Below are 55657 nucleotides of genomic sequence, written 5' to 3'. Positions count from 1 at the left end.
CAGCCCAACCGGCCGGCAATTTGGCCCAAAGCTTCGGTTTCGCGTTGAAAACGCATCAGATCATCAAAAGCTTGCATAGATCAGGACCCTCTTACGGATTGAGCAATGGGATATTGGGCCAGAAAACGGGCCCGAAGGATCAACACCCAGATCAGGATCGCAACGATCTGATGGGTGATGGCAATGTGCAATTGCGCAGAATACAGCACTGTGACAATGCCCAGTACCATTTGCAGCGACAGCGCTGCCAGAACCGCATTAAAGGCGAATTTGGTTTTGGCATTGGCCACTTTGCGACCGCGATTCCACACCACGATGGCAAAGATAAACAGCAGATAACCAGAACAGCGATGCATGAATTGCACCAGCCCAGCATCCTCAAAGAAATTACGCCAGATCGGGGTGATCAGGAACGGTTCAGGGGGAAAAAACCCATCGCCCATCAAAGGCCAAGTGGGAAAGGCACGCCCCGCATCGATCCCTGCCACCAAGGCCCCAAGCAGGATCTGCAGAAACGCAAAATGCATCAGCCCGGTGGACATGGAAAACAGTTTTGGTGCGCCCAATCGGCGGGCCTGCAGCAGATCCACTTCGCGGCGTTCAATGCGCAGAATGTACCACGTGATCAGCCCCAGAATACCAAAGGCCAACCCCAGATGGGTGGCCAGCCGATAAGACGCCACATCCAACATGCCCGATTGCAGGCCAGAATGCACCATCCACCAGCCAATCGCGCCCTGAATTCCGATCAGCACGCCGATGATTAGCAACCGGTTTGACCAACCTGTGGGGATGCGTTTTGTCACGGCAAATCCGACAAAGCCAATCGCCCAGACCAGCCCAATCATCCGCCCCATCAGACGGTGCCCCCATTCCCACCAATAGATGGTTTTGAATTCATCCATGGTAAAATCGCGGTTTTGCAGCTGAAATTCAGGGATTTCCTGATATTTTTCAAATTCAGCTTGCCATGTGGCCGCATCCAGCGGGGGGATTGTGCCGGTAACCGGGTTCCATTCGGTGATCGACAATCCGCTATCGGTCAAACGGGTCAGGCCACCGATAACGATGATCAAAGCCACCATTGTCGCCAGCACAATCAACCAGACCCGGATTGGACCCCGCGCGCCCTGCCCGCCGCGGTCAATCCCACCGGGGGCGGCTGCGGCAATCTGGGTTTTGTCGTCGGTTGATACGTCTTCGAAAATGGAACGGGGTTTCTGCGCCATTTAAGTCTCCAATTCTTTGGCGAACGCTACGGGGATGGGACAGGAAGGGCAAGAAGGATGCCGCGCATTTCTACGGATGAAAACCCGCAGCACCTGATTGGATTTGCGATCAATCGCGTTCTTTCCAACGCACCATTTGCCGCATAATGCCATGTAATATCTGCACATCTGCGCGGGTCAGTGGCAGACGTGACCACAGATTGCGCAGGTTGATTTTCATGTGGTCGGCCTTGGCTTCGGGGTAGAAAAACCCAGCATCCCCCAGCCGTTGTTCATAATGATCAGCCAGTTTTTCAATTTCGATCTGTTCGGCCACTTCGGTTCGGTGTCCATCCAATTTGCGATGTTCAATTTCTGACGTGGCCAGACGCCATTGATAGGCGTTTAGCAACACACATTGCGCCAGATTAAGCGATGCAAATTCCGGATTAACCGGCACTGAAATGATCGCATTGGCCCGCGCGATATCATCGTTTTCCATTCCGGCGCGTTCAGGGCCAAACATCACGGCCACTTTTTCACCCGATGCGATGCGTTGCGCGGCCTCCGCCATGGCGGCTTCTGGGGTTAGGACCGGTTTGGTCAATCCCCGTGGCCGCGCGGTGGTTGCATACACATAGGTGCAATCGCTGATCGCATCGGCGGTGGTGTCAAACACTTGCGCTTCGTCCAACAGCCGCCCCGCCCCAGATGCCATGGCCACCGCATTTGGGTTCGGCCAGCCATCGCGCGGTGCAATGATCCGCATCCGATCCAGCCCAAAATTCCACATGGCCCGCGCAGCTGCGCCGATATTTTCGCCCATTTGCGGGCGGATCAAAACAAAGGACGGCTGAGGCGTATCGGTGGGCATGGTTTGGGTGCTTTCATGGATGTCGCGTGGCGTGATAGGCTGTTGGGACGACCAATACAAGGTAAGCAACACGAAGAGAGACCGAAATGGCATATGACGCAGGATTGGCCCAAATGATGGGCGAAGATTTGGACGGCCATATGGGCATCACCAGCAAAAAGATGTTTGGGGGCCTATGTTTTCTGTTGAACGGCAATATGGTCTGCGGCGTGCACAAAGATGGCGGCATGTTTCGCGTCGGCAAATCCCGCGAAGCAGAAGCGTTAGCCATTGAGGGCGCGCGCCCACTGGATTTTACCGGTCGTCCCATGGGCGGTATGGTATCCGTCGACGAAGATCTGTTGGCAGATGATCAAAGACGGGCAATATTGCTGCAAATGGCGATGGAGAACGCATCTTCCTTGCCTCCGAAATAGACTTACCGTTATAGCGTCACAACCAACTTGATGTCGTCGTGACGGCACAAAAATCAAAGTGAGACCGCCATGACTGATGCCGCTTCTGAGCCGCTCGAAATTCCGCAGCTCTATCTGATCACGCCGTCAGAATTTGAATTGTCGACCTATCCGGATCTGTTGGCACGCGCGCTGGATGACGTGGATGTGGCCTGTGTGCGGCTGGCTTTGGCCACCAAAGACGAAAGCCGGATCGCCAAAGCCGCGGATGCCTGTCGCAGCGTCACCCATGATCGCGACGTGGCGCTGGTGATCGAAAGCCATATTCTGATGGTGGAACGATTGGGGCTGGATGGTGTGCATTTGCTGGACGGGGCGCGATCTGTGCGCAACGTGCGCAAAGAATTGGGCGATGACGCAATCATCGGCACATTCTGTGGCAATTCCCGGCATGATGGATTGAATGCTGGTGAAATCGGCGCGGATTATGTCAGTTTTGGCCCTGCTGGTGTGACGGAACTGGGTGATGGACGTCAGGCAGAGGCGGAATTGTTTGATTGGTGGTCCCAAGTGGTCGAAGTGCCAATCGTCGCCGAGGGCGCGCTGGATGCGGACATCATTCGCACCCTTGCGCCCTTTACGGATTTCTTTGCGATTGGTGATGAAATCTGGTCGCAGGATGACCCAATCGCGGCGTTGAAAACACTTTATTCAGCATTTGAGTGATTTTGGCCCAAAAGCCGTTGTTCAACGCTATGGCGGATGATGTTGTGCGCCTTTGCGGCCATGTCTTTGCGGTTGGGGCAGTCCGAAACCGGGATCGGGTCGTGATAAACGACGTGAACGGATCCGTGTTTTTGCACCGCTAACACCGCCAGAAAATGCGGGCCAAAATCCATGTCGCCCCACCAGCCATAAAACCGGGGATCCATCCCATTGGGGGCTTGGTACACCACACTAACCGGCTGAATTGACAATGTTTCGCGCAGTTCCGGTGCAAAAAACGCGGCAAACAAAGTCGGTTTAAACGCCAAAACCCGCCGCCCATCGGTCGATGTGCCTTCTGGAAAAAACAGCAATTTGTGACCCGCATTCAGGCGGTCTTGGAACACTTTGACCTGTGTGCCTGCCTCTTTGCGATTGCGGGCAATAAAGACGGTTCCCGTCGCGCGCGCCAACCAGCCAATGCCCGGCCATGACGCCACTTCGGATTTGGAAACAAAGTAAATACGTTTGCGGGCGTTAAGAACAAAGATGTCTAACCAACTGGAATGATTGGCAACAATCGCGCCGTGCCCCGCCATCGGCTTGCCGGATGTTTGATAGGTGATCCCAATGATCCGCAACGCATTGCGACACACAAATTGCGTAACATAGGGCGTCACCGGACGACCAAGCCCAAAGGCAGGCCGTTCAATCAGCCGTATCAACAACAGGATAAACAGCCCGCAAAACACCAAAGTGATCAATACAATGCCGCGTAAAATCACCCGGATCCAACCGGATACAGGGATCTGGTGGCTGTCAGGTGGATCATCAGAGGTCCAGGTCACGTTTTTTGACCCTTACGCCGCCCAGTATAAAGCGCGTGTTGTTTGTCATTCATTTGGGCCGTGTCCAGGATCAGCATAACATCCGTGGTGTTAAACGCATGATCCACAAAGGCCCCCTGCCCGACATAGCCGCCGATCCGCAGATAGGCTTTGATCAAGGCCGGGATTTGCAGCATTGCCTCTTTGCGACTGATTTGATCGTCCGGCAATACATCCATCTGCACGCCATGTTCCGGCAAAACTGTCACCCGCAGGGATTCTGGGGCCAAATGGCGGTGATGTAACAATGACAATGGCTGTGCGAGGGATGAAATGTCGGTGCCATGAAAACTGGCCGTGCCAAACAGGATTTCGATCCCGTGTTTGGCCACATATTCCGACAATCCATGCCACAAATGATACATCGCCGCGCCGCCACGGTGGTCAGGGTGCAAACAAGATCGCCCCAGTTCCAATGCCGGGCGATTATTGGCCAAAAGCGGTGCCAGATCATATTCGCCAGCTGAATAAAACTGACCGGCCCGTTGCGCCATATCGGAATCCATCAACCGATAGACACCCACGACGTTATGTGGATCGCCGTTTGATTTATCAATCAGCACCAAATGCGCGGCAAAATCGTCAAATTCATCTTTTTCCAGACGCGCATCATGGTCAACCAGCGGCCCATCGCCGCCTAATTCTTCTACAAATACGATATAACGCAAACGCTGCGCCGCGATTTTGTCTTTTTCGCAGACGGCCAGTCGCAGTTCATATTCTACGGGAACTTGGTTCATAAATGGCCCATCAATTCGTTCGCCGAATTACTAGGCGGGCAGGTAAAGAAAAGCAACTGCACCTAAGTTGTTGACAAGACTTAATGTAATGCTACCCTAGGTTGTGCATGGTTAACGCGAGGGCAACATGACCAAAGCCACATGGCGGCCATCAATAACGACTTTCCCCTGGTTTTGGAAATTCACCGTTATCCGTGCATCAATATTGGATTGCACCTGTCCATCCCCCCAATCCGGTTGGTTGGGATGGCGCACGAGCATCCCTGGTTCCAGGAACTCGTTCAGATTGTTCATCACACCCGCCATAAATATCGGAGCCTTACTATGAACCCGCAGGACCTGAGCGCGCTTGTCGGCTCGCGCATTTGCCATGATCTTATTAGCCCTTTGGGGGCGATTGGCAATGGAATTGAATTGTTAACACTGACCGGCGTCGCCCAAAGCCCTGAAATGGCGTTGATTTCCGAAAGCATCGAAAACGCCAATGCACGCATACGTCTGTTTCGCGTGGCCTTTGGGTCGCCCGGATCGGGGCAATCGATTGGTGCCAACGAAGTGGCGTCCATACTAAAAGCGATTTCACGAGGCGGGCGTGTGCAGCATTCGCTGTCGATTGAAGGCGACCCAGATCGCGCCGAAGTCCAATGTGTGTTTTTGGCGATTTTGTGCATGGAAGCCTCGATGCCGGCGGGGGGAACAATTTCGGTGACGAAAGACGGCGATATCTGGACCTTGCGCAGTGAAACCGAAACCCTGCGTCAGGATGGGGACCTTTGGAACAGTTTGATGGACCCGGAATCCAACTACAAAGTCAGCTCGGCCCAGGTTCAGTTTGCATTGCTTCCCAGAGCGCTAACAGCGCTGGGTCGATCAATGAACATTTCTGCCGATGACACAGGGTTAAGCCTAACGTTTTAAGGCCAAAGCCACGCGCATTATGTGCGCGTGGTGCCGTCACCAGTGACCAAATATTTGAAGCTTGTCAGTTGCGCCGCCCCAACCGGGCCACGTGCATGCATTTTCCCGGTTGCAATCCCGATCTCTGCGCCCATGCCAAATTCACCGCCATCTGCAAATTGCGTCGACGCGTTTTGCATCAGGATTGCGGAATCCAATCGTGTGAAAAACTGCGCCGCGGCTTGGTCGTTTTCAGTGATGATGCAATCTGTGTGGTTTGACCCGTAGGTTTGGATATGTTTGATCGCTTCGTCAATGTTATCAACGGTTTTCGCGGCGATCTTCATGTCCAGATATTCGGTTCCCCAATCCGCATCCGTCGCAGGAATTGTGCCATTCAAACCTTGCGCGCGCACCTCTACGCCTGTCTCAATCAAGGCATCGACAACCTTTTGACCAAGCGGCAAAGCGTCTTTGTGCACCAACAAACATTCCGCTGATCCGCAAATCCCGGTGCGGCGGGTTTTTGCATTAAGAATAACGCGCAATGCTTTGTCTTCATCCGCAGATTTGTCCAAATAGATATGAACGATCCCTTCCAGATGGGCAAAAACCGGAACACGGGCTTCGCGTTGGACCAGTCCAACCAGACCTTTGCCGCCGCGCGGTACAATCACGTCAATTGTATCGGTCATGGTCAGCATTTCCTGAACGGCGGCACGATCGCGCGTTGGAACACGTTGAATTGCATCTTCTGGCAGGCCGGTCGCCTTTAGCCCCGCAACAAGACAGTCGTGAATGGCACCAGACGAATGGAAACTCTCTGATCCGCCGCGCAGAATGACGGCGTTGCCCGCTTTGAGACACAACGCGCCGGCATCCGCGGTGACGTTTGGGCGGCTTTCATATATGACGCCAATTACCCCCAACGGTGTGCGGACCCGTTTGATATGAAGCCCACTTTCCATATCCCATTCGGTCATAATTTCGCCAACGGGGTCTTGTTGGGCGGCCACGGCGCGCAAACTGGCGCAAATGCCTTCGATCCGCGCCTCGTCAAGCATCAAACGGTCCAACATTGCCGGGCTCAGGCCTTTGTCGCGGCCATATTCCATGTCCAATGCATTTGCGTTGATGATATCTGAACGGCGGTCCCAAACGGTATCCGCAGCAATTTCCAACGCCTTTTGTTTGACTTCAGACGGTGCAAACCCCAACTCCAGGCTCGCGGCTTTGGCGCGTTTTCCGATATCTGCCATCAAGGCAGGAATGTCGTGCAAATCTTTCATCATATCACCATATCATCGCGATGGATTAGGACCGAGCGGCCCGTATATCCCAAAATGCCTTCTATGTCAGCCAATCGACGCCCTTGAATTAAACGGGATTCCTGCGCGGTATATCGCGCCAAGCCCAAGGCCAGACGTTGACCATCCGCCGCCAATATTTCGACCGGATCACCCCGTTCAAACTGGCCGGAAACGTCTACAACACCAGCCGGTAGCAAGCTTTTCCCGGAATTGAGCGCGGTTTTTGCCCCTTGATCGACCTTGATCTGGCCTTTGGGCTTCATGGCTGAAATCCAGCCTTTGCGCGCCGCCTGTGGTGTGGTCTGCGCAGAAAACCAAGTTGCGGGCGCGTTATTTTCCAGATTTTCCAGAGGGTTCAGAGGCGACCCTAATGTGATTGCCATCGCGCATCCCGCCTCGGTCGCCACACGTGCAGCCATCAATTTGGTGATCATCCCACCTTTGGACAATCCTGACACGCCATCCCCTGCCTGAGCTTCGATTTCGGGCGTTATTTTATCAATAACATCATATCGTTGCGCGTCTGGGTTAATGTTAGGATTGTCCGAATAAAACCCGTCCACATCCGACAATAGCACCAAATTATCTGCGCCAACTGTAACCGCGACCTGAGCGGCCAAGCGATCATTGTCACCATATCTGATTTCGTCGGTGGCAACGGTGTCGTTTTCATTCACGATGGGCACAACACCCATTTTCAAGAGCGTTTCAAGCGTCGCACGCTGGTTCAAATACCGGCGTCGATTGCTGGAATCCTCTAATGTAACAAGGACTTGTGCCGTTTTGATCCCATGCTGTGCCAGTGCATTTTGATAGGCTTGGGCCAGTTGTATCTGGCCCACGGCAGCGGCGGCCTGACTTTGTTCTAGGGGCAAATCAGCAAAAGGCAGCCCCAATACGCCACGCCCCAAAGCGATGGAACCAGACGACACCAAAATCACATCTGTAGCGCGTGCACGCAAAGCCGCCACATCCTGCGCCAAAGACGCGAGCCATTCGACGCGCAATTGCCCGGTATCACGGTCCACCAATAAGGCAGACCCGATTTTCACCGCAACCCGTTTGGCCGTTTTCAGGGACGCCACGCTTCTTCCTCCTCGTCGCCTTTTTGGCGACGCAGCCGGTCATCATCAATCTGTGTCCGCAATGCACGCAGCACATCCACCGTGCCTTCGCTGGACACCCCAGACATCAACATAACCGGCCCACCCACGGCGGCTTCCAGCTCTTCTTTGAGGAAATCGCGTTCTTCTTCGTCCATCGTGTCAATTTTGTTCAACACAGTCACACGGGGTTTATCGGCCAGGTTTTCGCCATAGGCCTCTAATTCGCCGATGATGGTTTGGTAATCGCGCACCGGATCCCCCGATGTGCCATCAACCAGATGCAACAACACCGCAGAGCGTTCTACGTGGCCCAAAAACACATCGCCCAATCCGCGCCCTTCTGAGGCGCCTTCGATCAGGCCGGGAATGTCGGCGACCACAAATTCAACGCCATCCACGCCCACAACCCCTAGATTGGGCACCAGGGTGGTAAAGGGGTAATCGGCCACTTTGGGGCGCGCATTCGACGTGGTGGCCAGAAACGTGGATTTGCCGGCATTGGGCATGCCCAGCAGGCCAACATCGGCGATCAGTTTCAGGCGCAGCCAAAGCGTGCGTTCGACTTCGGGTTGGCCGGGATTGGCGCGTCTTGGGGCCTGATTGGTGGCCGATTTGAAATGCAGATTGCCGAAACCGCCATTGCCGCCTTTGGCCAGCAACACACGCTGGCCGACTTCGGTGACATCCGCAATCAAGGTTTCCTGATCTTCATCCAGCACTTCTGTACCGACCGGCACCCTTAGGATCGCATGTTCGCCGTCTTTGCCGGTGCGCTGACGGCCCATTCCGGGTTGGCCGCTTTTGGCAAAGAAATGCGGCTGATAGCGAAAATCGATCAGCGTGTTCAGGCCTTCGACGGCCTCTAGCCAGACATCACCGCCACGGCCGCCATCACCGCCATCGGGGCCACCATATTCCACAAATTTTTCACGGTGAAATGACACACAGCCACCCCCACCGTTGCCGGATTTAACATAGACTTTGGCAAAATCGAGGAATTTCATCTGACTTCTTTCGGATTTGGTTGGGCAGGCGATACGCTATTGCTTGGGGTTGCTCAAGCCTGTTGCGGGTTTGGGGCCCGGTTCAGGACGTATTCCACACATGTTGATGGCTCTGTTCTGGCGGCGCTTTGACCAAGGGACGTGTTTCCGGTGGGTTTAAAACCCAGTTTGAGCAGAACTTTGGCTGAGTTGGGATTATCAGAGAAATGATCCGCCTCAAAATGAGTGAGCCCATGCTGGTCAACCAAATGATCGATGATCGCGCCCATGGCTTCGGTGGCGTATCCCTGCCCCCAATAATCGCGTCCCAGCCAATAGCCGCAAATGGCATCGCCCGGGGACACGCCCACCGATCCGATCAACGTGCCATCCAATAGACACACGCCCAAACGACCCGATGGACCATTGCGCCATTGGGCGCGATCAATCCAGTCTTTGACGGCGTTATGGGGCCAAGGCAGGGTGATCGAGCTCATCATCGGGGCGACATGTTCGTTTGACGCCAAGGCAATCAGCCGTGCGATGTCACTATGGGCGAGTGGCCGCAGAAACAGCCGGTCGGTGCGTATAATATCGTCAGTCATTTTGGTTCGCCCAATCGGATTGGCTTAACGACATGCGGTGCAGGGTGATTTCTGCATTTGTCGCTTTGGGCACCACTTGTTCCACATGGGTGTCATGAAACCCTAGCTTAGTCAAAATGGCCCGCGATGCGTGACTGCCCTGAAAATGCCCAGACGCCAACGGCTTGGAAAAATTTTGAAAATACCAGGCCACCGCGCAATTTGCGGCCTCAGTCATGATCCCTTGACCGTGGTTATTGGCATTCAACCAATAGCCGAGATCCGGTTTCACCCCAATCATCCCGATCAGACCGTCCCCCGCATCAATGGCCCAGTTCATGTCGTCTGGATGGTTGGCGACATGTTGCACAAACCATTGCGCATCGGATTTGGCATAGGGAAACGGCGCGTTGGTCAACCAGCGCGTGATGTTAAAGTCGCTTAAGGCATCCGTAATTGCGTCCACATCTTTGACCACCAAGGGCCGAAGTGTGAGCCGCGTGGTGGTCAAAGTGGGAACAGCCATCACTCACATCTTTCGAATATAGGTCCATGTCGGGACAGTCGCGTCGCGTGATACACACACGGCTTCGGCGTCGCCCAGATAGTCAAAACCGCAATTGGTCAGCACACGGGCAGAACCCGGATTGTCCTGAAACACCTCTGCGAAAATCTGATCGTTTTTCTGCGGATTGGCCGCAATCAACGCAGTCACCGCTTCGGTGGCGATGCCGGTGTTCCAAAATGCAGGCGCAATCCAATAGGACACTTCGGATTGTTTGCGTTCCAGCGGTTTCAGAACCATAAGGCCCATCACTTCGCTAAAATCACTGCGCAATCCGTCTATGACCCAGATATCTTCGTCGCGATCAGGTTTCATGCCTTTTTCGATCATCGCTGCAACCGCGCCGGGGGGCAGCGGGTGTGGAATATCCTTGGTCATACGGGCGACGCGTTCGTCGGCGGCATACATTTCCACCAAACCAGAATCAGATCGACGCAAAGGGCGCAGCGTAAACCGCGGCGTTTCGATATCTGCCTGATTTGTTACTCTATCCAACATCATTGCTCTTTCCTCCTTCTGGCCAATCCTGCGCAACGGCTCCTCTTCCGGATTGCAGGTACATGCCACGTAATCATGAAAACCTCGTCAACAACGCTTCAACACAACTTTGTTGACGAAAACGTAAAAGGGGACCGGCTATTGCCGATCCCCTAATTTTTTCACCAATTTAGGTTCGGCTTATTCAGCGGCCTCCGCCACCGGAAGAACCGAAATAAATGTGCGGCCTTTAAAGCCTTTACGGAAGGAAACTGCGCCTTCGGAAGTTGCAAAGATTGTGTGATCTTTACCTTCACCAACGCCTTCACCCGGCCACCATTTGTTGCCACGCTGACGTGCAATAATGTTACCTGGGATGACAGTTTCGCCACCGAATTTTTTGATACCAAGGCGGCGACCAGCTGAGTCGCGACCGTTACGGGATGAACCGCCTGCTTTTTTATGTGCCATTAGGTCTCTCCTTAGCCTTTAGCCAGTTCTTTGGCTTGCTCTACCCAGCCTTCACGTTCAATGCGGCCCTTAAAGGACAGCACTTCGTCAAACTTGGCAATATCATCTGCGTTCCATGCGGCGATCTGAGCAAAAGATGTCACGCCACCGGCGAGCAATTTCTTCTCAAGAGCCGGACCAACGCCAGACAGTTTTTTCAGATCGTCAGCGCCAGCGGTTGCAGCTGCGGCAGGTGCCTCAGTTTTCTTCGCGGCTTTTTTGACGGGCTTGGCTGCGGCAGTGGCCGGAGCGTCAGCAACGGATTTCAAAGTGCCACCAACGGCTGCTTTGACACCGGTTTTGTCCGCACCAGATTCCAGAATCTCGGTGATGCGCAGCAGGGTCAGCTTTTGGCGGTGGCCCTTGGTGCGTTTGGAGCTGTGTTTACGACGACGACGCACAAAGTTGATTGTCTTTTCGCCTTTGATCTGGTCGATCACTTCGGCCTGCACGCCTGCCCCTTCGACAAACGGAGCGCCAACAGTGGACCCTACCATCAGAATTTCGTTGAATTGGATGGTTTCACCCGCATCTGCAGCCAGCTTTTCAACACGCAGTACGTCGCCACTTGCGACTTTGTATTGCTTGCCGCCGGTTTTTAGAACCGCAAACATCTTGTCTTCCTTCGTATCCCGCGTCTCTGGGGTCCCTTTACCGTTGCCGGTTTTGGTGTTCATGGCGGTTGTTTCCAACATCGCCACCCGTGGACTGCGTGCCCATTTCAGGACATTCATTTCAATGCACCGCAATATGCGGCAATAAGCGAATAATCGCATAGCCCCAAACAAAGCACTTGCCGGGACGGTGGCTTATCTGACCATCTGGGGTTCAAGTCAACCCCTCAAACGAGGTTCAAATGCGCCTTTTTCCCTTAATTCCGATCCTTTTGGTCACAGCCTGTAGCGATGGCGCCAACCATTTGGGCAATCCATTGCTATGGCCGTTTCACGCAGGCACCAGCGCGGCCCAAAATGCGGTTTATCAACAAAGACGCGGCGCGGTTGAGGTTTATGTTAAATCACACCATGCGGAAATGATCCATGACATTCAGGCTGGATCGGGCCCGCATCTGAGCACTGCGATGGACATTGCCCAAGTGCCCGCTGAGGACCGCCCTGCCCGCATTGTGCAATTGCAGGGCGATGTCGGGATTTATACGGCCAATGTCGGCGCGTTGGTGGTGGCGTTGATGGTGTATGGCCGGTGACAACGCCCCCACGAGGATCACAAAAAGGGCTATAAATCGAACGCTTGCATTTGCTGTGCAGCCGCTTGGCCCAATGCGTGACTGATCTGATCAAACAACCCGTTAAAGCTGCGCATGAGCGCCGTGTTCATGGCTTTTCCAGCGGGGGTTTGCGTGAATGCCAGATATTGACCCAGTTCCTCATCGCTCAGCGGATCATAGGCCAACAACAAATAGGCCATCAGCCATTCCTGCGTGCTGGCGCGAATATCGGGTTCTTGTGACCAAACATCGTTTAGAATTTGATCCTCGCTTAGATCCCCGTCAAAGCCACCGCCGGCAATCAGCCCCTGATAAAACGCGAAATTAGAATTCATCGCGCCAGCCACATTGGTTTCGATCAGGTCATTTTCATCAATGAAACGGCGCAGAAATTCCACACGTGGGGTTTCATCCATCACCGCAATCATCGCCGTTTCCCGCGCTGTGGCATCCACATCAGAATCCAACATGGCGCGGCGCGCGGAGATTTCCAATGTCACGATCCGCACCCCCAAATCGCTGTCAAAAAACGTAATGGCGTCTTGAATGTCCTTGTCGCTCAGCAAATGCGCGAATGCGCCCTGAACATGGGCATTCATCAGATCAACACGATAGATTTGTTGTAAAACGTCCTGCCACGCTGCCCCGCCACGATCCGGGAACATCGAGGTTTCAAGCTCGCTTGCGTAGGCGATCCCCTCTTGTTGCATGATGTCGATCACGCCAGCCAGGTCCAGCGCGGTATATAATCTGTCGGATTGTCTGTCGGTTTGCACCGCTGTTTGTGCCAATGCTTGGGGTGCATTGGCCATCTGCAGGCCCGAAAACCCAGCAACCAAAGCCAGCATGGGCAGCTTGACCATCCACCGTGCAAAAAGGCGAGATCCAAACATAGTTTTCCTTTCAATCCAGACGCTTTACGCACAATCTGATCTGTCATTTGGGGGGGATGCCATCAAATGCAAACCCCACCAATTGGTTATATCGTTGTTTTCAGCGTAGCTTTGTCACAAAGCCGTGCAGAATTCGTGAATTGGGCCTTGCGCCTCTTTAAACACGGGATTACACGACGCATCCAGACCCTTCGCGGAGAGGTGCCGGAGTGGTCGAACGGGGCGGTCTCGAAAACCGTTGTCCCTTCACGGGGACCCAGGGTTCGAATCCCTGTCTCTCCGCCATTAAACGCGCAACATCGCTGACCGCCATTTAGGGGTTGCTTTGCACGCTAAACCCGGACCTGGTGCACAAAATACTGAAATGTCCATTATGATGGCGTTCAGGAGGACGGCGATCATGACTTCCAAGGTTTTTGAGATGCGTTTTGCCAAGGTTTATCCCTTGCTTGTTGGCAAAGTTGAGAAAAAAGGAAAAACCAAAGCCCAACTTGATGAGATTATATTCTGGCTTACGGGATATGATGCAGTGGGTCTGGAAAACGCGCTGGAAGATGGACGTAATTTCGAAGCCTTTTTTGCGCAGGCACCCGCGAAAAACCCAAAACGGCGTTTGATCACAGGTGTGTTTTGTGGCGTTAGAGTTGAAGAGATCAAAGACCCGCTCATGCAAGAAATCCGCTATCTCGACAAATTGGTTGATGAACTTGCGCGTGGGAAAAAGTTCGAAAATATATTGCGGGTTCGAAATGCCTTTGTTTTTGGCTAGACAAATCGTCAGGGGCAGTACCCAAGAGATGCCCAAAACCAATTCGGACTTTCCTGCACCATTGGGACCTAACACGGCCACGGTTCCACCTTGGGTCGGTAGCAGGATACATCTTTGACAACAGTTCTGGTGTCGGATGTGATGGTCAAATTGATGCCGCCCACTTTGATCTGATCGCTACTGGATTGGCGGCGCATGGGGCGGATAAAGTTGAACTATCCTCGCCTGAACAACATGTGATGCTGCGCGCCAAATCCATTATTCACGCCAAATACGATATGACCTTGCGTGAATATCGACGTCTTGCGGATCATTAACCGGCCATTAACCCATCATTAACCGAGTATACGGTTCACTTCTGGTCAAACAGGAGGCCGGAAATGGGAATTCGCACCATATCAAAAATGACATTGCTGTTCGTGGGGGGGATGCTAACAGGGTGCGGTGCTTCTGTTCCGGTCCTGACCCAGCCAGCAACCCTGCCCGATGCGCAGGTCCAATTTGCCCAAGCCGCGATCACCCATCAGCTGCGCGATCCCGACAGCGCGCAATTTCGCAATTTGACCACCTATGTGATGGAAAATGGGGATCAAATTGTGTGTGGTGAAATCAATGCGCGCAATGGGTTTGGCGGCTATTCGGGATATGTGACCTATTATGTGCGCCTACAGGGGCAAACGATCAAACGCACCCATATGGATGACGCGACCGTGCATCATCCCAGCAGTTCTGTGGGGTTTGGCGTTGCCTATTTGGCCTGCGAAAAGGCGGCAAATGGCACCATTCCGATTTCCGCGTCAGAAATGACCCCGCCAGATGTTTAGGTAGGTTTGGTTAATGTGCGCGACACGGCGTCCTGCCAGCCTGCATAGCGGCGATCCCGTGTGGATGCGTCCATTTTAACCTCAAATTTGCGATCCAGTGCCCAGTTTTGTGCAAATCCAGCCTGATCCGGGTAAATCCCGGCCCGCATCCCCGCCAACCAAGCCACACCCAATGCGGTGGTTTCACGCACAACCGGGCGATCCACGGGCGCGCCAATAATGTCGGACAAAAACTGCATCGCCCAGTTGGATGCGGACATGCCGCCGTCGACGCGCAAAACACTGTCATCGGATGACCCAGCCCAATCGGCCTTCATCGCATCCAACAGATCGCGGGTTTGAAACCCGACACTTTCCAATGCTGCGCGGGAAAATTCAGCCGGACCAGACGCGCGGGTGAGGCCATAAACGGCCCCTCGACATTCCGCATCCCAATAAGGCGCGCCCATGCCGGTAAAGGCAGGAACCAGATACAATTCATGGCCTTCATCCGCGGCTTCTGCCAAAGCTTGGGTTTCGCTTGCATCTGCGATCATTTTCATCCCATCGCGCAACCATTGAACCACGGCCCCTGCGATAAAAATCGACCCTTCCAACGCATATGTGGTTTTGCCATCTATCTGATAGGCAATGGTGCCCAACAAGCGTGATTTACTGGCAACCAACTGATCGCCTGTGTTCAACAGTGCAAAACAACCCGTCCCATAGGTCGATTTCAACATGCCCGGCTCAAAACAGGCCTGCCCCAATGTGGCGGCCTGCTGATCCCCGGCGACCCCCAGAATAGGCAGGTCTGTGCCCAAATATTCGGCGTCCGCAACCCCAAAGTCAGCGGCGCAATCCAGAACTTTGGGCAGCATTTTCATGGGGATATTCAAACGCTTACAGATGGTTGCGTCCCATTCCCCATCTACAATATTATAAAGCATCGTCCGGGCGGCATTGGTGGCGTCGGTGACGTGCGATGTGCCGTTGGTCAATTTCCAGATCAGGTAACAATCAACTGTTCCGAACAGCAATTCGCCGGCCTCAGCGCGGGCGCGCACGCCGTCAACATTGTCCAAAACCCAGCCCAGTTTCGTGCCCGAAAAATAGGGATCCGCCAACAATCCGGTGCGGGCGGTAATTTCTGCCTCAAAGCCTTCGGATTTGAGCGTGTCACAAAACGCAGCAGTGCGTCGGTCCTGCCAAACGATGGCATTGGTCACCGGTTCGCCTGTGGATTTATCCCAGACAATGGTGGTTTCGCGTTGATTGGTGATGCCGATCCCGGCGATGTCTGTGGCGGAAATACCTGCCTTGGCAATCACGTCGCGACATGTGGCCAGCGTGGTTGTCCACAGATCAACGGGATCATGTTCGACCCAGCCGGATTGCGGGAAATGTTGGGGGAATTCCTGCTGCGCTGTATGCGTGATCTGCATCTTTTCATCAAAAAGAATGGCCCGCGTGGATGTGGTGCCCTGATCAATCGCCAGAATGCTGCGCATAGTATCCCCCCTATGGATATGATTGCGCTACCATAGATGCGGCGCACAGATCGTCAAGACCCGTGGGCGGGACAAATCGGCGCGCAGGTTCAGCCCCGAAATCCGGTTGCCACGACGAACTTTTCCGATGAATCCGACCGGGATGCCGGGGGTTTGACATTCACAACCTTGGTAAATTTCTGTTTCAGCAATTTTTGCAAATCACCTTCGGCGCCCCCGGCCAAAACCTTGGCCACAAAGGTGCCGCCTTCGTCCAGAACGTCAAAGGCGAAATATGCGGCGGCCTCGCAAAGGGCCATGATGCGCAAATGATCGGTCTGTTTATGCCCCGAAGCAGATGCGGCCATATCGGACATCACAACATCCGCCTTGCCGCCCAGCCAGTCTTTGACTTTTTGATCGGCGTCGTCTTCCATAAAGTCTAATTGATGTACCTCGGCGCCTGCGACGGCTTCGACCTCTTGCAAATCGACACCAAGCAATGTGCCGACTTTCTTGCCGGATTTGTCGCCCAATGCGTTGATCCGCGGCACAGCCACCTGCAACCATCCGCCCGGCGCACAGCCCAGGTCAACCACCCGCGCACCGGGCACCAAGAACCGGAATTTATCGTCCAGTTCCAATATTTTATAGGCAGCGCGTCCACGCATCCCTTCGGCATTAGCGCGCGATACATATGGATCGTTCAACTGACGTTGCAGCCACAAAGTCGATGACATTTTCCGACCACGCGCGGTTTTGACTTTGACGGTCAAATCACGCAATCCGCGTCCGGAACTTTTCTTTTCTTTTTTCGCCATCTGATTTCCTTTGCCACTCTGGCAGGTCGCCTGCGCATCGCAAGCGCCTGCCCTATCTTAAAAAGCGCCGCCTTCCAAGACACCATCGGCCGACATTTGCTGATAAAGCAGACCTTCGCGCAGGCCACGATCCGCAACGGTTAACCGATCCGTGGGCCAAACCCGCATCAAAGCTTGCAAAATCGACGCGCCCGACATGATCAAAGCCTGACGATCCCGGCCAATCCGGGGGTCTGCTTTGCGGCCCTGTGGACCAAGTGACAGATAATCCTGGATCACCGCATCAATCTGATCGGATGTCATGCGCAATCCGTCCACTTTGTTGCGATCATAACGGCGCAGCCCCAGATGACTGGCCGCCACGGTGGTCACGGTGCCGGATGTGCCAATGATCTGAAACCCGTCCCGGGCTTGTTCATGGGCATAGGGTGAAAACTCAGACAGGTTTTCCTCAAAAAACCAGGACATAAGCGCAAACCGTGCGCTGTCATCTTCGACATCGGCAAATTGATCGCGCAACGTGGCCACACCCAATGGTACGGAAATCCAGTCGACAACTTTGGCAGCGGGAAACACGCCGGGGTCCTGAATAAATCCGGCATGAAGCCGCATGATCGCACGCGGGCGTTCCAGTGGCGGCACTTTGGTCAGGTCGATCCAAACCAGTTCCGTTGATCCTCCACCAATATCCACCACCAGCAATTGTTCGGTTTTCGTCGACACCAAAGGCGCGCAGGACACCACCGCCAGACGCGCTTCTTCTTCGGGTTTGATGATTTCCAACTGCAGACCGGTTTCATGGCGGATCTGGCGGATAAATCGTTCGCCATTGCGCGCACGACGACAGGCTTCGGTTGCGACCAATCGCATCCGATCCACATTATGCCGCTTTAGCTTTTGTTTGCAGATCCGAATGGCATGCACCGTTCGGTTGATCGACGCACGCGACAATCGTCCCGTACTTTCAAGCCCATGGCCCAATTGTACGGATTTAGAAAAGCTATCGATCACATGAAACTGATTGCCTTTGGGTTGGGCAACCAACATGCGACAGCTATTGGTACCTAAATCCAGAGCCGCATATAACGACAATGGATCAGGCGGATTTGGCGCGGGGCTTTCGACCGCTATTGGGAACGCGCCCGCACCTTTGGGACGCTTGGGCGCCATCTTTACGCCCTCCATTTCGAGTTACCTTTAATCTAGGCAGGACATCCCCATCTGGCAAGCTCTGTCACAGGTCTGTCATGAATAGGTCGATCACTTTTTGCGATCATCGGCTGGCTCATGATTGTCATGAACATTTCGATCCCACACTGCACTGGCGCATAACAGGGCAATCGCGATAGGGGGTTGGTCGTTCATTGGCGGGCGAATGTCGAAAACGAACGTCGGATTAAAAATAACGCAGATTAGAAATGATCATCTGCAACGGAGAATCACATGGCTCTGGTCACACTCGTTTATTGGCGCGACATCCCCGCACAAGTTATCGTCGGCAAAGGCCGGCGTGCGGCAAAAATCCAGCTACCGGAACGGTTTGAACAGGCTATTGACCGCGCCGCTATGAAAACCGGCGCCGCGGAAACCGATGATTATCTGGCTGAATGGCGCAAAGCCCCGGCCTATGAAATCGAAGGGGATGATCAATCCGTCGCCGAGGCCGAGGCCGCGCGGCTGGACGCGGAATATGACGTCGAACGCATTAAGACGTTGATTGCCAATGACGGGTGGGCATGAGCCAGACAGGCCTGCCCCCCACCCTGAAGGAGAGAATTATGGCTCTTTTGAATTTCCGCCGCAAAGAGGCGCCTGCTCCGGTTTCGGCAGAGTTAGAAGCATTCCTGAAGGGATTTTCGATCGAGGTGATGCCGCGCACGGCCGCCAAAGTTGATGATTTTCGCGCTTTGTTGCCCGCTGGCAGCCGTGTTTACATCGCCCATATTGATGGAACCCCCATCGAAGAAATGGTCAGCACCGCCGCCCGCATCGCCAGCGAAGGTTATGACGTGATGCCGCATTTTCCAGCGCGGATCATCAAGGATCAGGCCACCTTGGCCGATTGGATCGCCCGTTACCAAGGCGAAGCTAACGTCAAACAAGCGTTGCTGCTGGCCGGTGGCGTGTCCGAACCACAAGGCGCGTTCCATTCCTCCATGCAATTGTTGGAAACTGGCCTGTTTGACAAAGCCGGTTTTGAAAATCTGCATGTGGCCGGTCACCCCGAAGGCAACAAAGATATCGATCCAGATGGTTCTGATAAAAACGTTGGCGAAGCACTTGTTTGGAAACAGAAATTCAGCGAGCGGACGGATGCCAAAATGGCGCTGGCCACGCAGTTCTGTTTTGAATCCGGGCCGGTGATTGAATGGGCAAATGCGCTGTCTGACGCGGGAATTGATATTCCAATTCATATCGGTACGGCTGGCCCTGCCAAACTGCAAACGCTGATCAAATTCGCAATCGCTTGCGGCGTGGGTGCATCATTGAAAGTGCTGCAAAAACGGGCCATGGATGTATCCAAATTGCTATTGCCCTATGAACCCACAGAATTCCTCACTGATTTGGCTGAACACAAAGCGGCCAATCCCGACTTTAACATCGCTTCTGTGCATTTCTTCCCACTGGGTGGGATCAAAACAAATGCCAAGTGGACCCAAGAAAATGGCGGCGCTTCTGGCGTTCCAGTCACCCCAATCCAAGGATAAAGAATGACCCGTACCGTCATAGAATCAAAGACTAAAACCGCGATCATCGGCTTTGACGAGCCGTTCTGTGTCATTGGCGAGCGGATCAACCCAACGGGCCGTAAAATTCTGGCCGCAGAGTTGGAAATGGATGATTTCAGCCGCGTCGAAGCAGATGCAATCGCTCAAGTTGCGGCTGGTGCAACCGTGCTGGACATCAATTCTGGCGCTGTGTTTTCCAACAAAATGGCCGAAGATCCGCGCTATGCGGACAACAACTTTGTTGAGCCACCCCTGATGGAAAAACTGATCAATGTGGTTCAGGCCGTCACCGACGCCCCGCTTTGTATCGACAGTTCGGTGCCCGGCGCATTGGAACGCGGACTGGCCGCTGCCGAGGGCCGTCCTTTGCTCAACTCGGTCACCGGCGAAGAAGAACGTCTGGAAATGGTGCTGCCGTTAGTCAAAAAATACAACGTCCCCGTTGTGGCAATTTCCAATGATGACACAGGCATTTCTGAGGACCCGGATGTGCGGTTCGCTGTGGCCAAAAAGATCGTTGAACGGGCCGCCGACTTTGGCATTCCGGCCCATGATATCGTTGTCGATCCGTTGGTTATGCCAATTGGCGCAATGGGGACTGCGGGTTTGCAGGTCTTTGCGTTGGTGCGGCGTCTGCGCGAAGAATTGGGTGTAAACACCACCTGTGGCGCGTCCAATATTTCCTTTGGTTTACCCAACCGGCATGGCATCAACAACGCGTTTTTGCCTATGGCAATGGCATCTGGCATGACCAGTGCGATCATGAACCCGGTCGCCCTGCCCGTCGGCCCCAAGAAAATCGCCGAAAAGAAAGCTGCGATTGAAGCTGCAGGGATTATTTTGCCGGACGGTTTGGATGACGAAGCATTCTGCCAGATGTTTGGGCTGGGGTCGACCAAACCCCGCGCTGGCAAAGAAATGGAAGCGATCCGCGCAGCTAACTTCTTGACCGATAACGATGATTCAGGCGCGGAATGGATCCGCACCAACAAAGCTCCGGGTGAAGATAAGGGCGGACGCGGTGGCCGTCGTCGCCGCCGCGCCTAAACAGTTGCTAGGATAAATCCAGTTCTGAAAGCTGCCTCAACCCTGCCATCAGGGTTGAGGTTTCAGACCCCAATCCGACAAAACGGGCCCCTTGGGCGACAGCTTCGCGGGCATGGTCTGGATCAAACCAAACCACACCCACCGTTTTGCCCGCAGCCAAAATGCGTGTGGTGAGCCGTTCGATTTCTACCAAAACGTCAGGATGGCGATATTGCCCGGGAAACCCCATATCCGCAGATAAATCAGCAGGCCCGATAAACACCACATCGACGCCTTCGGTGTTTGCAATTCCATCAATGTTTTCAGCGGCTTCGACGCTTTCAACTTGAACCATGACGCAGATGTTTTTATCGGCCGTTTTGGCATAATCGGGGGTGCTGCCATATCCAGAGGCACGTGCAAGCGTCGCCCCCATGCCACGCGTGCCATTTGGTGGATAGCGCGTTGCCGCAACAATCTGACGTGCCTGTTCGGCGGTGTGGACCAAAGGCACCAGAATATTCTGGGCCCCTAAATCCAACACCTGTTTTAGAACCCAATCCTGTCCCACCGGCACTCGAATTACGGTCTGTGTGTCAGATCCTGCCAAGGCCATCAATTGCCCCTGGATTTGGGCCAATCCATTTGGTCCATGTTCCGCATCGATGAGGCACCAGTCAAACCCGGTTTTACTTGCCAGTTCAGCGGCTGCCATCGATCCTAATGTCAGCCAAATCCCCCGTTGCAGTTCATTGTCTGCAAGTGCATTTTTCAGTTTGTTATCAGTCATATCCAGCCCAAAGCTAAGGGAAAACACCGGTCCGAAATGGATCGTGTTTCGGAACGATAATACAAAGATCAGAAAAAGCCATATTGCTCTTCCTTGCTAATCGCCTTTGCGTGGTTGTCCAAATCGACAGAAATTTGATGCATGGCAATGTTTTCAAGCTCAAAATCGCGGGTTCCACACCCCAATGGCGCCACCAAACCTGTTACGGGCAAAATATTGATCAGCGTTAATCAGTTTTCGAAAGGGGTTGCCATTTTGACATCGGGTGTAAAAACTGCCCTAACTGAAGGTATTCAAATCGCTTTGGTGAGACGCCCATGAACTTGAAACAACTGTCGAACATTTTGGGATTAAGCCAAACAACAGTTAGTCGGGCGTTAAATGGCTTTCCGGAAGTGTCCGAAACGACTCGCCAACGTGTTCAAATGGTTGCTGATCAATATGGATATAGCCCCAACACGCGCGCCAAAAGCCTTGCAACGGGGCGTTCTATGGCGATTGGTCATGTGATTCCCGTTTCGGAAAAGCATGAGATGGTGAATCCGGTATTTGGCGATTTTATCGCTGGTGCGGGGGAATCTTATGCGCGGCATGGGTATGATATGCACCTGTCCCTGTTTGATCACGGCAGTGAAAGCGACATTTACACAAAGTTAAAAATGCGCCGCTCGGTAGATGGCGTGGTTGTGCATGGGCCGCAAATGGATGACCCACGCATTGATTTGTTGCGAAAACTGGACATGCCATTTGTGGTGCATGGCCGATCAAGCAATCAAACGGGTCCTTATTCGTGGGTTGATGTGAACAGTCGCAGCTCTTTTGAACAGGCGACTTCGTATCTGTTGGATTTGGGGCACAAAAGGATAGGTTTAATCAACGGGTATGAAATTATGGATTTCGCGTATCGACGGCGCACCGGGTATGAAACGGCGTTGAAAACCTGGGGTGTCGCAGTTGACCCTGCCCTGATGCGCAGCGATGAAATGACCGAAGCCCACGGGTATAGATCCGCTAGGGATATACTGAACCTATCCGATCCACCAACCGCATTTTTGTGTTCATCAATGATTTGTGCGCTTGGCACACGGCGCGCAATCGAAGATTCAGGGCAAAAAATGGGGCGCGACATCAGTGTGATCACCCATGACGATTGTTTATCTTATCTGCAGACCGACGGGGATATTCCTGTCTTTACCTCGGTTAAATCATCGGTTCGAAACGCCGGCCGTTGTTTAGGCGATATGTTGATCCATCAAATCAACACACCTACAGAAGGACCGGTTCACAAATTGTTAGAAGCAGAATTAACCGTTGGCACCTCGACGGGCCCTGCTCCTTTGTGATCTACCTTGCCCGAACCGAGCAGAGCCTTTATCTGCTAAGAACTGATAACGCTAACATTTGAAATGACATGACTGAAACACCTACTCATATCCTTGTTGCCGATGTTGGCGGAACGAATTCACGTGTTGCTTTTGCAATTGATGGCATTGTTCAAAACGCGTCGATCAAGCGGTTCAAAAACGCAGATTACCCTAGCCTAGATGCTGTTTTGATTGAGTTTTTGAGGCACAATTCTGAGGTTGATATATCTGCCCTATGTGTCGCGGTGGCGGGTATGGTGTTGCCCGATGTGACCGAATTGACCAACCTCAATTGGCGAATAACAAAGGATTCTTTGGCCAAATCAGTTAATGTCTCATCTGTATCCGTGATTAACGATCTGCAGGCGCAGGGGCATGCATTGTCTGATATTCCGGCGAAAAACCTGAAATCCATAATGCGCGGAACCACTCAAAGCACCGATGGTGCAAAGCTGGTTGTGGGCATTGGGACTGGTTTTAACGCAGCACCGGTTCACAATTCAGCACAATCAACAATTGTTGTCCCTTCTGAATGCGGACATATTTCGTTGCCGGTTTATTCTGAACAGGATTTGAATATGCGGGATCATTTGGCGACAGGTTCAGGATTCGCATCGGTCGAAGAGGTCCTATCCGGGCGCGGGTTAGAGCAAGTATATGCTTGGCATGCCCGCGAAGACGGGTCTCGCAAAACGTCGCATCAGATCATGCAGGATTGTGCACGTGGCGATGATAAATATGCACGGATGACTGTAAAAACTTGCGTCCACATATTAGGTCGTGTTTGCGGCGATTTGGCGCTAACCCACCTTCCTTATCAAGGCATATATTTGGTCGGAGGTGTGGCGCGTGCTTTAACCCCGTATTTAGACACATTTGGGTTCAACGATCAGTTCACATCCAAAGGTCGCATGTCCGAGTTCCTAAAGGCGTTTTCGGTGTTTGTTGTCGAAGATGATTACGCAGCACTGACAGGCTGCGCAAACACCGTCGGAACCTAAATCGTTAGTGCAGTTGTTCTTGAACTGTGCTGGTCAGATCTGTGAGAGAAAACGGCTTGGGTAGGAAAACAGAGTTTGGAACCCCTGCCTGATCATCACCAAATGCATCCTCTGCATAGCCAGAAACGAACACAACCTTGGTATCTGGTCTGGTAACAAGCGCCTTTTTGACCCAGGTTGGACCGTCCATTCCCGGCATGATGACATCCGTCACAAAGATGTCGACACTCAGTTCTGGATCCGCAAGCATATCCAATGCTGCTTCTGCACTCTCAGCCTCTAAAACAGTGTAGCCACGCAGGCGCAAAGCCCGCGAAGCAAAGGCGCGAACCGGTGCTTCGTCTTCGACCAGCAACACAACCCCGTCCCCTTTTTGCACGGCCAGACGGCCTCGGTCTTCTGGACGATCGTTTGTGTTTTCAACTGGAACCGGCATGTCATAGGCAGGAAGGAAGATCGTGAAAACGGATCCTGTTCCAACCGAACTGTCGGCAAAAATGAAGCCACCTGTCTGTTTCACAATCCCGTAAGCCGTTGACAAGCCTAGGCCAGTCCCCTCGCCCGTGCGCTTTGTTGTGTAGAAAGGTTCAAAAATCTTAGGCAGCTTTTCGGGAGGAATTCCGCATCCTTCATCCACAACGCGTACAATGACATAATCGCCCGGTGGGACCGTTGCCCGATCCCGTTCCAAAGGTTGTTTGAGCGTCGAATTTTCAGTCTCTACACGAATTTCACCACCCGTCGCCATTGCGTCACGGGCATTCACGACCAAGTTCATCATAACCTGTTCCAGCTGACGTTTGTCGGCGCGGATATTTAATAGACCCGGATCATGATTGAGGGTCAGCGTGACTTTTTCACCGACCAACCTATTCAGCAGATGCGTGAGATCGGACAAAGTATTGCGCAAATCCAAGAGTTCGGGACGCAAGTTTTGTTTCCGAGAAAAGGCAAGCAATTGTCCAACCAAACTGGCCGCACGGTTGGCATTTTGGTGAATCTGGATCAGATCACCGTAATCTTGGTCTCCTTGATCGTGACGAAGTAGCAAAAGGTCGCAATGCCCTGATATTGCTGTCAAAAGGTTGTTGAAATCATGGGCGACACCACCGGCCAATTGACCAATCGCTTGCATTTTTTGGCTTTGGACGAACTGCGCTTCCAATGACTTTAGCTCTGTTACGTCATTAAGCACGGCGATGACGTGGTTACAGCTTTCTTCGCCCTCAAGAGGGTTTAACATCACTTGAACAAAGGTGTCCTGCCGATCTCCTGTGCTGCGCAAAAACTCTGGCGATGGGGCGACGCGTCCTTCTGCGGCTTCGCGTAGCCAGTCGACGATTGGGCGGCCCAAACCATCCATCAAATCAGCAAGCCGGGTGCCGTTTGGAATTTGGTTGTTTAGCAATTGGCGCGCTTCGCGATTGGAACCGACAACTTCGCCTGTAACTGCGATTTTCAGCAATGGCACGGGTAAATCTTCGACTGCGTCCCATGCCGCGGCGACACCGCGCATCTGCGTACTTGCTTCGCCCGGCAAAAGATAGATTTCACGGCGTCCGCCATTGCCGCGTAGCTCGGCAACGAGGCAATCAACCAAACCGTCAACACCTTTGACCTGATGCAATTGCCCGGACACCAAAGGCTGCTCTGCAAAAACCCGATCCAGGCTTTTGGCGCGCCCACCGACCAAACGACGCGACGCTTCGTTCATATAAAGGATCGTTCCAGATGGCCCAGCAGTGAGCATGGGCAACCCAAGCGCATCTGCGCCGCGACCCGCCCCCATTTTTTCGACAACATCGTCCAAACGCCAGACGAATATGGATTCACCTGCATCTTGGACGGATAAACGGACATGACCGCGACGGGTTACCAAATCTTCGCGTGCAGCACCCACAGCTTGGGCTTTGGATTGCAGGCGAAACAAAACGGCGCCGGGATTTGCGAACAAATCTGACAGGCAGAATGACAACGTATCATGTGACTGATCGCGAAACCGACCCTGTGCGGACAGGTTTTGAGATAGGATTTTTCCCTCAAAATCGGTGACAAATCCTGCGGCGTTTTCGTGTTCGATCAGCCGCTTAACGGTTTCCACCAGCACGGCACGGCGTTTCGTTCGCAATAGGCGTAAAACCCCGACGAATGCGCCGGTCGTCGCCAGCACACCGCCTGCGATTTGTAGCCCCAGTTCCATAAGAACATCCCCGACAAAGAAACTTGCCGCCACCATGCCAACAGCCAACGCTAAGATAATACCGACGCGCGGTACAATACGGTCAACTCCAGTCAAGGTGGACTGGACGGGCAATTCGGCCTGTGTCACTCGCAATCCCCCTTCGATTCGATCTTGGTCAACTGGACACCATAAATCTTAACCCGGCATTAATCTGCGATCACAAGTTTAAGTATTACCGTAGAATCAATTCTTTGCAACCTATAGTTGCGATGACCATTTACTGGGGTGATTAACCAAGTTTATGGTGCATCACACAAACAAAGAACCCATCGCCCCGTTCGGATGGCGCGGTTTTTGTTTGGGTTTCAATTGTCCAAGTGGGGTTTTGGGACAGCCACGTGTCTATGACGGATTGGTTTTCCTCCAAAAACACCGAACAGGTGGCATAGGCCAGCACTCCGCCCGGTTTCACAAAGGGTGCTGCGTCGTCCAGCACCTGTTTTTGCAGGTTAGTCATTTCTGTTAGGCCGTCAGGCGTCAGCAGCCATTTGGCCTGCGGATCACGCCGCCATGTGCCGCTGCCCGTACAGGGCGCGTCGCACAAGACCAGATCATAGGTGCCCAGATCGGCCTTTAGTTTGGTATGAATTTGCGCGCCAGCCCGTTCGGCCCGCACAGGGATATCCGTCATACGTTTGGCGTCGATGTCGTGGGCATGAACCGGACGACGGGTGATATCATAGAGCGCAAGCGCCTTGCCACCACCACCTGCGCAATAGTCCAGCACATGGTCGCCCTCGGCCAGCGGCAACAACGCGGAGATCGATTGAGAGGCCGCATCCTGAAGATCAACCAAGCCATCCAGATAGGCCACGGATTGGGCAACGCGTCGGGGATTTTCCAACACTTCCAAGGCGGTATCCACATCTGGATGCATCTGTGTGGTGATTTGATCGATGGCCAAAATGTCCATCGCCTCTTGGCGGGTGCCGCGCGCTGTTGCGACACGTAAAAACACCGGAGCGCGGTTTTGCGCGGCCCGCATTGAGGGTTCAAAATCCGCGCCCAAGCCGGATTTGAAATAGGGCAGCAACCAATCCGGGCAATCCAAAGCTTCACCTTCGGACAGGGTAGGTGCTGTGAAATTGCGCTCTGTGTCGGTCAATTCGCTGGGCGCATGCCCGATGGCGGTAAACATCGTTTCGGGATCGATATCATTGGCGCGCAACGCCCCAATCATCAGCCCCCTGCCCGACATATCCCCGCCCATGGCGGCGTAGCTGCGCATATGGCGCAACACGTCGTAAACATAGTCCCGAATAGCCGCGCGGTCCTTGGACCCGGCATAGCGATTTTGGCGGCCCCAACCGGTCAGAATACGTTCCGCAGACTGTCCGTCGATCACCTGATCCAAAATCTCGATTGCTGCGGCGACCCGCGCGGCTGGTGTCATTATCCGATCCTATAATTCGGGCTTTCGCGCGTGATTTGAACATCATGCACGTGGCTTTCTTTTAGACCGGCGCCGGTGATTTTGACGAAATTGCAGTTTTTGCGCATTTCATCAACGGTGGCACAGCCCGTATAGCCCATCGCCGCCCGCAGACCGCCGACCAATTGGTGAACCACCGCATTGGCAGAGCCTTTGTAGGGCACTTGGCCTTCGATGCCTTCGGGGACCAGTTTGTCGCTGGCCGCGTCTTTTTGGAAATACCGATCCGCAGATCCGCGCGCCATTGCGCCAAGGCTGCCCATGCCGCGATAGGATTTAAACGACCGGCCTTGGTATAGGATCACTTCGCCGGGGGATTCATCCGTACCTGCGATCATCGATCCAACCATGGCACAGGACGCGCCCGCGGCGATGGCTTTGGCAAAATCACCCGAGAATTTAATGCCGCCATCCGCGATAATCGGCGTGTCGCCGGCTGCATTTGCGCAATCCATAACGGCCGTCAATTGCGGCACACCCACACCGGCCACCATACGTGTTGTACAGATCGATCCGGGGCCAATGCCCACCTTAACCGCATCTGCGCCTGCATCAATCAACGCCCGCGTGGCCGCCCCAGTGGCCACGTTACCGGCGATGATCTGCACGTTGCTGTTTAGGTTTTTGGCGCGTGTGACCGCATCCAAAACACCCTGCGAATGGCCATGGGCCGTATCAATCACCACAATATCAGCCCCGGCATCGATCAACGCTTGGGTGCGTTCAAAACCGCTATCCCCAACCGAAGACGCAGCCGCCACGCGCAACCGGCCCAGATCGTCTTTGCAGGCGGTTGGGTTCAGCACGGCCATTTCGGTGTCTTTTAGCGTCAAAAGCCCGGTCAATTTGCCGTCGCCATCGCTGACCAGCAATTTTTCGATCCGGCGGGACTTCATCAGGGATTTGGCCTCTTCCAGATCGGCGGGTTCCTGAAGCATGGCCAGATCGTTGCTGGTCATCATCACGGAAACCGGCGTGTCATTATCAGTGGCAAACCGCATGTCGCGGTTGGTGACGATACCAACAACGCGGCCCTGCCCGTCCACAACCGGGAAACCGGTGACGCGATAACGTTCTTGCAATGCTTTGGCATCCGCCAATGTCTGATCCGCGGTCAATGTGATCGGATTATAAACAATCCCGCTTTCGAACCGTTTCACGCGACGCACTTCGCGGGCTTGTTCTTCGACGTTCAGGTTTTTGTGGATCACGCCCATGCCACCGGCCTGCGCCATGGCAATGGCCATTTTCGCTTCGGTGACGGTGTCCATCGCTGAGGATAGCAACGGAATGTTCAGCGCGATACTGCGCGTCACCCAGGTGCGGGTATCTGCGGTGGATGGCAGAACGCTAGAAGCGCCTGGCACAAGTAGGACATCGTCAAAGGTGAGAGCCTCGCGAATCTCCATGGGGAATACTCCTTGGATGGCATCGTTTGGCACGTCGCTATTTCACGGAAACCCGATCTGTGGAACCCCCTTTGCACAGAACGGGGCTGGAAATTAGCATTCTTTATACTTTTCATTGAAAAAGATGATTTGAACGGGTCATTTGGACCATTGTCGCGCAAGATGCCCCTATGATCGAAAATGGACCACACCGGGATGCGGAATTTATCCCACCACCATGGCGCCAATCTGCAGGGCGGATTTTGGTGCGGCTTTGTGTTGCTGGGGCTGTGATTGCATTGGCCAATTGGTCCATTTCATGGATCATGATGATGCAAAGCGGCGGGTCGGCCACAACCTTTGTTTTGGTGATGCTGGTTTATGCACTGCTGATCAGCCTGCCATTTGTGCCTGGCATCGAAATAGGAATTGGCGTGGTGATCATGATGGGGCCGCAAACCGCGCCTTGGGTATGGTTGGCGACGTTTGGCGGGCTGACCCTGGCGTTTTTTGCCGGTTATATGCTGTCACATGACCGTTTATATCAATTTTTCGCTGATTTCAGGATGCGCCGCGCCTGTCTGTTGATCCAACGTTTTGCCGATGTGCCACAGGCCAATCGGCTGGATCATCTGAGGCAAAACCTGCCTAAATGGCTGCGTCCCTTGGCGACGTCACATCGTTATATCGCCATGGGGTTGCTGTTTAACCTGCCGGGCAACGCCTTGTTGGGCGGGGGTGGCGGTATCGCGGTGATCGCCGGAATTACGCGGATTTTCACACCATGGGTGACGGTTTTGGCCATTGGGATATCCACCCTGCCCTTTCCGCTGGTGGTTTGGTTCTGGGGGCCGGATGTCATCACAGGCGTGATGGAATGGTTTGGCACCAGCCATAAATGACGTTAAGCGACACTGACAGGACGCGTTTTTAACTTTGCTCGGGAACGTGTTGACCTATCTTGCCCAAAACCGTGATCAAAGGCCGATATTATGACCAACGACCCACTTGTGATCTTTACCCCGTCTGGCAAGCGCGGGAATTTCCCGATTGGGACCCCTATTCTAACCGCCGCCCGTCAATTGGGGGTGGATTTGGATTCCGTTTGCGGCGGGCGTGGTATTTGTTCGAAATGTCAGATTACGCCGTCTTATGGTGAATTTGCCAAACATGGCGTTACGGTTCAGCCGGATGCGCTGAGCGACTGGAACGCGGTTGAGCAACGCTATCAGGACAAACGCGGCCTGCTGGATGGGCGGCGGCTGGGCTGTCAGGCGGCGGTTCAGGGCGACGTTGTGATTGATGTGCCCCCAGAAAGTCAGGTCCACCGCCAAGTTGTGCGCAAAGCCGTGGATGCCCGCCCGATGGCGATGGATCCCGCAATCCGTCAGGTTGTCGTGGATGTGGCCGAACCGGATATGCATGAACCCACTGGTGATCTGGAACGGCTGATTGCGGCCTTGGCGGATCAATGGCAGATCACCGATATTCATGCGCCAATTTCGGTTCTGCGCGGCCTGCAACCGGCCCTGCGCAAAGGCAAATGGCAGGTCACTGTGACCCTGCACAAAGGCCATAACGCCACGCATCACACGCTGATTAATGTTGCCCCCGGCTATGACGATTCCACGCCCTACGGTTTGGCAATTGATCTGGGATCGACCACCATCGCCGCGCATTTGACCGATCTGCGCGACGGGTCTGTGGCGGCCTCATCTGGTATCATGAACCCGCAAATCCGGTTCGGAGAAGACCTGATGAGTCGGGTGTCATATGCGATGATGAACCCGGGCGGCGATCAGGAAATGACCAAATCCGTGCGCGCAGCATTGAACACGCTATCCATTGAAATTGCAGAACAAATTGACATTTCCCCTGATCAAATCCTAGAGGCGGTTTTTGTCTGCAATCCGGTCATGCATCATCTGTTGATGGGCATCGATCCGGTGGAATTGGGTCAGGCGCCTTTTGCCTTGGCCACCTCAAATTCCCTATCGATAGAGGCCCGCGATCTGGACCTAACCGCGCTCAACCCGGCCGCGCAGGTCTATATCCTGCCCTGTATCGCCGGCCATGTGGGCGCGGACGCGGCTGCGGTGGCGCTGTCGGAACAACCGGGCCAATCCGACGATCTGGTGTTGATCGTCGATGTGGGCACCAATGCCGAAATTCTGCTGGGCGATAAAACCCGCGTTCTGGCCTGTTCATCCCCCACCGGTCCCGCCTTTGAAGGGGCGCAGATTTCGTCAGGCCAACGCGCCGCCCCCGGTGCGATTGAACGGGTTGAAATTGACCCCGTCACCAAAGAACCGCGTTTCCGGGTCATTGGCAGCGACATCTGGTCAGACGAACCCGGCTTTGATGCGGCCATCGCCGTGTCCGGCATCACTGGCATCTGTGGATCAGGCATTATCGAAGCGGTGGCTGAAATGCGCATCGCGGGGCTGCTGGATCCATCCGGGTTGATCGGATCGGCCGAAGCCACCGGAACGCCGCGCAACATCCCTGAAGGTCGCACGTATTCCTACGTCCTGCATGATGGCACAGCCGATGGCGGACCGTTGATCACCGTGACCCAAGGCGACATTCGCGCCATCCAATTGGCCAAATCCGCGCTCTATGCAGGGGCGCGTTTGTTGATGGACGAAATGGGCGTCGACAAAGTGGACCGCGTGGTGTTGGCCGGGGCGTTTGGCGCGCATATTTCGCCAAAACATGCGATGGTTTTGGGCATGATCCCAGATGCGCCATTGAACCAAGTGTTTTCGGCGGGCAATGCCGCTGGCACTGGCGCGCGGATCGCCCTGTGTTCCGTCGCTGCACGCGCCCAGATCGAAACGATGGTGCATGAGATCACCAAAGTCGAAACCGCGATTGAACCCAAATTCCAAGAGCATTTCGTCAATGCCAATGCCATCCCCCACGCCACGGATACATTCCCAGAACTGTCCGCGATTGTGACCCTGCCGCAGGTGAACTTTAACACTGGCGGCGGGGATAATGCAGGTGGACGGCGCCGACGGCGCCGCGGTTAAAGACCCATTTTGAGGGCAAAGGCGTCACATGTCGGCGCAATTGCCCTCAAATCAAATTGTCAGGTGCAATCCGACTTGACCCGCCACAGCCATCGGATTAGTCACCACCCCAGCGAGCGGGTATGGTGAAAAGGTATCACGGCAGCTTCCCAAGCTTTAGTTACGAGTTCGATTCTCGTTACCCGCTCCAATTTTACCCATTCCCATTGTCCAATGGAAATATCCGCGATGTCTGTGCCGTATCACACCCCTTTTGATAAAACCGATCTGGCCAATCTGGGGATCACGGATGCATGGAGTTTTGGCATCGCGGATCGCACCCATTGGTCGGACATGGATCCATTGGCGCATGTGAACAACGCCGCCTATCTCAGCTGGTTTGAAAATGTCCGGCTTGCATGGTTATCCGCGCGTAAGTTGTCCTATTTTGGCCCCGGACAGCCGAAATTTGTCATTCGTCAGGTTGGCATCGACTATCTGGGCGAAATGCACATGAACGAAGATTACGTGGTTACGTCACGCGTGCGCGATTATCGTCGCACATCGTTCACCATGGATTATGCCGTTTATGCGCTGCGTGATGGTCAGCCGGTTTTGTGCACCACGTCACATGCCGTTTTGGTTCTGTTGGCCCCAGAAGGCGGCAAAATGGCGCTGACACCCGACCTGATCACCATCCTGACCAAACAAGATGGCGCAATCAGCGCGGTCTAAAGCCCGTTTTTACGCAGCATCGCAACCAGATTAGCGGTTGAGCCATCTTTGCCGGATGCATCCGCCCCTTCAACAATGGGTTGCAGGGCTGTGGCCAATTCTTTGCCCAGCTCAACGCCCCATTGATCATAGGAATTCAGGCCCAGAACCACGCCTTCGACGAAAACGCGATGTTCATATAGCGCGATAATCTGCCCCAGCATAAACGGATCCAGCAACGGATAGGCCAACGTCGTAGATGGGCGATTGCCGGGGAAAACCCGATGATGCGCTTGACGTTCCAACTCTTCTCCGGTGAATTTATCGGCAACTTTTGCGCGGGCCTGTTCCAGATCGCGCCCCTTCATCAGGGCTTCGGATTGGGCAAGGCAATTGGCGACAAGCAATTGATGTTGATGATGTAAGTCATCCTCATGACCACGGGCCGCGACCAGAAATTCACAGGGAATGACCCGCGTGCCTTGGTGGATCAACTGATAAAAGGCGTGCTGACCGTTGGTGCCGGGTTCACCCCAGACAACAGGCCCGGACTGCACCGGTAAATCAGCGCCATCCATGCTGACACCTTTGCCGTTACTTTCCATTTCCAGCTGCTGCAAATAGGCAGGCAGGCGCAATAGGTTGTTATCATAGGGCAATACGGCGCGCGTGGCATAATCACAGACCTGATTGTGCCAGATCCCGACCAAAGCCAACATCGCAGGCAGGTTTTCCTGCCAGTCCGCCGCGCAAAAATGCCGATCCATCGCCTGACCACCCCGCAAAAACGCGCGGAACGCATCCGGTCCAATCGCGATCATCAGCGACAGGCCAATCGGCCCCCACATGGAATAACGCCCACCAACCCAATCCTCAAAGCCAAACACCCGTTCTGGGGCAATGCCAAAAGCGCCGGTTTTATCCGCCGCCGTGCTGAGGGCGGCAAATTGATGACCGGGATTGCCGACCAGATCGCTCATCCAGGCCATAGCCGTGCGGGCATTGGTCATGGTTTCGATGGTGGTAAAGGTTTTTGAGGCCACAATCACCAGTGTCGTGGCCGGATCACAAACGCGCAAAACACCTGCAATATCAGAGGGATCAACGTTAGACACAAAGTGACAACGCGGCCCGTCCGCATATGGGGCCAAAGCCTTCACTGCCATGGCCGGACCCAGGTCGGACCCACCGATACCGATATTGATCACGTCGGTAATTTTACCGCCCGCGCCCATATAGGACCCATCGCGCACTACCTCGGCAAAGGCGGCCATACGGTCGAGCGTTTCCAAAATGTCGGGCATGACGTCTTGGCCGTCAACATGAACCGGGCCGCCATCCAGATTGCGCAAGGCAGTGTGCAAAACGGCGCGGGTTTCGGTTTCATTGATCAGCGCACCGGCAAACATCGCGTCGCGTTTTTCAGCCACACCAGTTTGGGTCAGCAGATCAATCAACAAGTCCCGCGCGGCGCTGTCGATATTGGTTTTGGAATAATCCAGCACCAGATCCCCCATTTGCGCTGAAAAATCCTGCGCACGATCTGGGGTGTCGGGCGCGTCAAACAGGGTTTCAAAGCGGCGATGAGCGATCGATTTCTGGTGGTTGCGCAGCGTGTCAAACATGGTTTTGAATTGCCTCTAGCTTTCGGCCCAATGGATTGTTGCACCCTTTAGGATCGCTGCAACGGGTGCGTCTTCGGGTTGTAATTTTTGCGCAGCCTCCAGGGCTTCGCGTTTGTCATTGCCTTTGATGAGAATGTGTTTGTTTATCGCTGCATTCAACACTTTGGCAGATAGCGTAATCCGCGGCTCTCCTGCGCCGGGCGCACGCATGGGCACCAAAATCGCATCCCCATGCAGCGCTTCGTGTAATTGATCCGCACCGGGGAAAATGGACGCTGTGTGCATGTCTGCCCCCATGCCTAACAGGCAAATATCGATGGGCAATGCGGGCGCGATCTGGGCTTCTAATTCATTGATCACCGCCTCTGGAATGTCGGCATTGGCATATAGCGGCAGCAATTGCGCGGCGGCGGCACGGTCGGTTAAAAACCGCTGCCGTAACAAACGCGTGTTGGACCGGTCAGAGGTTTCAGGAACCCAACGTTCATCGGTTAACATCACCCGAACATTGGCCCAATTCAGGTCCACACCGCTGAGCACATCAAAAATCGGACCCGGCGTGGTTCCACCCGGCACCGCAAAGGTGACTTTGTCGCCTTGGAACAACGCATTTTCCAACTCGCCGGCCAAAATATTGGCCAGATCCATCATCATCATTTCGCCATCGGCATATTCGATCAGCTTCATGGGTTGTCCTATCGTTTGTTGCAACAGCGCTACCAAACCGGCCGCGCCCTGCCCTTTATTCTAAACGTCCCCAGATGGTTACGCTTTGATCTCATGCCATCTTCGGCCATCCCGATGCAACAACATCAATGAATCCTCTGGGCCGGATGACCCGGTATCATATTCTTTGGGCACGTCATTGCGTTCCTGCCAGCCATTGATGATCGGATCGGTCCATGACCACGCGGCTTCGACTTCGTCACCGCGCATAAACAGGGTTTGGTTGCCACGGATCACATCCATAATCAGTCGTTCATACGCATCCGACCCGCCATCCGCATCCGGGCCCAACGCATCAGCAAAGGTCATGTCCAAAGGCACATCCACCAGTCGCATCCCGCCCGGTCCCGGTTCCTTGATTGTCACTTGCAAATCAATGCCTTCATTGGGTTGCAACCGAATGGTCAGAATGTTGCGGTGGCGCGCCTCGTCGCCTTCAAAAATCGAATGACCTAAATCCTTAAATACCACGGAAATTTCGGAATTCCGCGCCTTTAGGCGTTTGCCCGTGCGCATATAAAATGGCACGCCCGCCCAACGCCAATTGTTGATATGGCATTTCAGCGCAACAAAGCTTTCTGTGTGGGATCGTGGATTTTCTGCGTCATCACGATAGTTCTGGGTCTTGTCCGTCGCATTATACTGGCCACGTACGATTTGATGGTAATCAACAGGCTGTAAGGCACGGATAACCTTTAGCTTTTCGTCCCGAACTGCGTCCGCTTCGAACATGCTGGGCGGTTCCATCGCAATCAGACACAGCAATTGCATCAGATGGTTTTGCACCATATCGCGCATCGCGCCGGATTTGTCATAATACCCGCCGCGCCCCCCAACGCCGACCGTTTCGGCCACCGTGATCTGGATGTGATCAACGTAGTGATTGTTCCAAAGCGGTTCAAACAGCACATTACCAAACCGTACCGCCATCAGGTTTTGAACTGTTTCTTTGCCCAGATAATGATCGATCCGGTAAATCTGTTGCTCGTCAAAATGTAACGCCAAGGTTTCGTTCAATGCGCGTGCGGTTTCCAGATCACGCCCAAAGGGTTTTTCAACCACAATCCGGCTCTGAGCATCGGCGATTTTGTGCAGATGCAAACGTTCCGCCAGATCGCCAAATAGGCCCGGCCCGACCGAGAAATAGAAGGCGCGAATAACGTCAGGTTTCATCAAACCGGCCAGATCGGCCCAGCCGTCAGTGCCGCGCGCGTCAACCTGCACATAATGCAGCTGCTTTAAGAACCGGCTCAGGCATTCGGTATCTTTGGCTTCTGCACCACCAAATTCAGTGATGGCGCCCGCAACCATGTCACGATATTCTGCGTCATCCAAATTGGATCGCGCAGCGCCAATTATCCGAGCGTTTTCAGGCATTTGCCCGCCAAGGAAACGGCGGAATAAACCCGGCAAAATCTTGCGTCTTGCCAAATCCCCTGTGCCGCCAAAAATGACCAGATCAAAACATTCGACCGGAATGATACGTGATACCATTGGGGTTCTCCTGTGGCTTTCGCGGCGTTCGAGTGACGTTAGCGCTAACGAAGCCTTCCTAATGAACATAGAAACCAAAGTCTAGCAGCGAGTTGGCCAAAAGAATGTACTAATTTATTAGGCGTCCAATTCCGCATCCCAATACAGAAAATCCATCCAGCTTTCATGTAGGAAATTTGGTGGAAATTTACGACCCGTGTTTCGCAGAACCTCAGCAGTGGGTTGGCGGGGTGGTTTTTGCAAACTCATACCGCAATGACGCAAACTTTGGGATCCTTTGCGTAGATTGCACCGTGAACAAGCCGCCACGACATTTTCCCAAGACGTCACGCCACCGCGCGCGCGCGGCACCACATGATCAAAGGTTAAATCCCCACGCGCACCGCAATATTGGCAGCAAAATTCGTCCCTTAGAAACAAATTAAAGCGCGTGAAGGCCACGCGCTTTTGAGGTTTTACATAATCCTTCAGAACAACAACGGAGGGAATTTTAAGCTCTGTTGATGGCGAATGAACCACTTCTTCATATTCAGCGACGATATCCACACGATCCAACCACGCCGCTTTTATTGCCTCTTGCCAAGGCCATAGGGATAGCGGGTAGTAGGATAATGGGCGATAATCTGCATTGAGAACAAGGGCTGGAAACTTCTTTAACCCGCCGGATTCCCTGACAAAATGGGATCGGAAATCGGTATTATTTGTTACATGACCCATCGCAATTGCATCCCTGCCCTGTCTACCATCCGGCATCAGAGCGGGAGCCCCGCCCCTGCCATATATTGACTATATCGCGCGATTATCGCCTGACAACCCCTACATATAGTCTGCACAAACATAGAATTAGGGACAATTCGTAACCTTGGTATGACAATGCCATCAATATTCCGCACTTGCCCAAATCACGACGGCCTGACACATATTCGGCATGAGCAAATTAATCATGTTTAACAAACCATTCGATGTTCTTTCACAATTCACCGATAAAGGGACCGAAAACGGGCCTCGGCGGACATTGTCGGATTTTATCGATGTCAAAGGTGTCTATCCGGCTGGGCGCTTGGATCGAGACAGCGAAGGCCTGATGCTGTTGACCGATGACGGGCGATTGCAGGCAAAAATTTCAAATCCAAAACACAAGATGCCCAAAACCTATTGGGCCCAAGTGGAAGGCATTCCTGACGCGGAGGCCATTCGAAAACTACAACAAGGTGTGACGCTAAAAGACGGGATCACCCTGCCCGCACGGGCACAGATCATTGATGAACCAGTCCATTTATGGCCCCGCACCCCGCCCATTCGGGTGCGTAAATCGATCCCAGACACTTGGATCGCACTGACGTTGCGGGAAGGGCGAAATCGACAGGTGCGCCGAATGACGGCCGCCGTTGGGCATCCCACATTGCGGTTAATCCGCGCACAAATCGGCGCGTGGCGGCTAGATGATTTACCTGTGGGTCAATGGTCTGAAATAAAAGAGTGACATCAGCGTCTTACCCTTTTTGATGTATGATCAATTGGGCACGTCCAGATCGTTTCGCATGATACATGGCCGCATCCGCGCGTCGCAAAATACTCTTTGGGCTGTCCCCGGTTTTAGGTCGACAGGCACCGACCGAAACGGTCACTTTTAACCGATGCTGCGGGTCTAATTCAGTCAAATTCACATGTTCAGGATGATCACGGATGTGCAAATGCGTGCCTTGGGCAATGCGCTCTCCGATTTGGATGGCGGTTTCTTTGCTGACCTGCGACAAAATAACGGCGAATTCTTCGCCCCCCATTCTGGCCACAACATCCTCTGATCTAACAATATTTCGCAACTCATCCGCCAGATGAGACAAGCAGATATCGCCCACATCATGACCGAATGTGTCATTGATCCGCTTAAAATGATCCACATCCAGCATCATCACATAATCGGCGGTGTTCTGATCCTGTCGATCGCTGAGTTCCTGCATAAAGGCGCGCCTATTCGGCAACCCTGTCAACATATCCGTGGTCGCCAAAACAGCCAGTTTATCCTGCAATGATTTCAGGTGCTGCAACCCCCATTGCGCCACAAAAACATAGGGAATTCCGATCACCAGCGCTTCGATAATTTGGCGCGTGACCTCAACCTCGGCAATGCCAAACAAGGCCGCCCGGATACCAAGGCTGGCCAAACATATCGACACCAAAAGCACAGCAAAGCTAACCCACCAATGCAGCCAGGACGATGGGGTAACAATTGCGATCAGACGTTCCATGCGTCCCTCACGTTTGAACTTTGTTACAGGTTAAGGAACAGGTCTGAACAATATGCTAATCAGCTATACCCCAACCGTTCGCGCATAAACGCTAAGGCCACGGATAATCCATCTGGGGCGATCCCATGGGCGGTGCCGTTCATGACATGTGCGTAAACTTCTTTCCATCCCGCCTGTTGAAGCGCCTCTGCCGCTTGGGGCAAGGATTGGGGTGGCACAACATCGTCCTGATCGCCGTGGATCAACAAAACCGGCGGGCGACAGACCACTTCGTCTTCTAGCAAATCAGGTTCCAACAAACGCCCCGAAAAGGCACAAATCCCAGCAACTGGATCCTCACGACGGGGGGCGACATGCAGCGCCATCATCGTGCCTTGGGAAAACCCAAACAACATCACCTGTTCGGGCAACATGTCTTCGTCGACCATCACACCGTCCAGAAATGCGTTTAGGTCGGCTTCGGCGCGAAACATGCCTTCCCGGCTTTCTTCTTCGGATGAGCCATCAATCCATGGGATCGGAAACCATTGAAACCCACCGGGCACCCCGGCGCAAAGTTCGGGCGCATCCGGCGCGATAAACATCGTATCAGGCAAATGTTCGCCCAAAGGGTCCGCCAATCCCAACAGATCAGCGCTATTAGCCCCATATCCGTGCAAAAAAATCACAACTGACCGGGTTTCCCCTGATTGGGCCTCTTTACGATTAGCGTTCAAACTGCGCGTCATGTGATCCCTTCCCGCTGCTTTTGATGTTTGTAGTAGGCCCACAGCAACCGTGCTGCAACCGATCTATAGGGAGACCAGGCCGTTGCCATGTGGCGCATTTGTTTTTCGTTTGGGCGTTCGGGCAGCGCAAACAGCATTTTCGCCCCTTCCTGCAATGCTAAATCCCCAGCGGCAAAGATATCCGCGCGACCCAAGGAAAACTTTGCGTAGATTTCGGCGGTCCAGGTGCCGATGCCAGTGACGGATGTCAATGTTTTGATCACGTCACGCGATTCTTGGTTCGGGAACGCCGCATAATCCAACTGCGCATCGGCCAAAGCTTTGGCGTATTTGATCTTTTGTCGGCTCAATCCGCAGTTTCGCAGATTGTCTTCGTCCGCTTTGCGCATTTCTGCCTCATCGGTCAGACCCGATTTGATCAACCTGTCCCAAATGGCATTGGCTGACGCAACCGAAACCTGCTGGCCCATGATCGCCTGAAGCAAGGATGCAAACCCTTGCGGTTTCAAACGCAAAGGAAGCGGCGCAAGCAATTGATAGGGTTGCAAAAACTTTGGTTCCACCTGAACAAGTTCATGGGCTGCTTTTTCGATGCAATCGGGTGAAACAATCACAGATTCATTCATAGGGACGTGATCCAATCCACAGCCTGCTGCGCCGTTTCAACCTTATGCGCATCGGGCGTTTTGGGCCGATCAATCATAATCACCTTGATCCCTAAAGCGCGTGCTGCGACCAGTTTTGACGCACTGGCCTGCCCACCGGCATTTTTGACCACCAGAACGCTAACCTTCAACCGTTTGAACAGGCGCATCTCTTCTTCTATGCTAAATGGCGGGCGGCCAATGACAAAATTCCCGTTTTCAAAGGGAAAATCCGTACCCGGGGGATCAATTTGGCGACAAAAAATCCGACATTTGTTCAAAGCCGCAAAGCGATCTAAATGCTGGCGCCCCGTTGCCAGAAACACAATATCGTCGGGTGAAACCAGATGCTGCGCTTGTGTTTCGCAAGCGATATGATGCCAATCATCGCCTTTATCCGACATCCATTTCTGCCTTAACAACAGCGCATATGGCATTGATATATCGTGACATATTCGATGCGTTCTGTCGGTAATGTTATGGGCAAAGGGATGCGTTGCATCCAACACCGCATGAATGTTTTGCGACGAAATAAACTGTTTAAACCCATCAGCGCCGCCAAACCCCCCGATTTGAACCGGAATTGGCAATGATTTGGGATGGCGTGTGGCCCCGGATAGGGTGGCAATGGCTGAAATGTTTTGCTGATGCAGCTTTTGGGCGACTTGGCGGGCCTCGGCGGTTCCGGCCAGCAACAAAACAGTCATTTACACATCACCCGCGCGCGACAGGATATTTCCTTTGCGATCAATGACCACAATATCGGCGCGCGTTCCGCAATCTTTCAACAGCTGTTCAACCTGGATCAACGCCTTTTGCGCAACAATATCAGCAAACATTCTACCTTTGTTTTCATAAACTTGTAGGGCGGTGTTCATGTCAGACATGCGCGCATCCCCCAGCCATTGTGCAATCTGGCCAAAATCAACTTGTGATCGCCCAGAATGAAGATCAATGGCACCCTGCGACAGTTTGCATATTTTGCCGATCCCACCGCCAATTGTGACCCGTTTTACGGGATGTTTTCTAAGGTATTTAAGCAACCCGCCGGCAAAATCCCCCATATCCAACATCGCCTGTTCTGGCAGGTTATATAGCGATTGAACCACCCGTTCAGACGTCGCCCCCGTGCATCCTGCCACATGGTCCAGACCCTCGGCGCGCGCCACATCCACCCCACGATGAATCGACGCGATCCAAGCCGCGCAACTAAAGGGTCGCACGATCCCGGTTGTCCCAAGAATGGACAGCCCCCCCACAATGCCCAACCGGGGATTCCATGTTTTTTCAGCAAGTTGCGCGCCGTTTTGAACAGAAATTGTAATTTTGATATCCGGGGTTTTACCAAATTCGCTGGCCAATGCAGCCACGACTTCGTCCATCATCGCACGTGGCACCGGGTTGATCGCGGCCTCGCCAACGGCGATTGGCAACCCGGGTTTCGTGACAATTCCAACGCCGGTGCCCGCTGCAAAAACGACCGCACCGTCAGAAGGTTCAACCCGAGCAGAGATCAAGGCCCCATGCGTGACATCCGGGTCGTCCCCGGCGTCTTTGATGATCGCCGCCTCTGCCCAATCCACCCCAGAACCGGTTGTGGCCAATGTGAAAACCGGCGTTTCACCGCGCGGCAATGTAATCTGAACGTCATCCGTCCAAACATCCCCCCACAGCTTAGTCAACGCGGCCTTTGTGGCCGCCGTCGCACAGGCGCCGGTGGTCCATCCACGGCGCAAGGGGCGGTTTGGGTCGGATTTCTGCGCGTTGCTCATGATTTGGGACTATAACAATACTGGTCAGGACGCCAATCTGTGATTTCACGTCGTTTGTTGTCTTTCCCCCGCCCGCGACGCAGGTCATAAAGACCCCATGACTGACTCTTTGCCTGAATATGATTGGCCCCAATTGCAACCTGGATGGGTTTGGCTGTGTGGGGCGGGACCCGGTGATCCGGGATTGCTGACATTACATGCGCTAAATGCCCTGCGGCAGGCGGATGTGGTGATTTATGACGCATTGGTCCAAGAGGGAATTCTGGATTGGGCCCCTCAGGCAGAGCATGTCTATGCAGGTAAACGAGGTGGCAAACCCTCTGCTAAACAGCGGGATATTTCGCTGAAACTGGTTGATCTGGCCCAAGCAGGCAAGAAAGTTCTGCGCCTCAAAGGCGGCGATCCCTTTGTGTTTGGTCGTGGCGGCGAAGAGGCGCAAACGCTGATCCAACACGATGTGCCCGTGCGCATAATTCCCGGCATCAGCGCCGGTATTGGCGGATTGGCCTATGCGGGCATTCCAGTGACCCACCGCGATGTGAACCAATCCGTTACCTTTGTGACGGGTCATGATCAGACCGGGGATGCACCGTCGTCCTTGGATTGGGATGGGATCGCCCGCGGATCCCAAGTGATCGTCATCTATATGGGCATGAAACATATCGCGCGCATTTCAGCTGACCTGATAAAGGCCGGGCGCGGCCAAGATGAACCCGTCGCTGTGGTTGCCAATGCGACCACAGATGACCAGCAAGTGCTTGAAACAACGTTGGGAAATGTCGTTTCCGACCTGCAAGGATCAGAGCTTGAACCGCCTGCGATCATCTGTGTGGGACGGTCCGTTCAAATGCGGCAAGTGCTGGATTGGCAAGGACAGCTAAACGGAATTGCACCGCGCAATCTGGATCCGTTGGGGCGCGGGAAACCCGCCGAAAACGGCTAGGTTGGGCACAAAATGCGGGGCCTCATTTTTTCTGCGCCCGGGTCTGGATCCGGTAAAACCACAATCACGTTGGGGGTTTTGCGTGCGTTAACACGACGCGGAACGGCTGTGCGTGCCGCCAAATCAGGGCCAGATTACATCGATCCGCGGTTTCATGAGGCGGCCTGTGGCAATGCATGTGTCAATCTTGATGCATGGGCGATGAAAAAACAACGCATCCGGGCCTTGGCGCAGTCTGAAATCCCGTTGATCATCGAAGGCGCGATGGGGCTGTTTGATGGTGCCCCCCCGGATGGGGATGGCGCCACCGCAGATTTGGCCCGTATTTTGGGATTGCCGGTGGTATTGATCGTGGATGCATCGCATATGGCCCAATCCATTGCGGCGGTGGTGCGTGGATTTTCGGATCATGATCCCGAAACCCGTGTCATGGGCGTGATCCTGAACAAAGTCGGATCATCGCGCCACGAACGCATGTTACGCCGCGCGCTCACTCCATTGGGATTGCCCATTTTGGGCGCTGTTTATCGCACACAGTCGATCACCATGCCGTCGCGTCATCTGGGTCTGGTGCAAGCCGCCGAAAACCCGGATTTAAACGCCTTTTTGGATCATGCGGCCGATGTGGTCGAAGCTGCGATCGATCTAGATCAGCTTTGTGAACTGATGCGCCCCTTGCCCGTCGCACCTGTGTCAAAAAAAATGCCCCCCCCAGCACAGAACATCGCCATCGCACATGATGCAGCATTTGCATTCAGCTATCCCCATATTCTGGGCGATTGGCGGCAATCTGGCGCCAGTTTGATCCTCTTTTCCCCGCTAAATAATGAACCGGTTCCTGATTGTGATTTTGTGTTTTTGCCGGGGGGCTATCCTGAATTGCACGCTGCCCAATTGGCACAGGCAGATCGGTTTTTGTCTAGCTTAATAAACGCCGCGCAACATTCTGATATTTATGGGGAATGTGGGGGGTATATGGTGTTGGGCAACTCGATTACGGACGCCGATGGTAACCGACATAACATGGCCGGTCTGCTGAATTTAGACACCAGCTTTGCCAGCCGAAAACTGCATCTTGGATATCGGTCATTGACGCCTTTGGGGGGCGTGTTTTCGCAGCCATTGAACGGGCATGAATTTCATTATTCGACCGAACTTTTTGCGCAGGGCGATCCTTTGTTCAAATCCAAAGACGCTGAAGGTCAAAGCCTACCCGATATGGGACTGATTTCTGGGCGTGTTTCAGGGTCATATGCACATGTGATTGATGTGGCTTAACGCGCATTAAGTCATCGCTTGAACTTTGCTGACAGCAGCGTTACCGAATATCTCATGCACACAGTGAATGATAAAATCGCCCGGCGTAACGTCTTTTTCCTTGTCGCCGCTCAGGCGTTGCTGGGCGCGCAAATGCCCATGATTTTTGTTGTCGGGGGATTGGCCGGGGGCATGTTGGCGTCAAATGCCTGTTTTGCCACGCTACCGATTTCGTTGATTGTGTTCGGGTCCATGACAACCGCGCCATGGCTGTCGCCTTTGATGCAAAAACGGGGGCGGAAATTTGGGTTTTTCCTGGGCGCATTGGCGGGGGCCTGTGGCGCTGGTTTGGCGGCCTTTGCGCTTTATATTGGGTCATTTCCGTTGATGTTGGTCGGGTCCTATTTCACAGGTATCTATATGTCTGCGCAGGGTTTTTACCGGTTTGCAGCCACGGATGTCGCATCAGCTGACTATCAACCCAAAGCGATTTCTTATGTGATGGCGGGCGGTTTGTTATCCGCCCTGATCGGTCCCCAACTAAACAAAGAAGTGCAGATGGCCTTTGTTGTACCATTTCTGGGCACCTACCTGACCATTATTGCGATCAATTTGGTGGGGATGTTGCTGTTTTTGGGTCTGAGACTGCCCAAGCCTGACGCAAATGCGGCGGCAACAAACACCATGCCCGCACGCAGCAAACGTGATCTGCTGCGCGATCCCAAAATCATCGTCGCGATGATCGTTGGAATGGTGTCTTATGCCTTGATGAATTTGGTGATGACGTCCACGCCATTGGCCGTTGTTGGATGCGGATTTGGCGAAGATCTGGCCAACGACATAGTGTCAGCACATGTTTTGGCGATGTATGTTCCCAGCTTTTTCACCGGCCATTTGATTGCACGATTTGGAACGACCAAAATCATGTCCGCAGGGTTGGCCATTTTGGCGTCAGCGGGATGTGTGGCGTTGATGGGTGTGGAATTGATCAATTTCTTTGTTGCATTGATCCTACTGGGGATCGGTTGGAACTTTGGCTTTATCGGGGCCACCACATTGTTGGCCTCCGCGCACCAACCGGGGGAACGTGGCGTGGTTCAGGGGCTCAACGACATGATCGTGTTTGGTTGCGTGACCATGGCGTCGCTGGCGTCGGGTGGCTTAATGAATTGTTCGGGCGGGTCCGCCGTGGATGGTTGGTCGGCGGTGAACCTTGCGATGACACCGTTTTTGGCATTGGCCGGGGGCGCGCTGATCTGGCTGGTGATGAAGCCACGTTCGGTGCGATAATCATAACGCATCCCGGTTCTGACCGGGTGTGATTGATCATCTTATTCAACAAAAATAGGGTGTTAAAGCGTCGTAACGTCGTGGTTATATAGCCAGCCAAGCCGATTAAGCCAGGCTTTGGGGGCGACGGCGCCGATCCCTTTGAGAACAGCAAACGAAGCCCTGCGCCGCGCCCCGGTCAGGTGGTAATTCACCGCGTTTTTGTTGGCGGCCTCAATCGCGCGTTCCACCCGCGCATGGCGCAATTGCTGATATTGCGGCAAGCTTTTGTCCAGCGGGCCACGGTTGCAACACGCCGCCAAAACAAAGGCATCTTCGATGGCGAGGTTCGCGCCCTGCGCCATAAACGGCAATGTGGGATGGGCCGCATCACCCAGAATAGCGGTGCGCGTGCCAAACCAGGTCGGCGCAACCGGATGACGGAACAGCCCCCATTCATGAACGGTTTCCACCCGGTTCAACAGGCCCAAAACCCGCGGGCTAAACCCGGCAAAGGCGTTGCGAAGTGTGGATGGATCAGCGGGATGGTTCCACCCATCCGCGGCCCATTCACGACGTTCCTGAACGGCGACAATATTTAAACGCCCGCCTCGCAGCGGATAGGTCACCACATGGCGCCTCGGTGCCATCCAAAGTCGGGCAATGGGGGGATGATCTGGGGCATCTATGATCGCACGCCACGCGACTTGGCCGGTGAAAAACGGATCATCGGCACCATTCAACAGGGATCGCATTTGCGAATGCAGCCCATCTGCGCCGACGGTTAGATCAGGGTTTTGTGTTTCACCGTTCACGTCAAACGCGCCGCTTTTTGACACGTTTTCAATGCGATAACCGGTTTTGATCGCCACACCTTCGCTGAAACAGGCCTCTGCCAGCAGATCAATCAGATCAGCGCGGTGGAAAAACCGATAAGGGGGACCGTCCAAATTGGACAGATCAAACCGCGTCACCATGCGCCCCGACAATGCATCCATCGGTTCCACAGCTCGCGCAGGAATCCCCATACGGTCTGACACTTCTGCCAGACCCAGCGCGTCCAAAACCCGCGCGCCGTTTGGGGTGATTTGCAATCCCGCCCCCACTTCTGTGATGGCGGGCGCTTGTTCATAGACGGTGACGTCAGCGCCAGTTCGGACAAAGGCAAGGGCGGCCGTCAGGCCACCAATACCGCCTCCGATAATTGCGATCTTGCGACCGCGATTGGCGCTTTGTGCCGCCATCAATCGTCCCGATGCACCTTTTCACGTCGTTCATGGCGTTCCTGAGCTTCCAGGCTCATGGTTGCAATCGGACGTGCATCCAGACGTTTGAGCGAAATCGGCTCGCCGGTCATTTCGCAATAGCCGTATTCGCCTTCGTCGATCCGGCGCAGGGCCGCATCGATTTTTGACACCAGTTTTCGTTGCCGATCACGTGTGCGCAATTCAAGCGCCCGATCGGTTTCTTCGCTGGCCCGGTCGGCAACGTCCGGAATATTGCGTGTCTGATCTTTCATACCCGTGATCGTATCACGGCTATCTACTGAAATTTCCGCTTTCCACGAAAGTAGCTTGCGGCGGAAATACTCCGTCTGACGATCGTTCATAAACGGTTCGTCTTCGGCAGGACGATAATCGTCCGGGAGGAAAACCTCAGCTTTCATGTCTGCTCCCTAAAATTACAGGTGCCAAAAGCTGGTGCAATACGGCGCCAATCCTTCGGCAGACCTCCTTGATGTGGGCGTAGTACGCCCCTTTGGGCGGGGTGTCACCCCCCGATTTGATCAATCTTTCTCACGTTGTACCTGAGGATCAGGATGATAATGTCCCAATCTAAACGAAATCTTACAAGCTACGGGCAAATCATGCAGTTTTCCGGCACTCAGAGTTACGTTGCGACAGATGATCTAAAAATCGCGGTGAATGCCGCTGTGACATTGGAACGTCCCCTATTGGTCAAAGGGGAGCCGGGCACAGGCAAAACCGAACTGGCCCGTCAGGTGGCACAGGCGCTGGAATTGCCGATGTATGAATGGAACATCAAATCCACCACCCGCGCCCAGCAAGGTCTATATGAATATGACGCCGTCAGCCGGTTGCGCGACAGCCAATTGGGCGAAGAGCGTGTGCATGACGTGGCCAATTACATCAAAAAAGGCAAGCTTTGGCAGGCTTTTGAGGCCGAGCAGAAAGTGGTTTTGTTGATTGATGAGATCGACAAAGCTGACATCGAATTCCCCAACGATCTGCTGCAAGAGTTGGATAAAATGGAATTCCACGTGTATGAGACCGGTGAAACGGTGCGCGCCAAAGTGCGGCCCATTGTGATCATCACATCCAATAATGAAAAAGAATTGCCCGATGCGTTTTTGCGGCGTTGTTTTTTCCATTACATTCAGTTTCCAAATGCTGACACGATGCGTCAAATCGTCGAAATGCATCATCCGGGGATTAAATCGGACCTGCTGACCACCGCATTAACCCAGTTTTACGAATTGCGCGAAACACCGGGGCTAAAGAAAAAACCATCCACATCCGAGGTGCTGGATTGGTTGAAATTGCTATTGGCAGAAGATTTAGATACTGCGGATTTAAAACGCGATGGGGCCAATGCATTGCCCAAATTACACGGCGCGTTGCTGAAAAATGAACAGGACGTGCATCTGTTTGAACGACTGGCCTTTATGGCGCGTGGCGGGCGTTAATCACGCGCGCCCTTGACATCTTTGCCTTTGACTGCCACATGACTGCCAACGGGATCGCGCCCCGGCCGCTTGCTGGCATGTCCAAGGTGAAGCGCGTGATGAATATCTGACCGACTTCAGTAATATGCAGTCTGTCGGCAATGCAAGCCCCGACCAAACCCGACTGCATCTGACCTGAAAGTGGACCCAGATGTCTAATTCTATTCCCTCTATTGAGGATCTAAAAACCCAAGCTGCGCGACTTCGATCGACGCGGATTGAAACCGGTTGTCCAACCACCCATTCCCAATCGCTTGAATTGATTGCGAAATCCTATGGATTGCGGGATTGGAACACATTGCGTGCCAAGGCCGCGCAAACGGATCATACCCCCGGATACAAACCCGGCCAACGCCTGCGTGGTCTGTATTTGGGCCATGCTTTTGAAGGGACGGTTTTATATGCCGATCCCCTGCCCGGTCACAAACATCGCCTGACGATCAAATTTGATACGGCGATTGATGTGGTGACATCGCAGCATTTTTCCTCGTTTCGCCGCCGGATCACCAAAGTTGTGTCCAAGCAAGGCCGTACGTTGGAAAAAACCTCTGATGGGCAACCGCACCTGATCCTAACCCTTTAATTTACTTTTCGCAGACCTATGTCGCGGGACCATTCCAATGATCCGTTGGAATGCCGTTCCGTGACGTCTGCGCCTGTTTTGGAACATAAAATGACAAATGCTTATCTGACGGCGCCATTGGGGCGCACATTTCTAAAAACCGCCGCGCCCATTGTGTTGATCATGCTGGTCAATGGGCTGTTTAACGTCGTGGACGCGTATTTTCTGGGACAATTTACTGGACCGGATGCAGTGGTTGCCGTGACCTTGGTGTTTCCTTTGTTCATGATGATCATCGCCTTATCAACCTTGGTGTCAGGCGGATTTTCATCGGTTTTTGCCCGTGCGCATGGGGCTGGTCAGGACACCGCTGACATTTTGACATCCGCGTGCAGGACGGCATTGGGCGTTTGTCTGGTGCTGATCGCTGGGTTCGTGATTTGGGGGCGTGGTCTGACTTATTGGATCGCAAACGAAGCCCAGATTTTAGCGGATATGGGGCATCTATATTTGTCTGTGCTGATTTGGGGGGCGCCGTTGGGCTTTGCGCTTGGACTTGGCATTGACACGTTGCGCGCAACGGGGCGGCTGCGGTTGATGACCTTTGTGACGCTCAGTTCGGCATTGTTGAACATTCTGTTTGATTGGGTGCTGATCGTCGGGCTGGATTGGGGGGTGTTTGGATCGGCGATGGGCACATTGCTGGCGCAGGCCTGTGCGTTTTGCCTGATCCTGTTCACCTGGTCGATGCCCGTACCGCGCCTGTTTTCGCGTTTAACCACATCCCATAGCCAGCAAATCATTGCATTGGGGCTGCCTCAAAGTCTCGGATATGTGGGGCTTAGCCTTGGATCGGCCGTGACATTATATGCGCTGCAAATCTGGCAAACAGCTGATTACGAAACCTATAGCGGAGCCTTTGGGTTGCTGACCCGATTGATGACCTTTGTGTTTTTACCTTTGCTGGGCCTGTCGATGGCGTTTCAAACCCTGATCAGCAACAATTACGGCGCTGGATTAACCTTGCGTGTTCAATCATGCCTGCGGATCGGCATCATCGCAGCCTTTGTCTATATGGGCACGATGCAAGTGCTGTTTTTGGCCTTTGCCCCCGTATTGGGCGCTGTTTTTGTATCGGATCAGGCCATGATCGACACATTAGCGCATATCATCTGGATCAATTCGTGGTCGATGGTTCTGTTTGGACCCTTGTTGATGATCGGGACCTATTACATGGCGATCGGGGATGCGGCGCGCGCTGGATTGTTGATGTTGTCACGCACGTATCTGTTTTCGATCCCCTTAACATTGGCCCTGCCATTTGTGTTTGGGGGCGATGGGATCTGGTTGGCTGGGGTGCTGGCCGAGCTTCTTGTCGCGATTGTGACAATTGTTGTCTTGATCCAAACAAAACCCATTGGTTGGGAACGGGCAAATATTCCCACTTGAAATCATGTGACTTCGACCACCCTGCTAAAATGGGCCACCCTCAATCAATATATTGGGGGTGGCCGCATTTAGGGCACAAATAGGCTGGGGCATTTGCGCCACGCCTTTTATCTAATCCCGCAACTTCAACAACTTAGACTGCACAAATCAGCGTTAATTCTGCTTAATACCTTTGTCGCGACTTTGCCTAAATCCGGGCAAAACGCGGCCTCACTCCTCTGGCAGGTTTGGAGTGAGCTATAAGGAGCAGACTTTGACCAAGGCAAAAATGCCGGTTGAAATTCGCCCATTAAGCGTCCTCGATAAGGCGCAGTGGCAGGATTTGTGGACGGCCTATTTGGGTTTCTACGGCACCAATGTGTCCGCAGAAATCTATGAAACGACTTTTGATCGCCTATTGGGCGATGACCCGCGGGATTTTTCCTGTCTGGTGGCAGTGGCGAATGACCAATTGGTTGGTCTGACGCATTACCTGTTTCATCGACATGCATGGAAAACCGAAGATGTCTGTTATTTGCAGGATCTATATGCAACGCCTGAAACGCGTGGCACCGGGGTTGGACGTGCATTGATCGAAGCGGTGTACGCCGCCGCAGATCAACACGGAACGTCGTCCGTCTATTGGTTAACACAGTCTGATAATACAAACGCCCGGCAGCTCTATGACCGGATTGGCGAACTTACGCCGTTCCTTAAATATCAGAGGGCTGCTACATGAGATCACTTGTTGCCAAACGCATCGCTGCGATTGCGTTATCGTTCCTAACATCCTGTGCCCCGGTCCCTCAGGATCCGCCCCCCGCACGGGCACTGGGATTAAACACCGCCCTTCCACCGATGCGCACCTTTGCGCCGCAACATGTGTCAGGCCCATCCCGCGCCAATTCAGAAATCATGGAAGATTTCCTTGATCTGACCTTCCGTATGGAAAGTGGCCGGTTGATCCCCCGCATGACCCGGTTTGAAGCCCCTGTTTCTGTGCGGGTTGTCGGTGAAATCCCACCTCATATGATTGACGATCTGCGCGCTTTGCTTCAGCGGCTGCGCAATGAGGCCGGCATTGATATTTTCCTGACCGGTGCAGATACGGCCAGCATCACTATTCAGGCGATCCCGTCTGAAACGTTGCAACGGGCTGTGCCACGTGCCGCATGTTTTGTGGTGCCCCGCATTTCCAGCTGGGACGAATTCCTGACCGCACGCCGCACCCCGCAGGTAGACTGGGCCACCCTGTCACGTCGGGATCGCGCTGCGATTTTTGTACCATCTGATGTCGCCCCCCAAGAAATCCGTGACTGTATGCACGAAGAATTGGCACAGGCGCTTGGACCGCTAAATGATCTGTATCGTTTGCCGGATTCTGTGTTCAATGATGACAACATTCACGCCGTTCTAACCCCGTTTGATATGACCATTTTGCGGGCCTATTATGCGCCGGAATTGCAAAATGGCATGACCCAAGGCGAAGTTGCCGCGCGTTTGCCAGCCTTGTTGGCCCGCCTGAACCCCGCAGGTCAAAGCCGGTCCGGCATTCCGTTGAATGACACCACCCGCGACTGGATCGAAAGCATGGAAACCGCGCTGTCCAGTGGTCCATCGCAAATGGCCCGTCGCACAGCCGCGGAACGCGCTGTGATGTTGGCCAATAATTTCAACTGGGACGGCACGCGCCGAGGGTTTGCCCATTACGCCCATGGTCGCCTGCAGGTCGGCACCGCGCCAAACCGCGCCTATGCGTCATTCCAAGCCGCTGATGCCGCCTATGCCAGCAGCGACAACACCCGCATTCACCGTGCCCATGTGGCCGTGCAATTGGCCGCCTTTGCCCTATCCGAAGGCGACGCCGCAGAGGTGCTTCGGCTTGTTGGCTATGCCATTCCACAGGCAGCCCAGCACGAAAACGCGGCCCTTTTGGCGACCTTGATGATGTTTCAGGCCGAAGCACTTGAAATTGAGGGTCGTTTTTCAGAAGCCCAAGCCGTGCGTCTGGACAGTTTGGGCTGGGCGCGATACGGGTTTGGCGACGAACGTAATGTACGGGCCCGCCAGCGTGAAATCGCAGCTCTGAGGCCCTGGCTAAGAGGATAAACCTATGATTTTCCCCCTGGGCGGCCTGATAATCGGAGCAATCTTGGGGGCATTTCAGGCCCGGCGCAAAGGCGGCAAAACCGCTGATATGGTGCAATGGGCCTTGGTCGGCGCAATCATTTTAGGGATCATTGGAATGTTTGCATTGGTCCTGATTGACCGGTCCTATCGCTGATGTTTTTCCCGTTCTTCGAATCCCTTCGAAGTGGCGGCGTGCCGGTTTCTTTGCGCGAATATCTGACCTTTTTGACCGGCATGCGGGCCGGTCTGGTCACCTATGACATCGAAGCGTTCTACTATCTGGCCCGCACATCAATGGTCAAAGATGAACGCAATCTCGATAAATTCGACCGCGCTTTTTCCCATTCCTTTCAGGGGCTTGAACAGATCAGCGCCGCGGATGTGATGAATGCTGTCGATCTGCCAGAAGACTGGCTGCGTAAAATGGCCGAAAAACATATGACCCCCGAAGAACGCGCCGAAATCGAAGCGTTGGGCGGGTTTGACAAGCTGATGGAAACGCTCAAACAGCGGCTTGAGGAACAAAAAGGCCGCCATCAAGGGGGCAATAAATGGGTGGGCACAGCGGGCACGTCGCCCTTTGGTGCCTATGGCTATAACCCCGAAGGTGTGCGTATCGGCCAAGCCGAAAGCCGCCATCAACGTGCCGTGAAAGTCTGGGACAAACGCGAATTTCGCAATCTGGATGACAGTGTTGAACTGGGCACGCGCAACATCAAAGTTGCCTTGAAACGCCTGCGCAATTGGGCCCGTGACGGGGCCCATGACGAACTGGATCTGGACGGCACCATTCAGGCCACGGCCGAACATGGCTATCTGGACGTGAAAACCCGCCCCGAACGGCGCAATGCAGTCAAAGTGATCCTGTTTCTGGATGTGGGCGGGTCCATGGACCCCCATATCAAAGTGGTCGAAGAGCTGTTTTCTGCCGCCCGTGCAGAATTCAAACATCTGGAATATTATTATTTCCACAACTGCCTTTACGAAGGCGTGTGGCGCGACAATGCCCGCCGCTGGGACGCGCAGACCTCCACTTGGGATGTGCTGAACACCTATGGGCCGGATTACAAATGCATCTTTGTTGGGGACGCGTCCATGTCCCCCTACGAAGTGGCCCATCCCGGCGGCGCAAATGAACATTGGAACGAAGAGGCCGGCCAAACGTGGCTGGAACGGGCGCGGGATCAATGGCCCCAGCACATGTGGATCAACCCCCTGCCCGAAAGGTATTGGCGCTATACCCAATCGATCCAGATGATCCAGTCAATCTTTGGCCCCGATCGCATGGTGCCGATGACATTGGACGGGATTGAACGCGGCATGAAGGAATTGGGCAAATGATCCGCGCGCTCAAACGATTATGGGCGCAGAACAAATTGCTGGTCATTGCCTTTCTGATATCCGCCTCTGTGATGGTATTTTTCGGGGCGCAAACCACGGCGCGCTGGATTTACTGGAATGATCCGGCGCATCAAAATCAAACCATCGAAGGCTGGATGACTTTGGGGTATGTGGCCAATTCCTGGCAGGTGCCGCGCCCTGTGATCCTGGAAGGGATGCATGTGCAACGGGCGGATTTTAACGGACATCCGCAATCTTTGGCCGATCTGGCCCATGCGCGCGGTGTGGAATTGGATGTGTTGATTGCCCAAATCACCGACGTGATTGAAACCCACAGATCGCGCGTTCATGACTGATACTCTGTTTAGCCTTGTGTCCAGTTATGGCATCTGGCTGGTTTTTACGTCAGCGTTTTTATCCTGCCTGTTTCTACCGGTGCCCACATCATTGATCATGCTATCAGCTGGTGCGTTTGTGGCGACGGGGGATTTGATTGGGTGGCAGGTTTTCACCGCAGCGCTGAGCGCGGCCATTTTGGGCGACCAGGCCGGGTTTCAATTGGGACGTGCGGGCGGAAATTTTCTGGAAAACCTCACCAAAAACAGCCCCAAACGGCAAAAAACGCTGATGCGAGCGCAGAAATTCGTCGATCGCAACGGCGCTTGGGGGGTGTTTTTTTCAACTTGGTTATTTGCGCCGCTTGGCCCATGGGTCAATGCCATTGCGGGGATGACCGGCCTGTCTTGGGTTCGGTTTAGCATCGCAGATATTCTGGGCGAAACGATCTGGGTGTCGGTCTATATCGGTCTTGGCTATAGCTTTGCGACGCGGCTGTCTGACATCGCCACGTTGCTTAGCAATTCCATCGGGTTTCTCACAACGGGCGCGATTACGCTGGGTTTGGGGTTTTTATTGCTGAAACAATTGCGCCGCGCACAGGCCGGCGATGATCAGAACACCGATCCTGACAGTCCCTAAGCGCAGGTTCGTTTAAAAACGGACCCAGCGGCACCAGCCCGGCCACCACTGTAAACAGCGTCAATTGCAGTTTCATCGCCCCCAACAGGCCCGCCAACACCGCAAGAATTGCATAAACGCTATATAATGCCGCCAGCGCCAATGTCATTTGCAACAATGGAATGGGCCAGCCCAACCCGGCGCGCAATGGCAACGCGACGGTCAAAACAGCAATCACAGCCGCCCCGAGCCAAAGCCCAACAAAGCGAAGTCCCTTAAGAACACTGGGTGAAACATCGGCCAAAACTCTGTTTTTCGGCCCGCTGTTGCACATAAATTCGGATGTCATCATCGACCCTCTTCGATCAAACATCCTCCCTATGTGGGGTTCTACATGCTGCATTGCAGAATTCAAGGGCACGATATTCCATCAGCACCTCTTGTTGTGCATAGCCGTCATGGCCATATTGCAAACATGCTCAGATTTGCCCCGATTTTCATCGCCCTGATCTATGGATATGCCGCGTTTCGGTTTTCAATGTGGCGCACGGCCCGTGAATTGGATTCGAAATCATCGGATCTGAATGACCCTGTGTTAAACGTGCATCTTGCGGATTTGGCGCGGGCCTTGGATATCCCTAAAATAAGGGTGCAAATCTATGAAATCGACCTGATCAACGGCTTGGCGGCCAGCGATGGACGGATTTTCATCACCCGCGGCTTTTACAAAAAATTTCAGGATGGCGCGATCACCGGGGCCGAGTTGGCGTCCGTTATTGCGCATGAATTGGGCCATGTGGCCTTGGGTCATTCGCGACGTCGCATGATCGGTTTTGCCGGG

62 protein-coding genes and 2 tRNA genes (2 of these 64 running past the window's edge) are annotated in these 55657 nt (G+C 53.8%); 30 read left to right on the top strand and 34 right to left on the bottom strand.

What is annotated here, in order from left to right:
* From AB1F12_RS08655 to AB1F12_RS08645, 3 genes are all read right to left on the bottom strand, one after another.
* A protein-coding gene (locus AB1F12_RS08655; protein WP_368183504.1) for a carboxypeptidase M32 crosses the window boundary here: on the bottom strand, positions 1-77 show its start. The gene continues 1399 nt to the left of window position 1, outside the view; the window shows 77 of its 1476 coding nt (coding positions 1-77); the start codon lies at positions 75-77; its stop codon lies off the left edge, out of view.
* A 3-nt stretch (positions 78-80) separates the two neighbouring features.
* A complete protein-coding gene (gene ctaA / locus AB1F12_RS08650) occupies positions 81-1229 on the bottom strand; it encodes a heme A synthase (protein WP_368183503.1) in 1149 nt (382 codons plus the stop codon).
* Between the two features lie 109 nt (positions 1230-1338).
* Positions 1339-2082: an RNA methyltransferase gene (locus AB1F12_RS08645; RefSeq protein ID WP_368188322.1), complete on the bottom strand. Its 744-nt coding sequence runs from the start codon at positions 2080-2082 to the stop codon at positions 1339-1341.
* Between the two features lie 86 nt (positions 2083-2168).
* Here AB1F12_RS08645 and AB1F12_RS08640 point away from each other — a divergent pair, with 86 nt between their 5' ends.
* Together AB1F12_RS08640 and AB1F12_RS08635 are read left to right on the top strand one after the other, a co-directional pair.
* Entirely contained in the window at positions 2169-2498 is a 330-nt protein-coding gene (locus tag AB1F12_RS08640; protein ID WP_368183501.1) for a TfoX/Sxy family protein, read from the top strand.
* 69 nt (positions 2499-2567) lie between these two features.
* Positions 2568-3203, top strand: a complete 636-nt coding sequence (locus tag AB1F12_RS08635) for a thiamine phosphate synthase (RefSeq protein WP_368183499.1) — start codon at positions 2568-2570, stop codon at positions 3201-3203.
* Here AB1F12_RS08635 and AB1F12_RS08630 read toward each other — a convergent pair.
* The 3 genes from AB1F12_RS08630 to AB1F12_RS08620 form a co-directional block, all read right to left on the bottom strand.
* Positions 3185-4030, bottom strand: a complete 846-nt coding sequence (locus tag AB1F12_RS08630) for a lysophospholipid acyltransferase family protein (protein WP_368183496.1) — start codon at positions 4028-4030, stop codon at positions 3185-3187. The two genes, AB1F12_RS08635 and AB1F12_RS08630, sit on opposite strands and share 19 nt — an antisense overlap.
* On the bottom strand, positions 4027-4809 hold the full coding sequence (locus AB1F12_RS08625) for a GNAT family N-acetyltransferase (RefSeq protein WP_368183495.1): 783 nt from the start codon (positions 4807-4809) through the stop codon (positions 4027-4029). The genes AB1F12_RS08630 and AB1F12_RS08625 overlap by 4 nt, the downstream gene beginning before the upstream one ends.
* 111 nt (positions 4810-4920) lie before the next feature.
* The gene (locus tag AB1F12_RS08620) at positions 4921-5103 is read right to left on the bottom strand and encodes a DUF3553 domain-containing protein (protein ID WP_368183493.1); all 183 of its coding nucleotides are present in this window, start codon (positions 5101-5103) and stop codon (positions 4921-4923) included.
* Positions 5104-5133: 30 nt separating this feature from the next.
* On the opposite strand from AB1F12_RS08620, the gene AB1F12_RS08615 reads away from it, so the two are divergent.
* Positions 5134-5727 carry a histidine phosphotransferase family protein gene (locus AB1F12_RS08615; RefSeq protein WP_368183490.1) on the top strand — a complete coding sequence of 198 codons (594 nt, stop codon included), beginning with the start codon at positions 5134-5136 and terminating at the stop codon, positions 5725-5727.
* Positions 5728-5744: 17 nt separating this feature from the next.
* On the opposite strand, the gene AB1F12_RS08610 is transcribed toward AB1F12_RS08615, so the two are convergent.
* From AB1F12_RS08610 to AB1F12_RS08575, 8 genes are all read right to left on the bottom strand, one after another.
* Positions 5745-6995 (bottom strand): glutamate-5-semialdehyde dehydrogenase, encoded by a 1251-nt coding sequence (locus AB1F12_RS08610; RefSeq protein WP_368188320.1) that lies wholly within the window; start codon positions 6993-6995, stop codon positions 5745-5747.
* A complete protein-coding gene (gene proB, locus AB1F12_RS08605) occupies positions 6995-8101 on the bottom strand; it encodes a glutamate 5-kinase (protein ID WP_368183489.1) in 1107 nt (368 codons plus the stop codon). The genes AB1F12_RS08610 and proB overlap by 1 nt, the downstream gene beginning before the upstream one ends.
* Complete coding sequence (gene obgE, locus AB1F12_RS08600; protein ID WP_368183487.1) at positions 8089-9126, bottom strand: GTPase ObgE; 1038 nt, start codon at positions 9124-9126, stop codon at positions 8089-8091. The genes proB and obgE overlap by 13 nt, the downstream gene beginning before the upstream one ends.
* A 53-nt stretch (positions 9127-9179) precedes the next feature.
* Entirely contained in the window at positions 9180-9710 is a 531-nt protein-coding gene (locus tag AB1F12_RS08595) for a GNAT family N-acetyltransferase (RefSeq protein WP_368183486.1), read from the bottom strand.
* Positions 9703-10215 (bottom strand): GNAT family N-acetyltransferase, encoded by a 513-nt coding sequence (locus AB1F12_RS08590; protein WP_368183483.1) that lies wholly within the window; start codon positions 10213-10215, stop codon positions 9703-9705. The genes AB1F12_RS08595 and AB1F12_RS08590 overlap by 8 nt, the downstream gene beginning before the upstream one ends.
* A 3-nt stretch (positions 10216-10218) precedes the next feature.
* Positions 10219-10755 carry a GNAT family N-acetyltransferase gene (locus tag AB1F12_RS08585; RefSeq protein ID WP_368183480.1) on the bottom strand — a complete coding sequence of 179 codons (537 nt, stop codon included), beginning with the start codon at positions 10753-10755 and terminating at the stop codon, positions 10219-10221.
* A 177-nt stretch (positions 10756-10932) separates the two neighbouring features.
* Positions 10933-11202: a 50S ribosomal protein L27 gene (gene rpmA, locus AB1F12_RS08580; protein WP_368183479.1), complete on the bottom strand. Its 270-nt coding sequence runs from the start codon at positions 11200-11202 to the stop codon at positions 10933-10935.
* An 11-nt stretch (positions 11203-11213) separates the two neighbouring features.
* Entirely contained in the window at positions 11214-11855 is a 642-nt protein-coding gene (locus tag AB1F12_RS08575; protein WP_368188318.1) for a 50S ribosomal protein L21, read from the bottom strand.
* 242 nt (positions 11856-12097) lie between these two features.
* On the opposite strand from AB1F12_RS08575, the gene AB1F12_RS08570 reads away from it, so the two are divergent.
* Positions 12098-12448: a hypothetical protein gene (locus AB1F12_RS08570; RefSeq protein WP_368183477.1), complete on the top strand. Its 351-nt coding sequence runs from the start codon at positions 12098-12100 to the stop codon at positions 12446-12448.
* Positions 12449-12477: 29 nt separating this feature from the next.
* Here the strand turns inward: AB1F12_RS08570 and AB1F12_RS08565 are convergent, their stop codons facing one another.
* On the bottom strand, positions 12478-13362 hold the full coding sequence (locus AB1F12_RS08565; protein WP_368183475.1) for a DUF2059 domain-containing protein: 885 nt from the start codon (positions 13360-13362) through the stop codon (positions 12478-12480).
* Positions 13363-13557: 195 nt separating this feature from the next.
* On the opposite strand from AB1F12_RS08565, the gene AB1F12_RS08560 reads away from it, so the two are divergent.
* The 3 genes from AB1F12_RS08560 to AB1F12_RS08550 all read left to right on the top strand — a co-directional run bounded on the left by AB1F12_RS08560 (position 13558) and on the right by AB1F12_RS08550 (position 14955).
* Positions 13558-13647 (top strand) — tRNA-Ser (locus AB1F12_RS08560).
* 115 nt (positions 13648-13762) lie between these two features.
* On the top strand, positions 13763-14131 hold the full coding sequence (locus AB1F12_RS08555) for a DUF2200 domain-containing protein (protein ID WP_368183474.1): 369 nt from the start codon (positions 13763-13765) through the stop codon (positions 14129-14131).
* 380 nt (positions 14132-14511) lie between these two features.
* Entirely contained in the window at positions 14512-14955 is a 444-nt protein-coding gene (locus AB1F12_RS08550) for a hypothetical protein (protein ID WP_368183473.1), read from the top strand.
* Here the strand turns inward: AB1F12_RS08550 and glpK are convergent.
* From glpK to AB1F12_RS08535, 3 genes are all read right to left on the bottom strand, one after another.
* Positions 14952-16445 (bottom strand): glycerol kinase GlpK, encoded by a 1494-nt coding sequence (glpK, locus tag AB1F12_RS08545; protein ID WP_368183470.1) that lies wholly within the window; start codon positions 16443-16445, stop codon positions 14952-14954. The genes AB1F12_RS08550 and glpK overlap by 4 nt on opposite strands.
* A gap of 89 nt (positions 16446-16534) precedes the next feature.
* On the bottom strand, positions 16535-17245 hold the full coding sequence (locus AB1F12_RS08540) for an RlmE family RNA methyltransferase (RefSeq protein ID WP_368183469.1): 711 nt from the start codon (positions 17243-17245) through the stop codon (positions 16535-16537).
* A gap of 57 nt (positions 17246-17302) precedes the next feature.
* Entirely contained in the window at positions 17303-18415 is a 1113-nt protein-coding gene (locus AB1F12_RS08535; protein ID WP_368183468.1) for a Ppx/GppA phosphatase family protein, read from the bottom strand.
* Positions 18416-18688: 273 nt separating this feature from the next.
* Here AB1F12_RS08535 and AB1F12_RS08530 point away from each other — a divergent pair, with 273 nt between their 5' ends.
* The 3 genes from AB1F12_RS08530 to AB1F12_RS08520 are packed head-to-tail and all read left to right on the top strand — an operon-like array spanning position 18689 to position 21021.
* On the top strand, positions 18689-18985 hold the full coding sequence (locus AB1F12_RS08530; RefSeq protein ID WP_368183465.1) for a virulence factor: 297 nt from the start codon (positions 18689-18691) through the stop codon (positions 18983-18985).
* Between the two features lie 38 nt (positions 18986-19023).
* Positions 19024-19953 carry a methylenetetrahydrofolate reductase gene (locus AB1F12_RS08525; protein WP_368183464.1) on the top strand — a complete coding sequence of 310 codons (930 nt, stop codon included), beginning with the start codon at positions 19024-19026 and terminating at the stop codon, positions 19951-19953.
* A 3-nt stretch (positions 19954-19956) separates the two neighbouring features.
* Positions 19957-21021 carry a methyltetrahydrofolate cobalamin methyltransferase gene (locus tag AB1F12_RS08520; RefSeq protein ID WP_368183462.1) on the top strand — a complete coding sequence of 355 codons (1065 nt, stop codon included), beginning with the start codon at positions 19957-19959 and terminating at the stop codon, positions 21019-21021.
* A 7-nt stretch (positions 21022-21028) separates the two neighbouring features.
* On the opposite strand, the gene AB1F12_RS08515 is transcribed toward AB1F12_RS08520, so the two are convergent.
* Complete coding sequence (locus AB1F12_RS08515) at positions 21029-21790, bottom strand: HpcH/HpaI aldolase/citrate lyase family protein (RefSeq protein ID WP_368183461.1); 762 nt, start codon at positions 21788-21790, stop codon at positions 21029-21031.
* Positions 21791-22107: 317 nt separating this feature from the next.
* Here AB1F12_RS08515 and AB1F12_RS08510 point away from each other — a divergent pair, with 317 nt between their 5' ends.
* A complete protein-coding gene (locus AB1F12_RS08510; protein WP_368183458.1) occupies positions 22108-23133 on the top strand; it encodes a LacI family DNA-binding transcriptional regulator in 1026 nt (341 codons plus the stop codon).
* 68 nt (positions 23134-23201) lie between these two features.
* Positions 23202-24155: a glucokinase gene (locus AB1F12_RS08505; RefSeq protein ID WP_368183457.1), complete on the top strand. Its 954-nt coding sequence runs from the start codon at positions 23202-23204 to the stop codon at positions 24153-24155.
* A gap of 4 nt (positions 24156-24159) precedes the next feature.
* On the opposite strand, the gene AB1F12_RS08500 is transcribed toward AB1F12_RS08505, so the two are convergent.
* The 3 genes from AB1F12_RS08500 to guaB all read right to left on the bottom strand — a co-directional run bounded on the left by AB1F12_RS08500 (position 24160) and on the right by guaB (position 29238).
* Positions 24160-26391, bottom strand: coding sequence for an ATP-binding protein (locus AB1F12_RS08500; RefSeq protein WP_368188317.1), 2232 nt, complete (start codon positions 26389-26391; stop codon positions 24160-24162).
* Between the two features lie 235 nt (positions 26392-26626).
* Complete coding sequence (locus AB1F12_RS08495) at positions 26627-27790, bottom strand: RsmB/NOP family class I SAM-dependent RNA methyltransferase (protein WP_368183455.1); 1164 nt, start codon at positions 27788-27790, stop codon at positions 26627-26629.
* The gene (gene guaB, locus AB1F12_RS08490; protein WP_368183454.1) at positions 27790-29238 is read right to left on the bottom strand and encodes an IMP dehydrogenase; all 1449 of its coding nucleotides are present in this window, start codon (positions 29236-29238) and stop codon (positions 27790-27792) included. The genes AB1F12_RS08495 and guaB overlap by 1 nt, the downstream gene beginning before the upstream one ends.
* Before the next feature lie 170 nt (positions 29239-29408).
* Here guaB and AB1F12_RS08485 point away from each other — a divergent pair, with 170 nt between their 5' ends.
* From AB1F12_RS08485 to AB1F12_RS08470, 4 genes are all read left to right on the top strand, one after another.
* Positions 29409-30119 (top strand): hypothetical protein, encoded by a 711-nt coding sequence (locus tag AB1F12_RS08485; RefSeq protein ID WP_368183452.1) that lies wholly within the window; start codon positions 29409-29411, stop codon positions 30117-30119.
* 90 nt (positions 30120-30209) lie between these two features.
* Complete coding sequence (locus AB1F12_RS08480) at positions 30210-32252, top strand: ASKHA domain-containing protein (RefSeq protein WP_368183449.1); 2043 nt, start codon at positions 30210-30212, stop codon at positions 32250-32252.
* A 116-nt stretch (positions 32253-32368) separates the two neighbouring features.
* Positions 32369-32442, top strand: a tRNA-Gly gene (locus AB1F12_RS08475).
* Between the two features lie 38 nt (positions 32443-32480).
* A complete protein-coding gene (locus tag AB1F12_RS08470) occupies positions 32481-32966 on the top strand; it encodes an acyl-CoA thioesterase (RefSeq protein ID WP_368183447.1) in 486 nt (161 codons plus the stop codon).
* Here the strand turns inward: AB1F12_RS08470 and pgi are convergent.
* The 4 genes from pgi to AB1F12_RS08450 form a co-directional block, all read right to left on the bottom strand.
* Positions 32963-34570 (bottom strand): glucose-6-phosphate isomerase, encoded by a 1608-nt coding sequence (pgi, locus tag AB1F12_RS08465; protein WP_368183446.1) that lies wholly within the window; start codon positions 34568-34570, stop codon positions 32963-32965. The two genes, AB1F12_RS08470 and pgi, sit on opposite strands and share 4 nt — an antisense overlap.
* A 15-nt stretch (positions 34571-34585) precedes the next feature.
* Complete coding sequence (gene pgl, locus AB1F12_RS08460) at positions 34586-35257, bottom strand: 6-phosphogluconolactonase (protein WP_368183444.1); 672 nt, start codon at positions 35255-35257, stop codon at positions 34586-34588.
* A gap of 78 nt (positions 35258-35335) precedes the next feature.
* Positions 35336-36790 (bottom strand): glucose-6-phosphate dehydrogenase, encoded by a 1455-nt coding sequence (gene zwf, locus AB1F12_RS08455; RefSeq protein WP_368183441.1) that lies wholly within the window; start codon positions 36788-36790, stop codon positions 35336-35338.
* Between the two features lie 117 nt (positions 36791-36907).
* Complete coding sequence (locus AB1F12_RS08450) at positions 36908-37507, bottom strand: HNH endonuclease (protein ID WP_368183439.1); 600 nt, start codon at positions 37505-37507, stop codon at positions 36908-36910.
* Between the two features lie 211 nt (positions 37508-37718).
* On the opposite strand from AB1F12_RS08450, the gene AB1F12_RS08445 reads away from it, so the two are divergent.
* Positions 37719-38273: a pseudouridine synthase gene (locus AB1F12_RS08445; protein WP_368183437.1), complete on the top strand. Its 555-nt coding sequence runs from the start codon at positions 37719-37721 to the stop codon at positions 38271-38273.
* A gap of 10 nt (positions 38274-38283) precedes the next feature.
* On the opposite strand, the gene AB1F12_RS08440 is transcribed toward AB1F12_RS08445, so the two are convergent.
* From AB1F12_RS08440 to AB1F12_RS08420, 5 genes are read right to left on the bottom strand one after another with little or no spacing between them, the layout of a single operon-like run.
* A complete protein-coding gene (locus tag AB1F12_RS08440; RefSeq protein ID WP_368188189.1) occupies positions 38284-39039 on the bottom strand; it encodes a GGDEF domain-containing protein in 756 nt (251 codons plus the stop codon).
* Between the two features lie 59 nt (positions 39040-39098).
* Positions 39099-39767, bottom strand: coding sequence for an alpha/beta hydrolase (locus AB1F12_RS08435; RefSeq protein WP_368188187.1), 669 nt, complete (start codon positions 39765-39767; stop codon positions 39099-39101).
* The gene (locus AB1F12_RS08430) at positions 39764-40393 is read right to left on the bottom strand and encodes a DNA-3-methyladenine glycosylase (protein WP_368188185.1); all 630 of its coding nucleotides are present in this window, start codon (positions 40391-40393) and stop codon (positions 39764-39766) included. The genes AB1F12_RS08435 and AB1F12_RS08430 overlap by 4 nt, the downstream gene beginning before the upstream one ends.
* Positions 40390-41118: a cobalt-precorrin-6A reductase gene (locus tag AB1F12_RS08425; protein WP_368188183.1), complete on the bottom strand. Its 729-nt coding sequence runs from the start codon at positions 41116-41118 to the stop codon at positions 40390-40392. The genes AB1F12_RS08430 and AB1F12_RS08425 overlap by 4 nt, the downstream gene beginning before the upstream one ends.
* Positions 41119-42183 (bottom strand): cobalt-precorrin-5B (C(1))-methyltransferase, encoded by a 1065-nt coding sequence (locus AB1F12_RS08420; protein ID WP_368188180.1) that lies wholly within the window; start codon positions 42181-42183, stop codon positions 41119-41121.
* 97 nt (positions 42184-42280) lie between these two features.
* Between AB1F12_RS08420 and cobA the strand changes: the two genes are divergently transcribed.
* The 3 genes from cobA to AB1F12_RS08405 are packed head-to-tail and all read left to right on the top strand — an operon-like array spanning position 42281 to position 45673.
* The gene (gene cobA / locus AB1F12_RS08415) at positions 42281-43126 is read left to right on the top strand and encodes a uroporphyrinogen-III C-methyltransferase (RefSeq protein ID WP_368188178.1); all 846 of its coding nucleotides are present in this window, start codon (positions 42281-42283) and stop codon (positions 43124-43126) included.
* A 12-nt stretch (positions 43127-43138) separates the two neighbouring features.
* Positions 43139-44404, top strand: coding sequence for a cobyrinate a,c-diamide synthase (locus AB1F12_RS08410; protein ID WP_368188176.1), 1266 nt, complete (start codon positions 43139-43141; stop codon positions 44402-44404).
* 54 nt (positions 44405-44458) lie between these two features.
* Positions 44459-45673, top strand: coding sequence for an MFS transporter (locus AB1F12_RS08405; RefSeq protein WP_368188175.1), 1215 nt, complete (start codon positions 44459-44461; stop codon positions 45671-45673).
* A 62-nt stretch (positions 45674-45735) separates the two neighbouring features.
* Here the strand turns inward: AB1F12_RS08405 and AB1F12_RS08400 are convergent, their stop codons facing one another.
* Both AB1F12_RS08400 and dksA read right to left on the bottom strand, forming a co-directional pair.
* Entirely contained in the window at positions 45736-46896 is a 1161-nt protein-coding gene (locus AB1F12_RS08400) for an FAD-dependent monooxygenase (RefSeq protein WP_368188173.1), read from the bottom strand.
* Positions 46896-47318, bottom strand: a complete 423-nt coding sequence (gene dksA, locus AB1F12_RS08395; protein ID WP_368188171.1) for an RNA polymerase-binding protein DksA — start codon at positions 47316-47318, stop codon at positions 46896-46898. Before dksA ends, AB1F12_RS08400 begins: the two co-directional genes overlap by 1 nt.
* A 201-nt stretch (positions 47319-47519) precedes the next feature.
* Here dksA and AB1F12_RS08390 point away from each other — a divergent pair, with 201 nt between their 5' ends.
* From AB1F12_RS08390 to AB1F12_RS08350, 9 genes are all read left to right on the top strand, one after another.
* Positions 47520-48359, top strand: coding sequence for an AAA family ATPase (locus tag AB1F12_RS08390; RefSeq protein WP_368188169.1), 840 nt, complete (start codon positions 47520-47522; stop codon positions 48357-48359).
* Positions 48360-48549: 190 nt separating this feature from the next.
* Positions 48550-48981: a glyoxalase superfamily protein gene (locus AB1F12_RS08385; RefSeq protein WP_368188167.1), complete on the top strand. Its 432-nt coding sequence runs from the start codon at positions 48550-48552 to the stop codon at positions 48979-48981.
* 90 nt (positions 48982-49071) lie between these two features.
* Positions 49072-50409 carry an MATE family efflux transporter gene (locus tag AB1F12_RS08380; protein ID WP_368188165.1) on the top strand — a complete coding sequence of 446 codons (1338 nt, stop codon included), beginning with the start codon at positions 49072-49074 and terminating at the stop codon, positions 50407-50409.
* Positions 50410-50677: 268 nt separating this feature from the next.
* Positions 50678-51127: an N-acetyltransferase family protein gene (locus AB1F12_RS08375; protein WP_368188315.1), complete on the top strand. Its 450-nt coding sequence runs from the start codon at positions 50678-50680 to the stop codon at positions 51125-51127.
* Positions 51124-52497, top strand: coding sequence for a DUF2927 domain-containing protein (locus AB1F12_RS08370; RefSeq protein ID WP_368188164.1), 1374 nt, complete (start codon positions 51124-51126; stop codon positions 52495-52497). Before AB1F12_RS08375 ends, AB1F12_RS08370 begins: the two co-directional genes overlap by 4 nt.
* Positions 52498-52501: 4 nt before the next feature.
* A complete protein-coding gene (locus AB1F12_RS08365) occupies positions 52502-52672 on the top strand; it encodes a hypothetical protein (RefSeq protein ID WP_368188162.1) in 171 nt (56 codons plus the stop codon).
* The gene (locus AB1F12_RS08360; RefSeq protein ID WP_368188160.1) at positions 52672-53859 is read left to right on the top strand and encodes a VWA domain-containing protein; all 1188 of its coding nucleotides are present in this window, start codon (positions 52672-52674) and stop codon (positions 53857-53859) included. Before AB1F12_RS08365 ends, AB1F12_RS08360 begins: the two co-directional genes overlap by 1 nt.
* On the top strand, positions 53856-54215 hold the full coding sequence (locus AB1F12_RS08355; protein ID WP_368188158.1) for a hypothetical protein: 360 nt from the start codon (positions 53856-53858) through the stop codon (positions 54213-54215). Before AB1F12_RS08360 ends, AB1F12_RS08355 begins: the two co-directional genes overlap by 4 nt.
* Positions 54208-54837 carry a DedA family protein gene (locus AB1F12_RS08350; protein WP_368188157.1) on the top strand — a complete coding sequence of 210 codons (630 nt, stop codon included), beginning with the start codon at positions 54208-54210 and terminating at the stop codon, positions 54835-54837. The genes AB1F12_RS08355 and AB1F12_RS08350 overlap by 8 nt, the downstream gene beginning before the upstream one ends.
* On the opposite strand, the gene AB1F12_RS08345 is transcribed toward AB1F12_RS08350, so the two are convergent.
* Positions 54749-55168: a hypothetical protein gene (locus AB1F12_RS08345; RefSeq protein WP_368188155.1), complete on the bottom strand. Its 420-nt coding sequence runs from the start codon at positions 55166-55168 to the stop codon at positions 54749-54751. The genes AB1F12_RS08350 and AB1F12_RS08345 overlap by 89 nt on opposite strands.
* Before the next feature lie 123 nt (positions 55169-55291).
* Between AB1F12_RS08345 and AB1F12_RS08340 the strand changes: the two genes are divergently transcribed.
* Positions 55292-55657 carry the 5' portion of a M48 family metallopeptidase gene (locus AB1F12_RS08340; RefSeq protein ID WP_368188154.1) on the top strand. Its footprint extends 342 nt past the window's final position, so the window shows 366 of its 708 coding nt (coding positions 1-366); its start codon is at positions 55292-55294; its stop codon lies off the right edge, out of view.

This window comes from Aestuariibius sp. HNIBRBA575, assembly GCF_040932005.1.
Taxonomy (GTDB): Bacteria; Pseudomonadota; Alphaproteobacteria; order Rhodobacterales; family Rhodobacteraceae; genus CANLNM01.
The sequence above is the reverse complement of the archived record's forward strand: the minus strand, read 5'-3'. Positions and strand labels throughout refer to the sequence as shown.

Coding starts and splice junctions, on each gene's coding strand:
- guaB (WP_368183454.1), bottom strand. CDS start 29,238: ATGGAGATTCGCGAGGCTCTCACCTTTGACGATGTCCTACTTGTGCCA.
- AB1F12_RS08450 (WP_368183439.1), bottom strand. CDS start 37,507: ATGGGTCATGTAACAAATAATACCGATTTCCGATCCCATTTTGTCAGG.
- AB1F12_RS08480 (WP_368183449.1), top strand. CDS start 30,210: ATGACCAACGACCCACTTGTGATCTTTACCCCGTCTGGCAAGCGCGGG.
- AB1F12_RS08615 (WP_368183490.1), top strand. CDS start 5,134: ATGAACCCGCAGGACCTGAGCGCGCTTGTCGGCTCGCGCATTTGCCAT.
- AB1F12_RS08385 (WP_368188167.1), top strand. CDS start 48,550: ATGTCTAATTCTATTCCCTCTATTGAGGATCTAAAAACCCAAGCTGCG.
- AB1F12_RS08565 (WP_368183475.1), bottom strand. CDS start 13,362: ATGTTTGGATCTCGCCTTTTTGCACGGTGGATGGTCAAGCTGCCCATG.
- AB1F12_RS08485 (WP_368183452.1), top strand. CDS start 29,409: ATGATCGAAAATGGACCACACCGGGATGCGGAATTTATCCCACCACCA.
- AB1F12_RS08375 (WP_368188315.1), top strand. CDS start 50,678: ATGCCGGTTGAAATTCGCCCATTAAGCGTCCTCGATAAGGCGCAGTGG.
- dksA (WP_368188171.1), bottom strand. CDS start 47,318: ATGAAAGCTGAGGTTTTCCTCCCGGACGATTATCGTCCTGCCGAAGAC.
- cobA (WP_368188178.1), top strand. CDS start 42,281: ATGACTGACTCTTTGCCTGAATATGATTGGCCCCAATTGCAACCTGGA.
- pgl (WP_368183444.1), bottom strand. CDS start 35,257: ATGAAGCTGATCGAATATGCCGATGGCGAAATGATGATGATGGATCTG.
- AB1F12_RS08635 (WP_368183499.1), top strand. CDS start 2,568: ATGACTGATGCCGCTTCTGAGCCGCTCGAAATTCCGCAGCTCTATCTG.
- AB1F12_RS08445 (WP_368183437.1), top strand. CDS start 37,719: ATGAGCAAATTAATCATGTTTAACAAACCATTCGATGTTCTTTCACAA.
- AB1F12_RS08595 (WP_368183486.1), bottom strand. CDS start 9,710: ATGACTGACGATATTATACGCACCGACCGGCTGTTTCTGCGGCCACTC.
- AB1F12_RS08625 (WP_368183495.1), bottom strand. CDS start 4,809: ATGAACCAAGTTCCCGTAGAATATGAACTGCGACTGGCCGTCTGCGAA.
- AB1F12_RS08530 (WP_368183465.1), top strand. CDS start 18,689: ATGGCTCTGGTCACACTCGTTTATTGGCGCGACATCCCCGCACAAGTT.
- AB1F12_RS08400 (WP_368188173.1), bottom strand. CDS start 46,896: ATGGCGGCACAAAGCGCCAATCGCGGTCGCAAGATCGCAATTATCGGA.
- rpmA (WP_368183479.1), bottom strand. CDS start 11,202: ATGGCACATAAAAAAGCAGGCGGTTCATCCCGTAACGGTCGCGACTCA.
- AB1F12_RS08390 (WP_368188169.1), top strand. CDS start 47,520: ATGCAGTTTTCCGGCACTCAGAGTTACGTTGCGACAGATGATCTAAAA.
- AB1F12_RS08420 (WP_368188180.1), bottom strand. CDS start 42,183: ATGAGCAACGCGCAGAAATCCGACCCAAACCGCCCCTTGCGCCGTGGA.
- AB1F12_RS08380 (WP_368188165.1), top strand. CDS start 49,072: ATGACAAATGCTTATCTGACGGCGCCATTGGGGCGCACATTTCTAAAA.
- AB1F12_RS08405 (WP_368188175.1), top strand. CDS start 44,459: ATGCACACAGTGAATGATAAAATCGCCCGGCGTAACGTCTTTTTCCTT.
- AB1F12_RS08610 (WP_368188320.1), bottom strand. CDS start 6,995: ATGAAAGATTTGCACGACATTCCTGCCTTGATGGCAGATATCGGAAAA.
- AB1F12_RS08585 (WP_368183480.1), bottom strand. CDS start 10,755: ATGATGTTGGATAGAGTAACAAATCAGGCAGATATCGAAACGCCGCGG.
- AB1F12_RS08550 (WP_368183473.1), top strand. CDS start 14,512: ATGGGAATTCGCACCATATCAAAAATGACATTGCTGTTCGTGGGGGGG.
- AB1F12_RS08365 (WP_368188162.1), top strand. CDS start 52,502: ATGATTTTCCCCCTGGGCGGCCTGATAATCGGAGCAATCTTGGGGGCA.
- glpK (WP_368183470.1), bottom strand. CDS start 16,445: ATGCGCAGCATTCTGGCGATTGATCAGGGCACCACATCCACGCGGGCC.
- AB1F12_RS08350 (WP_368188157.1), top strand. CDS start 54,208: ATGACTGATACTCTGTTTAGCCTTGTGTCCAGTTATGGCATCTGGCTG.
- AB1F12_RS08440 (WP_368188189.1), bottom strand. CDS start 39,039: ATGGAACGTCTGATCGCAATTGTTACCCCATCGTCCTGGCTGCATTGG.
- AB1F12_RS08515 (WP_368183461.1), bottom strand. CDS start 21,790: ATGACTGATAACAAACTGAAAAATGCACTTGCAGACAATGAACTGCAA.
- AB1F12_RS08555 (WP_368183474.1), top strand. CDS start 13,763: ATGACTTCCAAGGTTTTTGAGATGCGTTTTGCCAAGGTTTATCCCTTG.
- AB1F12_RS08435 (WP_368188187.1), bottom strand. CDS start 39,767: ATGACGCGCAGTTTGAACGCTAATCGTAAAGAGGCCCAATCAGGGGAA.
- AB1F12_RS08505 (WP_368183457.1), top strand. CDS start 23,202: ATGACTGAAACACCTACTCATATCCTTGTTGCCGATGTTGGCGGAACG.
- obgE (WP_368183487.1), bottom strand. CDS start 9,126: ATGAAATTCCTCGATTTTGCCAAAGTCTATGTTAAATCCGGCAACGGT.
- AB1F12_RS08620 (WP_368183493.1), bottom strand. CDS start 5,103: ATGAACAATCTGAACGAGTTCCTGGAACCAGGGATGCTCGTGCGCCAT.
- AB1F12_RS08360 (WP_368188160.1), top strand. CDS start 52,672: ATGTTTTTCCCGTTCTTCGAATCCCTTCGAAGTGGCGGCGTGCCGGTT.
- AB1F12_RS08500 (WP_368188317.1), bottom strand. CDS start 26,391: ATGGTGGCGGCAAGTTTCTTTGTCGGGGATGTTCTTATGGAACTGGGG.
- pgi (WP_368183446.1), bottom strand. CDS start 34,570: ATGTTTGACACGCTGCGCAACCACCAGAAATCGATCGCTCATCGCCGC.
- AB1F12_RS08525 (WP_368183464.1), top strand. CDS start 19,024: ATGGCTCTTTTGAATTTCCGCCGCAAAGAGGCGCCTGCTCCGGTTTCG.
- AB1F12_RS08570 (WP_368183477.1), top strand. CDS start 12,098: ATGCGCCTTTTTCCCTTAATTCCGATCCTTTTGGTCACAGCCTGTAGC.
- AB1F12_RS08425 (WP_368188183.1), bottom strand. CDS start 41,118: ATGACTGTTTTGTTGCTGGCCGGAACCGCCGAGGCCCGCCAAGTCGCC.
- zwf (WP_368183441.1), bottom strand. CDS start 36,790: ATGGTATCACGTATCATTCCGGTCGAATGTTTTGATCTGGTCATTTTT.
- AB1F12_RS08590 (WP_368183483.1), bottom strand. CDS start 10,215: ATGGCTGTTCCCACTTTGACCACCACGCGGCTCACACTTCGGCCCTTG.
- AB1F12_RS08540 (WP_368183469.1), bottom strand. CDS start 17,245: ATGGCGAAAAAAGAAAAGAAAAGTTCCGGACGCGGATTGCGTGATTTG.
- AB1F12_RS08495 (WP_368183455.1), bottom strand. CDS start 27,790: ATGACACCAGCCGCGCGGGTCGCCGCAGCAATCGAGATTTTGGATCAG.
- AB1F12_RS08430 (WP_368188185.1), bottom strand. CDS start 40,393: ATGAATGAATCTGTGATTGTTTCACCCGATTGCATCGAAAAAGCAGCC.
- AB1F12_RS08645 (WP_368188322.1), bottom strand. CDS start 2,082: ATGCCCACCGATACGCCTCAGCCGTCCTTTGTTTTGATCCGCCCGCAA.
- AB1F12_RS08410 (WP_368188176.1), top strand. CDS start 43,139: ATGCGGGGCCTCATTTTTTCTGCGCCCGGGTCTGGATCCGGTAAAACC.
- AB1F12_RS08370 (WP_368188164.1), top strand. CDS start 51,124: ATGAGATCACTTGTTGCCAAACGCATCGCTGCGATTGCGTTATCGTTC.
- AB1F12_RS08640 (WP_368183501.1), top strand. CDS start 2,169: ATGGCATATGACGCAGGATTGGCCCAAATGATGGGCGAAGATTTGGAC.
- AB1F12_RS08575 (WP_368188318.1), bottom strand. CDS start 11,855: ATGTTTGCGGTTCTAAAAACCGGCGGCAAGCAATACAAAGTCGCAAGT.
- AB1F12_RS08470 (WP_368183447.1), top strand. CDS start 32,481: ATGTCTGTGCCGTATCACACCCCTTTTGATAAAACCGATCTGGCCAAT.
- AB1F12_RS08345 (WP_368188155.1), bottom strand. CDS start 55,168: ATGATGACATCCGAATTTATGTGCAACAGCGGGCCGAAAAACAGAGTT.
- AB1F12_RS08520 (WP_368183462.1), top strand. CDS start 19,957: ATGACCCGTACCGTCATAGAATCAAAGACTAAAACCGCGATCATCGGC.
- AB1F12_RS08535 (WP_368183468.1), bottom strand. CDS start 18,415: ATGGCGCCCAAGCGTCCCAAAGGTGCGGGCGCGTTCCCAATAGCGGTC.
- AB1F12_RS08355 (WP_368188158.1), top strand. CDS start 53,856: ATGATCCGCGCGCTCAAACGATTATGGGCGCAGAACAAATTGCTGGTC.
- AB1F12_RS08510 (WP_368183458.1), top strand. CDS start 22,108: ATGAACTTGAAACAACTGTCGAACATTTTGGGATTAAGCCAAACAACA.
- ctaA (WP_368183503.1), bottom strand. CDS start 1,229: ATGGCGCAGAAACCCCGTTCCATTTTCGAAGACGTATCAACCGACGAC.